Source organism: Nocardioides szechwanensis, from assembly GCF_900103935.1.
GTDB classification, from domain to species: Bacteria; Actinomycetota; Actinomycetes; order Propionibacteriales; family Nocardioidaceae; genus Nocardioides; species Nocardioides szechwanensis.
In genome coordinates this window covers 54,570-109,129 of record NZ_FNIC01000009.1, presented here as the reverse complement: position 1 = coordinate 109,129, position 54,560 = coordinate 54,570, and the positions used below count along the sequence as shown (strand labels likewise).

58 protein-coding genes and 2 tRNA genes (2 of these 60 cut by a window edge) are annotated in these 54,560 nt (G+C 70.1%); 27 read left to right on the top strand and 33 right to left on the bottom strand.

Annotation, left to right across the window (positions count from 1 at the left end):
* From BLR90_RS18605 to BLR90_RS18585, 5 genes are all read right to left on the bottom strand, one after another.
* Window positions 1-268, bottom strand: partial view of a metal-sensitive transcriptional regulator gene (locus tag BLR90_RS18605; RefSeq protein WP_091026729.1) — the 5' portion only. 17 nt of this gene lie to the left of the window's left edge; 268 of the gene's 285 nt are visible here — the first part of the coding sequence; its start codon is at window positions 266-268; its stop codon lies off the left edge, out of view.
* Between the two features lie 149 nt (window positions 269-417).
* On the bottom strand, window positions 418-1,497 hold the full coding sequence (locus BLR90_RS18600; RefSeq protein WP_245715392.1) for a YVTN family beta-propeller repeat protein: 1,080 nt from the start codon (window positions 1,495-1,497) through the stop codon (window positions 418-420).
* A 182-nt stretch (window positions 1,498-1,679) separates the two neighbouring features.
* A complete protein-coding gene (locus BLR90_RS18595; RefSeq protein ID WP_091026728.1) occupies window positions 1,680-2,303 on the bottom strand; it encodes a peroxiredoxin family protein in 624 nt (207 codons plus the stop codon).
* A 27-nt stretch (window positions 2,304-2,330) separates the two neighbouring features.
* The gene (locus BLR90_RS18590; protein ID WP_091026727.1) at window positions 2,331-3,317 is read right to left on the bottom strand and encodes a cytochrome c biogenesis CcdA family protein; all 987 of its coding nucleotides are present in this window, start codon (window positions 3,315-3,317) and stop codon (window positions 2,331-2,333) included.
* The gene (locus tag BLR90_RS18585; protein WP_091026726.1) at window positions 3,310-3,654 is read right to left on the bottom strand and encodes a thioredoxin domain-containing protein; all 345 of its coding nucleotides are present in this window, start codon (window positions 3,652-3,654) and stop codon (window positions 3,310-3,312) included. Before BLR90_RS18585 ends, BLR90_RS18590 begins: the two co-directional genes overlap by 8 nt.
* A gap of 179 nt (window positions 3,655-3,833) precedes the next feature.
* On the opposite strand from BLR90_RS18585, the gene BLR90_RS18580 reads away from it, so the two are divergent.
* Complete coding sequence (locus BLR90_RS18580) at window positions 3,834-4,148, top strand: DF family (seleno)protein (protein WP_091026725.1); 315 nt, start codon at window positions 3,834-3,836, stop codon at window positions 4,146-4,148.
* Between the two features lie 24 nt (window positions 4,149-4,172).
* Here BLR90_RS18580 and BLR90_RS18575 read toward each other — a convergent pair whose 3' ends face one another.
* Together BLR90_RS18575 and BLR90_RS18570 are read right to left on the bottom strand one after the other, a co-directional pair.
* Window positions 4,173-5,183, bottom strand: a complete 1,011-nt coding sequence (locus tag BLR90_RS18575; protein ID WP_245715391.1) for a sensor histidine kinase — start codon at window positions 5,181-5,183, stop codon at window positions 4,173-4,175.
* Between the two features lie 95 nt (window positions 5,184-5,278).
* Window positions 5,279-6,037, bottom strand: coding sequence for a response regulator transcription factor (locus BLR90_RS18570; RefSeq protein WP_091026748.1), 759 nt, complete (start codon window positions 6,035-6,037; stop codon window positions 5,279-5,281).
* A gap of 148 nt (window positions 6,038-6,185) precedes the next feature.
* Between BLR90_RS18570 and BLR90_RS18565 the strand changes: the two genes are divergently transcribed.
* The 7 genes from BLR90_RS18565 (at window position 6,186) to BLR90_RS21800 (ending at window position 9,918) form a co-directional block, all read left to right on the top strand.
* The gene (locus tag BLR90_RS18565; RefSeq protein ID WP_091026723.1) at window positions 6,186-6,431 is read left to right on the top strand and encodes an SHOCT domain-containing protein; all 246 of its coding nucleotides are present in this window, start codon (window positions 6,186-6,188) and stop codon (window positions 6,429-6,431) included.
* Between the two features lie 48 nt (window positions 6,432-6,479).
* Entirely contained in the window at window positions 6,480-8,030 is a 1,551-nt protein-coding gene (locus BLR90_RS18560) for a multicopper oxidase family protein (protein WP_091026722.1), read from the top strand.
* Window positions 8,031-8,034: 4 nt separating this feature from the next.
* Window positions 8,035-8,481, top strand: coding sequence for a hypothetical protein (locus tag BLR90_RS21185; protein ID WP_174812386.1), 447 nt, complete (start codon window positions 8,035-8,037; stop codon window positions 8,479-8,481).
* A gap of 165 nt (window positions 8,482-8,646) precedes the next feature.
* Entirely contained in the window at window positions 8,647-8,892 is a 246-nt protein-coding gene (locus BLR90_RS18550) for a YgaP family membrane protein (RefSeq protein ID WP_091026721.1), read from the top strand.
* 152 nt (window positions 8,893-9,044) lie between these two features.
* Complete coding sequence (locus tag BLR90_RS21700) at window positions 9,045-9,176, top strand: hypothetical protein (RefSeq protein ID WP_281245427.1); 132 nt, start codon at window positions 9,045-9,047, stop codon at window positions 9,174-9,176.
* 71 nt (window positions 9,177-9,247) lie between these two features.
* Window positions 9,248-9,517 (top strand): hypothetical protein, encoded by a 270-nt coding sequence (locus BLR90_RS21180; protein ID WP_174812385.1) that lies wholly within the window; start codon window positions 9,248-9,250, stop codon window positions 9,515-9,517.
* Between the two features lie 119 nt (window positions 9,518-9,636).
* Complete coding sequence (locus BLR90_RS21800) at window positions 9,637-9,918, top strand: helix-turn-helix domain-containing protein (protein WP_091026718.1); 282 nt, start codon at window positions 9,637-9,639, stop codon at window positions 9,916-9,918.
* 1,250 nt (window positions 9,919-11,168) lie between these two features.
* On the opposite strand, the gene BLR90_RS18530 is transcribed toward BLR90_RS21800, so the two are convergent.
* From BLR90_RS18530 to BLR90_RS21175, 3 genes are all read right to left on the bottom strand, one after another.
* Window positions 11,169-14,369, bottom strand: a complete 3,201-nt coding sequence (locus tag BLR90_RS18530) for an AfsR/SARP family transcriptional regulator (RefSeq protein WP_091026717.1) — start codon at window positions 14,367-14,369, stop codon at window positions 11,169-11,171.
* A gap of 193 nt (window positions 14,370-14,562) precedes the next feature.
* Window positions 14,563-16,011 (bottom strand): MFS transporter, encoded by a 1,449-nt coding sequence (locus BLR90_RS18525; protein ID WP_091026716.1) that lies wholly within the window; start codon window positions 16,009-16,011, stop codon window positions 14,563-14,565.
* 105 nt (window positions 16,012-16,116) lie between these two features.
* Window positions 16,117-16,347, bottom strand: a complete 231-nt coding sequence (locus BLR90_RS21175; RefSeq protein WP_170254377.1) for a cation transporter — start codon at window positions 16,345-16,347, stop codon at window positions 16,117-16,119.
* Between the two features lie 187 nt (window positions 16,348-16,534).
* On the opposite strand from BLR90_RS21175, the gene BLR90_RS20770 reads away from it, so the two are divergent.
* The 6 genes from BLR90_RS20770 to BLR90_RS18495 all read left to right on the top strand — a co-directional run bounded on the left by BLR90_RS20770 (window position 16,535) and on the right by BLR90_RS18495 (window position 21,673).
* On the top strand, window positions 16,535-16,729 hold the full coding sequence (locus tag BLR90_RS20770; RefSeq protein ID WP_170254376.1) for a hypothetical protein: 195 nt from the start codon (window positions 16,535-16,537) through the stop codon (window positions 16,727-16,729).
* A gap of 551 nt (window positions 16,730-17,280) precedes the next feature.
* Complete coding sequence (locus BLR90_RS18515) at window positions 17,281-17,481, top strand: heavy-metal-associated domain-containing protein (protein ID WP_091026714.1); 201 nt, start codon at window positions 17,281-17,283, stop codon at window positions 17,479-17,481.
* Between the two features lie 46 nt (window positions 17,482-17,527).
* Window positions 17,528-17,734 (top strand): heavy-metal-associated domain-containing protein, encoded by a 207-nt coding sequence (locus BLR90_RS18510; protein WP_091026713.1) that lies wholly within the window; start codon window positions 17,528-17,530, stop codon window positions 17,732-17,734.
* On the top strand, window positions 17,731-18,735 hold the full coding sequence (locus BLR90_RS18505) for a hypothetical protein (protein ID WP_091026712.1): 1,005 nt from the start codon (window positions 17,731-17,733) through the stop codon (window positions 18,733-18,735). The genes BLR90_RS18510 and BLR90_RS18505 overlap by 4 nt, the downstream gene beginning before the upstream one ends.
* 131 nt (window positions 18,736-18,866) lie before the next feature.
* Complete coding sequence (locus tag BLR90_RS18500) at window positions 18,867-21,140, top strand: heavy metal translocating P-type ATPase (RefSeq protein WP_091026711.1); 2,274 nt, start codon at window positions 18,867-18,869, stop codon at window positions 21,138-21,140.
* Window positions 21,137-21,673, top strand: coding sequence for a carboxymuconolactone decarboxylase family protein (locus tag BLR90_RS18495; RefSeq protein WP_091026710.1), 537 nt, complete (start codon window positions 21,137-21,139; stop codon window positions 21,671-21,673). Before BLR90_RS18500 ends, BLR90_RS18495 begins: the two co-directional genes overlap by 4 nt.
* A gap of 105 nt (window positions 21,674-21,778) precedes the next feature.
* Here the strand turns inward: BLR90_RS18495 and BLR90_RS18490 are convergent, their stop codons facing one another.
* Together BLR90_RS18490 and BLR90_RS18485 are read right to left on the bottom strand one after the other, a co-directional pair.
* On the bottom strand, window positions 21,779-22,426 hold the full coding sequence (locus BLR90_RS18490; protein ID WP_091026709.1) for a vitamin K epoxide reductase family protein: 648 nt from the start codon (window positions 22,424-22,426) through the stop codon (window positions 21,779-21,781).
* The gene (locus BLR90_RS18485; protein WP_091026708.1) at window positions 22,423-23,187 is read right to left on the bottom strand and encodes a DsbA family protein; all 765 of its coding nucleotides are present in this window, start codon (window positions 23,185-23,187) and stop codon (window positions 22,423-22,425) included. The genes BLR90_RS18490 and BLR90_RS18485 overlap by 4 nt, the downstream gene beginning before the upstream one ends.
* 161 nt (window positions 23,188-23,348) lie before the next feature.
* Here BLR90_RS18485 and BLR90_RS18480 point away from each other — a divergent pair, with 161 nt between their 5' ends.
* On the top strand, window positions 23,349-24,236 hold the full coding sequence (locus tag BLR90_RS18480; RefSeq protein WP_091026707.1) for a bifunctional helix-turn-helix transcriptional regulator/GNAT family N-acetyltransferase: 888 nt from the start codon (window positions 23,349-23,351) through the stop codon (window positions 24,234-24,236).
* Here BLR90_RS18480 and BLR90_RS18475 read toward each other — a convergent pair.
* Genes BLR90_RS18475 through BLR90_RS18460 form a run of 4 tightly spaced genes read right to left on the bottom strand, consistent with a single transcriptional unit; the run spans window position 24,194 to window position 29,707 of the window.
* Entirely contained in the window at window positions 24,194-24,736 is a 543-nt protein-coding gene (locus BLR90_RS18475) for a GNAT family N-acetyltransferase (protein WP_091026706.1), read from the bottom strand. The genes BLR90_RS18480 and BLR90_RS18475 overlap by 43 nt on opposite strands.
* Window positions 24,733-26,697 (bottom strand): penicillin acylase family protein, encoded by a 1,965-nt coding sequence (locus BLR90_RS18470; RefSeq protein WP_091026705.1) that lies wholly within the window; start codon window positions 26,695-26,697, stop codon window positions 24,733-24,735. Before BLR90_RS18470 ends, BLR90_RS18475 begins: the two co-directional genes overlap by 4 nt.
* Window positions 26,698-26,725: 28 nt before the next feature.
* Entirely contained in the window at window positions 26,726-27,673 is a 948-nt protein-coding gene (locus BLR90_RS18465; RefSeq protein WP_091026747.1) for a pirin family protein, read from the bottom strand.
* A 57-nt stretch (window positions 27,674-27,730) separates the two neighbouring features.
* A complete protein-coding gene (locus BLR90_RS18460; protein WP_143016266.1) occupies window positions 27,731-29,707 on the bottom strand; it encodes an ATP-binding protein in 1,977 nt (658 codons plus the stop codon).
* A 172-nt stretch (window positions 29,708-29,879) separates the two neighbouring features.
* Here BLR90_RS18460 and BLR90_RS18455 point away from each other — a divergent pair, with 172 nt between their 5' ends.
* The 3 genes from BLR90_RS18455 (at window position 29,880) to BLR90_RS18445 (ending at window position 32,298) form a co-directional block, all read left to right on the top strand.
* The gene (locus BLR90_RS18455; RefSeq protein WP_091026703.1) at window positions 29,880-31,457 is read left to right on the top strand and encodes a phytoene desaturase family protein; all 1,578 of its coding nucleotides are present in this window, start codon (window positions 29,880-29,882) and stop codon (window positions 31,455-31,457) included.
* Window positions 31,458-31,530: 73 nt separating this feature from the next.
* Window positions 31,531-31,606: transfer RNA gene (locus BLR90_RS18450), tRNA-Lys, on the top strand.
* A gap of 29 nt (window positions 31,607-31,635) precedes the next feature.
* On the top strand, window positions 31,636-32,298 hold the full coding sequence (locus BLR90_RS18445) for a response regulator transcription factor (RefSeq protein ID WP_091026702.1): 663 nt from the start codon (window positions 31,636-31,638) through the stop codon (window positions 32,296-32,298).
* A 5-nt stretch (window positions 32,299-32,303) separates the two neighbouring features.
* Here the strand turns inward: BLR90_RS18445 and BLR90_RS18440 are convergent, their stop codons facing one another.
* Window positions 32,304-32,891 (bottom strand): hypothetical protein, encoded by a 588-nt coding sequence (locus BLR90_RS18440; protein WP_143016265.1) that lies wholly within the window; start codon window positions 32,889-32,891, stop codon window positions 32,304-32,306.
* 64 nt (window positions 32,892-32,955) lie between these two features.
* Here BLR90_RS18440 and BLR90_RS18435 point away from each other — a divergent pair, with 64 nt between their 5' ends.
* Window positions 32,956-34,443, top strand: coding sequence for an MFS transporter (locus BLR90_RS18435; RefSeq protein ID WP_091026700.1), 1,488 nt, complete (start codon window positions 32,956-32,958; stop codon window positions 34,441-34,443).
* Here the strand turns inward: BLR90_RS18435 and BLR90_RS18430 are convergent.
* On the bottom strand, window positions 34,403-36,838 hold the full coding sequence (locus BLR90_RS18430) for a penicillin acylase family protein (protein WP_091026699.1): 2,436 nt from the start codon (window positions 36,836-36,838) through the stop codon (window positions 34,403-34,405). The two genes, BLR90_RS18435 and BLR90_RS18430, sit on opposite strands and share 41 nt — an antisense overlap.
* A 127-nt stretch (window positions 36,839-36,965) precedes the next feature.
* Here BLR90_RS18430 and BLR90_RS18425 point away from each other — a divergent pair, with 127 nt between their 5' ends.
* On the top strand, window positions 36,966-37,745 hold the full coding sequence (locus BLR90_RS18425; protein WP_091026698.1) for a nucleotidyltransferase domain-containing protein: 780 nt from the start codon (window positions 36,966-36,968) through the stop codon (window positions 37,743-37,745).
* A gap of 86 nt (window positions 37,746-37,831) precedes the next feature.
* On the opposite strand, the gene BLR90_RS18420 is transcribed toward BLR90_RS18425, so the two are convergent.
* Both BLR90_RS18420 and BLR90_RS18415 read right to left on the bottom strand, forming a co-directional pair.
* A complete protein-coding gene (locus BLR90_RS18420; protein ID WP_245715390.1) occupies window positions 37,832-38,722 on the bottom strand; it encodes an aldo/keto reductase in 891 nt (296 codons plus the stop codon).
* Window positions 38,723-38,862: 140 nt separating this feature from the next.
* Window positions 38,863-40,092 (bottom strand): HNH endonuclease signature motif containing protein, encoded by a 1,230-nt coding sequence (locus BLR90_RS18415; protein ID WP_091026696.1) that lies wholly within the window; start codon window positions 40,090-40,092, stop codon window positions 38,863-38,865.
* Between the two features lie 468 nt (window positions 40,093-40,560).
* On the opposite strand from BLR90_RS18415, the gene BLR90_RS18410 reads away from it, so the two are divergent.
* Window positions 40,561-40,923 carry a hypothetical protein gene (locus BLR90_RS18410; RefSeq protein ID WP_091026695.1) on the top strand — a complete coding sequence of 121 codons (363 nt, stop codon included), beginning with the start codon at window positions 40,561-40,563 and terminating at the stop codon, window positions 40,921-40,923.
* Window positions 40,924-40,945: 22 nt separating this feature from the next.
* Here BLR90_RS18410 and BLR90_RS18405 read toward each other — a convergent pair whose 3' ends face one another.
* From BLR90_RS18405 to BLR90_RS18385, 6 genes are read right to left on the bottom strand one after another with little or no spacing between them, the layout of a single operon-like run.
* On the bottom strand, window positions 40,946-41,269 hold the full coding sequence (locus BLR90_RS18405; protein WP_091026694.1) for a GroES family chaperonin: 324 nt from the start codon (window positions 41,267-41,269) through the stop codon (window positions 40,946-40,948).
* 28 nt (window positions 41,270-41,297) lie between these two features.
* Complete coding sequence (locus tag BLR90_RS18400) at window positions 41,298-41,546, bottom strand: DUF3618 domain-containing protein (protein ID WP_091026693.1); 249 nt, start codon at window positions 41,544-41,546, stop codon at window positions 41,298-41,300.
* Entirely contained in the window at window positions 41,543-42,298 is a 756-nt protein-coding gene (locus tag BLR90_RS18395) for an energy-coupling factor ABC transporter ATP-binding protein (RefSeq protein ID WP_091026692.1), read from the bottom strand. Before BLR90_RS18395 ends, BLR90_RS18400 begins: the two co-directional genes overlap by 4 nt.
* Window positions 42,295-42,960: a cobalt ECF transporter T component CbiQ gene (gene cbiQ / locus BLR90_RS18390; RefSeq protein WP_091026691.1), complete on the bottom strand. Its 666-nt coding sequence runs from the start codon at window positions 42,958-42,960 to the stop codon at window positions 42,295-42,297. Before cbiQ ends, BLR90_RS18395 begins: the two co-directional genes overlap by 4 nt.
* A gap of 1 nt (window position 42,961) precedes the next feature.
* Window positions 42,962-43,282 (bottom strand): PDGLE domain-containing protein, encoded by a 321-nt coding sequence (locus tag BLR90_RS21170; protein WP_170254375.1) that lies wholly within the window; start codon window positions 43,280-43,282, stop codon window positions 42,962-42,964.
* Window positions 43,279-43,968, bottom strand: coding sequence for an energy-coupling factor ABC transporter permease (locus BLR90_RS18385; RefSeq protein ID WP_170254374.1), 690 nt, complete (start codon window positions 43,966-43,968; stop codon window positions 43,279-43,281). The genes BLR90_RS21170 and BLR90_RS18385 overlap by 4 nt, the downstream gene beginning before the upstream one ends.
* A 95-nt stretch (window positions 43,969-44,063) precedes the next feature.
* On the opposite strand from BLR90_RS18385, the gene bcp reads away from it, so the two are divergent.
* Window positions 44,064-44,540, top strand: a complete 477-nt coding sequence (gene bcp / locus BLR90_RS18380) for a thioredoxin-dependent thiol peroxidase (protein ID WP_091026690.1) — start codon at window positions 44,064-44,066, stop codon at window positions 44,538-44,540.
* A gap of 8 nt (window positions 44,541-44,548) precedes the next feature.
* A tRNA-Leu gene (locus BLR90_RS18375) sits at window positions 44,549-44,630 on the top strand.
* Between the two features lie 13 nt (window positions 44,631-44,643).
* On the opposite strand, the gene BLR90_RS18370 is transcribed toward BLR90_RS18375, so the two are convergent.
* On the bottom strand, window positions 44,644-45,984 hold the full coding sequence (locus BLR90_RS18370) for a glycoside hydrolase domain-containing protein (protein WP_091026689.1): 1,341 nt from the start codon (window positions 45,982-45,984) through the stop codon (window positions 44,644-44,646).
* A gap of 120 nt (window positions 45,985-46,104) precedes the next feature.
* Here BLR90_RS18370 and BLR90_RS18365 point away from each other — a divergent pair, with 120 nt between their 5' ends.
* On the top strand, window positions 46,105-47,277 hold the full coding sequence (locus BLR90_RS18365; RefSeq protein WP_091026688.1) for a hypothetical protein: 1,173 nt from the start codon (window positions 46,105-46,107) through the stop codon (window positions 47,275-47,277).
* Here the strand turns inward: BLR90_RS18365 and BLR90_RS18360 are convergent.
* Complete coding sequence (locus BLR90_RS18360) at window positions 47,274-47,858, bottom strand: 1-acyl-sn-glycerol-3-phosphate acyltransferase (protein WP_091026746.1); 585 nt, start codon at window positions 47,856-47,858, stop codon at window positions 47,274-47,276. The two genes, BLR90_RS18365 and BLR90_RS18360, sit on opposite strands and share 4 nt — an antisense overlap.
* A gap of 60 nt (window positions 47,859-47,918) precedes the next feature.
* On the opposite strand from BLR90_RS18360, the gene BLR90_RS18355 reads away from it, so the two are divergent.
* Window positions 47,919-48,791, top strand: coding sequence for a bile acid:sodium symporter family protein (locus tag BLR90_RS18355; RefSeq protein WP_091026687.1), 873 nt, complete (start codon window positions 47,919-47,921; stop codon window positions 48,789-48,791).
* Here the strand turns inward: BLR90_RS18355 and rdgB are convergent.
* Genes rdgB through BLR90_RS18335 form a run of 4 tightly spaced genes read right to left on the bottom strand, consistent with a single transcriptional unit; the run spans window position 48,767 to window position 51,856 of the window.
* A complete protein-coding gene (gene rdgB / locus BLR90_RS18350) occupies window positions 48,767-49,372 on the bottom strand; it encodes an RdgB/HAM1 family non-canonical purine NTP pyrophosphatase (RefSeq protein WP_091026686.1) in 606 nt (201 codons plus the stop codon). The genes BLR90_RS18355 and rdgB overlap by 25 nt on opposite strands.
* A 10-nt stretch (window positions 49,373-49,382) precedes the next feature.
* Window positions 49,383-50,102 (bottom strand): ribonuclease PH, encoded by a 720-nt coding sequence (gene rph, locus BLR90_RS18345; RefSeq protein WP_091026685.1) that lies wholly within the window; start codon window positions 50,100-50,102, stop codon window positions 49,383-49,385.
* 42 nt (window positions 50,103-50,144) lie between these two features.
* Complete coding sequence (locus BLR90_RS18340) at window positions 50,145-50,945, bottom strand: ABC-2 transporter permease (RefSeq protein WP_091026684.1); 801 nt, start codon at window positions 50,943-50,945, stop codon at window positions 50,145-50,147.
* Window positions 50,942-51,856 (bottom strand): ABC transporter ATP-binding protein, encoded by a 915-nt coding sequence (locus BLR90_RS18335; protein ID WP_091026683.1) that lies wholly within the window; start codon window positions 51,854-51,856, stop codon window positions 50,942-50,944. Before BLR90_RS18335 ends, BLR90_RS18340 begins: the two co-directional genes overlap by 4 nt.
* 131 nt (window positions 51,857-51,987) lie before the next feature.
* Between BLR90_RS18335 and BLR90_RS18330 the strand changes: the two genes are divergently transcribed.
* Window positions 51,988-53,151 (top strand): sensor histidine kinase, encoded by a 1,164-nt coding sequence (locus BLR90_RS18330; RefSeq protein ID WP_091026682.1) that lies wholly within the window; start codon window positions 51,988-51,990, stop codon window positions 53,149-53,151.
* A complete protein-coding gene (locus BLR90_RS18325; RefSeq protein WP_091026745.1) occupies window positions 53,148-53,828 on the top strand; it encodes a response regulator in 681 nt (226 codons plus the stop codon). The genes BLR90_RS18330 and BLR90_RS18325 overlap by 4 nt, the downstream gene beginning before the upstream one ends.
* Before the next feature lie 3 nt (window positions 53,829-53,831).
* Here the strand turns inward: BLR90_RS18325 and BLR90_RS18320 are convergent, their stop codons facing one another.
* Window positions 53,832-54,560, bottom strand: partial view of an MBL fold metallo-hydrolase gene (locus BLR90_RS18320; RefSeq protein WP_091026681.1) — the 3' portion only. It continues 30 nt past the right edge of the window; 729 of the gene's 759 nt are visible here — the last part of the coding sequence; its start codon lies off the right edge, out of view — the gene reads right to left on this strand; it ends in the stop codon at window positions 53,832-53,834.

Below are 54,560 nucleotides of genomic sequence, written 5' to 3'. Positions count from 1 at the left end.
GTGCGATGGCTTCGGAGGCCTCGGTGAGCTTGCGTCGGGTGTCGTCGGGGTCCTGCGCGTGGGTCAGGCAGTGCTGCAGGTGTTGGTCGAGCAGCAGTAGAGCGACGCTCTCGAGTGCCTTGGTGGAAGCCGAGATCTGGGTGAGGATGTCGATGCAGTAGGTCTCTTCGTCGACTAGGCGCTGGAGTCCCCGGACCTGCCCCTCGATGCGGCGCAGTCGGGTCTGGATCGCCTGCTTCTCGGTGATGTAGCCAGGCTCCGTGTGCATGACGGGCCTCCTCGGACTAGGGGGTGCTTGGCTTTTCCACCCAGTTCCACTGTACCCCCCCGGGGTACCTATGCAAGGGTTGCCGGAGACCCTTCATGGAACCTTCATGGAGGCGGGCCGCGGCTGCATGCACCGCGCCGCCGGGGAGGTCAGTGGGCTCCGCCGTCGTGACCTGTGCCCTCTGAATGTTCCGCCGGCTCCGTCGCGTGTCCCGCTGGGAGATCAAGGGTGGTCGCAGGCTGCTCGGCGGTGGTGACTGGGGAGAAGCTGATGCCGTTGGGCTTGGCTCCGACAGGGATCCTGGCTACGACGGTGAGGGTGTCGAGGTCCAGGACTGCCACGTCGTTGCCGTACAGGTTCGTGATGTAGGCGTGCCGGCCGGAGGGGTCTACGACGATGCCGTGGGCGCCTTCGCCCGTCTCGACCTCCCCGGCGAGAGTGAAGGAAGCCAGGTCGATGAGCGACACGGTGGTTCCCGGGTCTCGTTCGTCTCCCTGGTTGGCCACGAGCAGGTACTGGTTGTCGGGGGTGACGAACGTCTGGATGGGACCGTCGCCGACCTTGAGCGTGTCGACCAGTCGGCGACGTGCGACGTCGACCTTGGCGACCGCGTCCTGGCCGTTGAGGGAGGCGTAGACGAAGCGGCCGTCCGGCGAGAAGGCGACCTGGGCAGGGGACTCTCCGACGGTGATGTCGTCCACCAGGGTGTTGGTGGAAGTGTCGATGACGCTCAGGGTGGTGCCGGCCACGTTCGCGACGTAGATCCATCGTCCGTCGGGACTCGGGCGGAGGCCGTGAGGTCCGGCACCGGCCGGGATGGTCGCGACCGACTTCATCGTCGCGGTGTCGATGGCGGTGACGGTCTCGTCCTCGGCGTTGGTGGTGTACGCGGTCGCCCCGTCGGGGGTGACGACGACGTGGGCTGGGGATCCGCCGGTGGGCACGGTGCCGTGGACCTGCATCGAGGTGGTGTCGATCATGGCAGCGAATGAGTCGTGACCGCTCACAGTCCACAGGGTTGCTCCGTCGGGCCCGATCTGCACGTTGTGGGGGCCCTCGATGCCTTCCAGACTGGTGACGACCTGGTTGGTGGCCGCGTCGATCGCGGTGAGGGTGCCGGCTTCCTCGTTGGCGACCCAAACGGTTCCGGTCACCATTCCGGTGTGCCCGGCGACCGCGATGTCACGCTCCGAGTCCTCGCCACCCTCGCCGCCGCCGTTGATGGCCACGACAGTGACAGTGGCAGCCGCGAGAAGCCCTATCGCTGCGGCACTGAGGAGGAGCCTGGGGCGCCTCGAGGTCGGGTCGGTGTGAGCTGAGCTGGGGTCGCGGTCGGAGTTCGCGGTCTTGTTCACGGGCAGAGTCCCCTCGAGGTGGCGGTTGACGCGCAGGCAACTGGATTGATCGGTCGCTAGGCGTCCAGGCGGTCGCGGATCTCGTTGAGGAGTTCCGCAGGATCGAGCCACATGGACGGATACTCGCCGTTCCAGCGTTGCTGACCTTCGGTGTCGATGAGGACGAAGCTGTGGCCGGGCAGTCCCGCATGCATGCCGTTGCCGAGGGTGCCGTAGGCCTGGGCCACGGTGCCGTCGTCCAGCAGGAACGGCGTGGTGACGCTATTGGTCTTCATGTCGCGAAGGATCTGGTCCCGGGTGTTCATGACGATGGGAAGGACAGTGATGTTGGCCTCGGCCAGCTCGGCGGCCTTCCTCTCGAGCTCGCCCATCTGGACGATGCAGGACTGGCAACCCGCGCCTTCGCTGAAGTACAGCACCACGTTCTCTCCGCGGTGATCGGCCAGGGTGTGGGTGACGCCGGCGGTGTCGGTGAGGGTGAAGTCGGGTGCGGTGCGGGTGGCCTCGGAGGTAGTGGGACGTGAGGTGAGCATCATCGCGGTTACGACGGCCACCAGTACCGCAGCAAGGGTGATCATGGCCCCCCATCGAAGGCGCCGGCGCCGGCGCTGTCGCACGTTCTCGGCGGCGGCTGCTTGGGCGCGTTCGGCGCGGGACCTGTCCGCGGCCTTGTGTGACATCTCGGGTCTCCTTCGGTGCGGGGCAGTTCAGTGCTGGTGGTCGGTGGGGTCAAGATCCGCGGCGCTTCGAGGCGACGCCGGAGCCTGCGATGCGCCGTGGCATCCCGAGTGGTCGTCTAACGCGTCGACCCTCGGGTCGTCGTCGCCGGGTGGGTGGCGTCGGTGGTCACGCAGGGTGGCGGTGACGAACACAGCGGCCAGCGCGAGGACCGCGAGGCCGAGGACGGGCTCGGGGACGGGGTCGGTCCAGGCCGCGAAGCGGGTGAAGACGCGTTCGAGGCCGTTGCCGAGGGTGACCTGGAACCCGGGGCCGCCGGTCATCTGCTCTGAGCCAGCGAGGTAGATCACGAAACCGCCCATGGCCGCGAAGGCGGCTGCGACGGCCAGGTTGACGGTGTTGGTTGCCAGGATCTTCCCGACGATCCTGAACCGGATGGGCTTGGCCTGCAGGAACCGCCGCTCGCCGAGCCGGTACCGGTCCCACACGAGCGCCATCACGAAGAGCGGGAACACCATTCCGAAGGTGTAGGCAAGGCCCAGGGTGATGCCGCCCAGTGCGGAACCGGAGAGCGCGGAGAGGGTCATCACCCCAGCCAGCACCGGGGCGCAGCAGGAGCTGGCGATGCCGGAGAAGACCCCGAGGGCGAAGAAACTGCCGGCGTCACCGCGACGGGTGTCGGGGGCACGCAGGAACGACGGCAGGCTCAACATCTTCCCGGACAGGCTGAGGAGCGCCAGCGCGAGCATCAGCAGGCCGCCGGCGTAGTAGAGGGTTTGGTGGTAGTTCGCGATCGCGGATGCGACCAGGCTCATGCCGAGCGTGATCGGGACCAGCACAAGAGCCAGGCCCGCTGCGAAGACGAAGGTGAGGGGAAGGAGACGCCAGCGGCGGTTCTTGACCGCGACTGCGAGGTAGGACGGGGCGAGGAAGACGATGCAGCAGGGCGCGAAGAGCGCGACGCCACCGGCGAAGAACGCGGCGAGCACGGAGCCTGTGGTGAGCAGGTCACCCATGAGTGCCTCCGCTTCGAGCTGACTGAACGCCCGTGGGGGTGCCGAAGCGTTGGCGGAGAAGCTTGGCGAGCTTGCGTCGAGGGAGCCGGCCGTTGCTGAAGAAGGCCCCGTCGATCAGGACCAGCGGGCTCATGACGGCCCGGTGCCGCGCCATCAGCTGACGCCCGGTCTCCGAGCGGATGTCGACGGAGTCCACGACCAGTGGGAAGTCGACCGCGAGGGCGACGAGCACTCGGTGCGCGTCAACGCAGAAGTGGCAGGCCTCGGACTCCACGACTGTCACCAGGACCGCGGGAGGCGCGTCCCGCGGTGGCTGCTTGCTGGCTGAGCCGACCATCGTTGGCTCCCTTCTGCTACGTACCGACGTCGCTGTCCACGAGGATCCGCGCGCCGCCTCGGCGTTCCGCCGACGGTTCGATGAAGGTTCGGTGAAGGCGCGTGGGACGAAAGTCACGCTCGTTCGGGTTCTCGATGACGCGTGGCACTGGTCCACCAGTCGCGCGGCACACTGGGGGCATGGATGTGGCCCTGCTGTACTTCGACGGCTGTCCCAACTGGAAGACCACGGAGAGCCTGCTCTTGGACGTCATGGGCGAGTTGGGCGTGGCGTCAGACAAGCTCGTACTCCAGCGGGTGGAGACGCCCGAGGAGGCAGCAGCGCTCTCGTTCCACGGATCCCCGACCGTGCTCGTGGACGGGGTGGACCCGTTCGCTGACCCGAACGCGGCCGTCGGACTGGCATGCCGGTTGTACCCCACGGAGACCGGGTTGGCCGGTTCGCCGAGCAGGCAGCAGCTGACTCAGGTGCTGCGCTCCCGGAAGTACCGCTGACTGCGATCTGGATTGCTGCCGACCTCACGCCGAGGGCAGGCGGACGGTGAAGGCGCTGCCGTGTCCCGGTCCCGCGCTGGTGGCGAAGATGCCACCGCCGTGGGCCCCGATGAGGGCCTTGGCGATGGCTAGGCCAATGCCGGAGCCGCCGTGGGTGCGGTCGCGGGCGGTGTCGACCCGGTAGAACCGGTCGAAGACGTGGGGCAGATGCTCTGCGGCGATGCCGTCGCCGGTGTCGGCCACGGCGTACTCCACCCAGTGGCCGATGCGTCGACAGGACACAGTCACGCTGCCTCCGCTCGGGGTGTGGCGTAGCGCGTTGTCGATGAGGTTGGCGAGCACCTGCCCGATCCGGTCCGGGTCGACGTTCACCCCGCCCGCAGGTGGTAGGTGGGTATTCAGTCGGACACCCTTGCTCTCGTAGCGGTCGCGGGCCGCGTCCGCGGCCGTAGCGGCGAGATCGGCCGCGTCCATCAGGTGTGAGTCCAGGCTCAGGTTGCCTTCCTCAGCGTGGGAGACGGCCCCGATGTCTTCGGCGAGGCGCCGTAGCCGTTGGGTCGAGGACCGCAGCACGGTGATGGTGTCGGAGTCCAGGTGACGTACGCCATCCTCGATCGCTTCGAGGTGGGCGTCGATGGTCGCCAAGGGCGTGCGCATCTCGTGGGCGAGGTCGGCGAGCATCCGACGTCGGGTGGTCTCTGTGGCCTCGAGGCGGTCAGCGAGCTTGTTGTACGTGCCGGCGAGGGTGGCGAACTCGGTGCCGAGGCCGGGGTCGTCAACGTGGGTGTCGTAGCGGCCTGCGGCGATCCGGGTGGAGGCCTCGGCGACGTGGTCGATGGAGCGTTGGATGCGGCGACTGAAATACCACGACACGGCGAGTGCGGCGGCGACCGCAGCGACGAGGGCCACGCTGATCGATACGAGCAGGGCGGAGGCAAAGGCTTCCTCGACGTGCTTGGTCTCCTCCGCGCTGTGCGTGTCGCCCGCGCGCTCCAGGTGGTCGTGGAAGATGCTCGGCCCGACGACGGAGGCCACCAACCAGATGGTCAGTGCACCGGCAACGAGGACGAGGGACTGGGCAAGCAGCAGCCTGGTGGCGAACCGCGGGCCACGCCCCGCCGTGCCCCGGGTCATTCGCCCGTGCCCATCCGGTAACCGACACCGCGCACGGTTCGGACGAACCGTCCCTCCATGGCGTCGTCGCCGAGCTTGCGACGCAGATGGCCGATGTGGACATCGACCAGGTGCTCGTCCCCCACCCATGTCTGACCCCAGACGTGTTCGATGAGCTGGCGGCGGCTGAACGCCAGCCGGGGCTGCTCGGCAAGTGCCGCCAACAGGTCGAACTCGGTGCGGGTCAGCGCAACCGGTTCACCGCGCAGCCAGACGTCGCGGCCCCGCACATCGACTTTCAAGTCGCCGAACGCCAGGTCGTCTGGCTGGTGCTTCGCGCCTTGCGCTACTCGTGGGCGCCGCAGCATGGCCTGGATGCGGGCCATCAGCTCGCGCGGGCTGAAAGGTTTCGTGACGTAGTCGTCGGCACCTACCGAAAGGCCGATGAGCGTATCGATCTCATCACTGCGGGCGGTCAGCATAACGACGTAGGCGTCGCTGAACGTGCGAATCTGCCGGCACACCTCGACCCCGTCCAGGCTCGGCAGACCCAGGTCGAGGACCACCACGTCGGGGTCCACCTCGCGAGCGAGGAGGACCGCCTGCAGTCCGTCGTGCGCGAGGGTCGTCTCGAACCCGTCGCGCTCCAGGTAGCTGCCCACGAGTCGGGCGAGGTTGATTTCGTCCTCGACTACGAGCGCTCGCAGCCCAGAGGCCGGCTTCGATGTGCCCGCCGCCGCGGCTGGACTTGCGGGGGCGCCGACGTCACGTTCCATGCCGTCCATCGTGACAGCCCGCATGCCGCGATCCGTGGGAGCGGGCGCTCAGGTGGCCCTTCTTCAGTGAACCTTCATCGAACGGCGACCCCGAGCCCCTGGTTCGCCGCCGACAGTGGAGCTCACACCACAAAAGGAGCTGAGGACCATGATGGGTTGGTACCACGACGGGATGGGCTGGGGCGGTTGGCTGGGCATGGCGCTCGGGATGGTTGCCTTCTGGGGTTTGGTGGTGTGGGCCGTGGTCGTGCTCTTCCGGAGCACCGAGTCGCAGGGCACCCGGGCCGCGAACCATGACCCGCTGGACATCCTCGATGACCGGTTCGCCCGGGGCGAGATCGACGAGGTCGAGTACCACGCCCGGGCTGACGTGCTCCGCGCAGCGCATCACTGACAACGTCCCTGATCCCCGTCTAGCCGCACCCTCGCAGAGGAGGTCGTTTTGCCGTCACTGTCGCGACGCACCGTTCTCCACGGGACCGTCGGTCTGGTCGGAGTCGCTGCCGTTGGCAGCGTCGCCGCCTGTTCGACCGACCCCAGAACGCTCGCGCTGATCGGGCCCGATTCGCCCGCGGTCGCGGCCGCCGAGCGGGCGCGCCGCGTCGCCGGTCGCCGGGTCGTTACCGCGGGTCTGACTGCTCGACCGGTGACGGTCGACCTCGGCGGCCAGAGCGTCGATACCTGGGCCTACGGCGAGCAGGTCCCCGGTCCGCTGTTGCGAGCACGCGCAGGCGATCTGCTGCAGGTCACGGTGGACAACCAGCTTCCGGTCGAGACGAGCGTGCACTGGCACGGCCTTGCGCTGCGCAACGACATGGACGGTGTCCCCCACCTGACCCAGGACCCCATCCCCGCCGGCGGGTCGTTCAACTACGAGTTCATCGCCCCCGACCCGGGCACGTACTTCTATCACCCGCACTCGGGCGTACAGCTGGACCGCGGCCTGTACGGCGTGCTCATCGTGGACGACCCCGCGGAGCCCGGCGGGTACGACGACGAGTGGATCGTCGTGCTCGATGACTGGGTCGACGGCACCGGCCGCACCCCCGACCAGGTCCTCGCCGACCTCCAGAAGGCCACCAGCACCTCAGGCGGAGCCATGGGCGGTATGGACCACGGCTCGATGGGCCGGTCGATGGGTGGGACGGACCACGGTTCGGGGATGGGCGGGATGGCCGAGGGCATGCAGTCACTCATGCTGGGCGGCGCCGGCGACGTCGACTACCCGTACTACCTGATCAACGGCCGCACGCCCTCGGCGCCTCATACCTTCACCGGCCGACCCGGGCAACGGGTCCGCATCCGCTTCGTCAACGCCGGATCCGACACGGCGTTCCGGGTTGCCGTCGGTGGACACCGCATGACCGTCTCGCACTGCGACGGCTTCCCCGTCATGCCGGTGTCCACCGACGCGCTACTGATCGGCATGGGAGAACGGGTCGACGTCACGATCGACCTCGCCGACGGCGTCTTCCCCCTGGTTGCCGCAGCCGAGGGCAAGACAGGCCGCGCGCTCGCGCTGGTCCGCACCAGCCCCGGGGGACGCCCCGCCCGCGACGTCGGAGTGCCGGAGCTGGGGCGGCGAACCCTGTTGGGCAGCGACCTCTCGGGCGCCGCGTCGGTGCGCCTGGGTGGACGCGGCGTGGACCGGCGATACGACCTGGCGCTCGGCGGATCGATGGCGCCTTACCGGTGGACCATCAACGGAGAGTCGTTCCCGGACGCCACGCCCCTATCGGTCAGTGCCGGAGAGCGGGTACGGCTCCGGTTCGTGAACCAGACCATGATGTTCCACCCGATGCACCTGCACGGCCACACGTTCGGTCTCGTCGACGGAGGCGCACGCAAAGACACCGTCATCGTGCGCCCCATGCAGGCACTCGAGGTCGATGTTGACGCCGACAACCCCGGCCAGTGGGCCGTGCACTGTCACAACATCTACCACGCCGAGACCGGGATGATGACGACCCTGTCCTACCGCAGCGGAGGCTGACCCGATGCCCCATGACCACAGCCACAGCCCCAGCCACAGCGGCGACACCGTCCCAGATGCCACGGCGCAGCTGGACCTGTCGTCTGACCCGTCCGCAGGACGCGGCCGGCTGGCAACCCTGTGGAGCGGCATCACTGCGGCCGTCGGTGCGGTGATGGGACTGCTGCCACACCTGCTGCACCACGTCAGCTTCTTCGCTGGTGCCGCCCTGGTGACCGGAGTAGGCGGAAACCTGGTGTTCGGGGCTCTCGGCCTGCTCCTCTCGGTGCCGATGCTGCGCCGCCTCCACCGCAGGTTCGGGACCTGGAAGGCCCCCACCGTGGCGGTTGCGGTGTTCGCGGTCATGTTCTCGCTTTCAGCATTCGTCATCGGCCCCGCCATCAGCGGCACCGACCAGCAGGAACCCGCACCGAGTCAGATCGACCCCGAGCACTCCGAACACCACGACTGACCAGCCCACCTAGCCTCGTCGAACTGCCCCAACCCCCGCTGTTCGAGCCGGCCATTGGTCCTTCAGGGAACCTTCATCGAAGCCTCGCGGCGATCTTGACCTCGGACGACGACGCTGAAGGTGCAAGGACCCGGACAAGCCGGGTCAGCGAAGGAGCTGAGAGTCATGGCCAGTGGTTGGAAGGTCAACATCACGCCGACCGAGCGGACCGCCCGAGTCCTGGTCGGAGGGCTCGGCGCGCTCGCCGGGGTAGTCCTGCTCGCATCAACCTCGGGCGTCGTGGCGGTGGTCCTCGCGCTGCTCCTCGTGGTTGCCGGCCTCGACCTGGTGGTCACCGGCGCCCTCGGGCACTGCCCGCTCTACGCCCGCCTCGGCCACCTGCCTGCCTCACTGAAGGAGAAGACGTCATGACCAGCCAACCGACCGGACCCGACCGCCCCCTGTGGGGCCCGACCCAGGGCTCCTCGCAGGAGCCCGGCCAAGAACAACTGAACCCTCACACGGGCACGGGCCACGACGCGCACGGCGGACACCGGTGGATGATGCTCATCTGTTGTGTTCCGATGATCGCGATCGTGCTGCTGCTCATCGTGTCCGGGACCGCCGGCTCCGGCGCCCTGCTGTGGGCCCTGGGCTGCGTGGCGATGATGGCCGCGATGATGTTCATGATGCCCGGCGGACACAGTCACAAGTAGGCGCTCAACCGCAGCCATCTGACTCGGCAGGATGGTCAGGTGAGGAAGTGACACCATGCAATGCCGGCATCGTGACCAGGAGCGGGCTGGTGGGCTACTGCCCTCAGGAGCCGTTGGTGTACCCGCGGCTGACCTACGCCCCACGACTCTTCGGCGGCACCGGAGGCGGCCCCGCACTCCAGACCGTCACCGCAGGGTGGGCAGCCGCCTTCCTGACCGCCGTCGCCATGTACTTCCAGATCTCCGCCTCGCGCACCACCGACCGCCGCCTTACGCTGGCCGGACTGGGTCGGGTTCGGCTCGCGAGCGCGCGACTCGCAGCCGGCTTCCCCCGTCCCTGACCGATCGTGCATGGCGCAGCACTGAGGATTCAAAGCCGTGCTGGCTCAGGACATAGGAAACGGATGTCTCAAGACATAGGAAACTCCGCCTAGTCCTGGCGGGGGCCTGATGCTCGGTCGTGTCGAAAGCCAGGCTGGTCATCACCGCCGTCGAGACCGAAGGCCTCACCCAGGCGCAGGCGGCCCGCACGTACAACGTGAGCCCGGGCTGGGTCAGCAAGCTCCTGGCCCGCTACCGCGCCGAGGGCGAGGCGGCTCTCGAGCCACGCTCGCGGCGTCCGAAGACCTCACCAGGAGGCCATCCCGGCCACCACGGTCGAGTTGGTCCTGGGCCTACGCACACGACTCGAGGAGGCCGGGCTCGATGCGGGTGCCGACACCATCAGCAGCTGGCACCTTGACTACCAGCCCACCGGAGCACCCAGAGGACCCACCCGGCCCACCCAGAAATGACAACTCCCGGACCCACAGTCGTGGGTCCGGGAGTTTCCGATGTCTTGAGACATCACAGTGAGGATTCAAAGCGATACGAACCCACAAGAGGATGACCGGCTTACGGCCATGGGAGGTGTCTCGCGACCGCTGTGCTGAGCTCAGAGGCGGAAACAGCAGCTCGGGACGTTGGTATCTCAGTCCATCATCGCCTGGTGGCCCGGCGAGCTCATGACGTGCTCGTGGCCGGATGACGCCACGAACCTCTCGTGTCCGGGCGAGTTCATCATTGTGTGCATCCCGGGGGGCATGTCGTTCATCGCCACGGTTGCCGTAGAGCTGGGCTCGATGAACGCATCGTTTCCTTGGGAAGCCACTGCCGGCCCGGGAACGACAAGCGCTGCGATTGCTGCGGCGCTGCTGACGAGTGCTGAACGAAGTCGTAGTTTCATTACGGTCCTTTCTAGGGTTCCAATGCCTCCAGATTCCTCCTCCGATGTGAAGAACTGCTGATGGTCCGGTAGGGCCTTGGTGTCTTTCCCACGAGCCGCCGAGCCCGCGTCCCTGGCACGCTGCTCCACTCGATCGGCGGCCTGGTCGTGCTGTGAGAGAAGGCGGTACTGGTTCGACGCCCTGTAGTGGCGCACACTGAACGCATTCGGACTCAACGTGCTTTTTGCAGTGAGGAGTTGGCTGTGGCCTACATCGTTGGTGGAGTGTTGATCGCAGCCGTCGCGCTTCTGGTGTTCGCATCGCACAATGGCCACGTGCAATTGCGTTCATGCTGCGGGGTGGCTGATCCGCGTCGCGACCTCCGGATGCGTGCCGCCTTCACGGACGAGGAGTCGCCATGCTGGCCCCTGGAAGCCACGCGAGAGTCGACGCCGACCCACATCACCGGCACAGCCGAACCGCTCGTCACGGGTCAGCTACGCAGACCAGCCGAACCCGGGCGGCTGTAGCCCGATAGGCCGCTCCTGGCTGTCAGGATCTTGCCTGTCTCCGCTGGTGACCGCGCCACGAGGTGAGCGTCCAACTTCTCGCGCTGGGCGCCGGCACCCAGGTGTTCACCCAAGGGTTAGGCGAGGCCTTCCTCGGCACACAGGCAGTGGCACGCGACCTGCTCCTGGGCTCCGCCTGGATCATCTATCTCGCCGTCGCGGAGTACTTCATCAGCCGGGCCCGGCCTCGCCCCATGCCACTGGCCACCGCGGGCAAGTCAGGCGTTCGGGACGGGATCCTGCGCCAGGTCGATGATGTACGCCTCGAGGTCACGCCGCTCGTGCGGCGGCGCCGGTCGGGCGAAGCCGGTACGCAGGTCCATCGCGTCGGCAAGCAGGGTCGAGGCGAGCGCGCGATCCCCGCGCCCGACGGCCAGCCGACACAGGCCCTCCAGGGCAGTGCTGGTGAGTCCCGGCTCTCCGGCGGCGCGGCCGAGCTCGAGCAGCTCCGCGTACCGCTCACCGGCAGCCGTCGCGTCGGCCGCGGCCTCGTCACACCTGGCCAAGCCGGCGAGTGCGAGCCCCTGGGACACCGGGGTGCCGAGCTGGCCGAACCCGACGTACGCTTTCGTGAAGCGGCCTCGGGCCCGGTCCCAGTCTCCCCCCACCTGGGCGAGCAGCCCGTGGCCGTAACCCGCGAGGACCGCGCCGGCGCCGTCACCGACATGCTCCGACGCGGCGCTCGCCCGGTCGAAGAGCTCCCGCGCGGCATCCTCCTCGCCAAGGTGGAGCTGGGCGATCGCGAGGTCAGCCAACGCCCACTGCACCGTGTTGTACAGGCCGGCCGCCGCCGCGACGTCAATCGCCTCCTCGAGGGCGCGTGACCCCTCGTCGTAGCGTCCGAACTGCCGCAGGCCCCAGCCGAGGTGGTAGAGGATCGCCGACAGGCCCCACGGGTCGTCGAGTCGCCGGAACGCCGCGGCGGTGGCCCGCCCGATGGGGACCGCGGCCGCCTCGTCGCCGTTCTTGAGGGCGGTCTCCATGCGCACGAAGCCGACGACGCCCAGGCCCCAGTGGTCACCATCAGCCGCGAACTGCGCCTCGGCCTCGCGCAGCAGGCCCTCAGCCCGGTCCCGGTCCTGGCCGGTGACCCCCTCGACGGCCAGCAGGACCCGCGACAGGGCGGCACGGGAGTCGTCCTCGAGCTCCACGAAGGTCGCCAGGCTCTCCCGCGCAGTCTCGGCACAGCGCGGACTGGGGTGGACGAGACAGGCGCGGGGCCTCTCCACAAGGGACACGGCCTGGAGGGCGCGGGCCCGTGCGGACGGGCCGCCATTGCCCGAGACGAGCAGGCGGGAAAGGACCTCACGGCCCTCCAGATGGCGCCCGAGGTGCCAGAAGAGCCCGAGAGCACCAGCGGTCGCGAGGGCCGAATCGAGATCCCCTCCCGGCCGACCCAGCCATGCCAGCGCCGCCCTGATGTTGGGCTGCTCGTCGCGCAGCCGTCGGAAGGTGTCCCGCTGGGCGGCGCCGCGCAGCTGCGGCTCAGCCTCCTGCACGACATCGCGGAAGTGCTCCGCATGCTGCTGGGTCATGGTCTCCAGCTCACCGCCGAGGGACAGCTGCTCGGCGGCGTACTGCCGCAGGGTCTCCAGCATCCGGTAGCGGGTTGGGGCCCCACGCTCGACAACCACCATGGAGCGCTCGACCAGGCGGCCGATCGTGTCGAGTACCTCGCCCACCGCAAGACTGGCGTCGCTGACGACGGCCTCGGCCGCCGTCAGCGTCCACCCGCCCTGGAAGACCGCGAGCCGGTTGAACACGCGCTGCTCCCGCTCGGTGAGCAGCGCATAGCTCCAGTCGACGGTCGCGCGCAGTGTCTGCTGCCGCGCCTCAGCGGTGCGCGCCCCGGTCGTGAGCAGCGCGAACCGCTGGTCCAGACGGCCAGCGATCTCGACGGGTGACATCGTTGCGACCCGGACACCCGCGAGCTCGAGCGCGAGGGGGATCCCGTCAAGAGCGCGGCTGATGCGACCGATCGCGGCGAGGTCGTCGTCACCGAACACGGTACCGGGCCGCACCGATCGGGCGCGTTCGACGAAGAGCTGCGCGGCCGGGTGCTCCAGCACGCGGCCGGGGGGCGTACCGTCCGGCGGCGTCTCCAGGGGGTCCACGGTCACCTGAACCTCGTCGGGGACGGCGAGTGCCTCGCGGCTGGTCGCCAGGATCGTCACCTCCGGGCACCGACCCAGGATCTCGTCGACGAGGCCGGCGGCGGCGTCGATGACGTGCTCGCAGTTGTCGAGCAGCAGTAGAAGCCGGCGTCTCACCAGGTAGGAGACCACTCGCTCACGCACGTCTCGGTCTCCCGCCGCCCCGTCCAAAGGCACGCCGAGAGCATCGGCCACCGCCAGCGGCACCTGGTCGGGAGTATCGACCGACGCGAGTCGCACCCCGAACGCCCCATCGGGGAAGGCGGCGGAGCTGCGCACCACAGTGGCGAGGGCCAGGGAGGTCTTGCCCGCACCGCCGGGACCGATCAGCGACAACAGACGAGCACCGTGGACAAGCTCTACCAGGGAGTCAAGCTGGGCATCACGGCCGATCAGCGGACGCACCACCGTCGGCAGGTTCGTAGGTGAGGTGCCACTTCCCTCGGGCCGACGCGGGGTGCCGGACACTGCCACCGACGCTGGGGTCAGGTCGGGTTGCGAGCCCAGCGCCTCGTCTTGGCGCAGCACGCGTTCGTGCAGGGAGCGCAGCGTGAGGGAGGGCTCGAGGCCCAGGGACTCGTCCAGCACTTCGCGGGTGCGCCGGTACGCCTCGAGCGCCTCCGCCTGTCTGCCACTGCGGTACAGGGCCACCATGAGCAGGCCAGTGAGCGACTCGAGGGTGGGATCGTGTGCGACCAGGGGTTCCAGATCCGCGACGACCTCCCCCTGGCGGCCGAGCGCCAGTGCGATCTGGGCACGTTCGGTGAGCGCGGTCAGCCTGAGCTCCGCGAACCGTGCGGCCTCGATGGTGGCCCACTGCTCGGCAGCGAAGTCACTGAGCGCGTCGCCACGCCACAGGGCCAGCGCCTCGTCGTACGCCTCGAGGGATGCGTCGGCTCCGTCCGGCTCACCAGCAGCGTGCCCCCGCGCCTCCCGCACGCGAGCAACGAAGTCGACGGCGTCGACCGAGCCGGGATCGACGTTGGCGCGGTAGCCGACCCCTTCACGGGTGACCACCTCCGGCAGACCGATCATCTTCAGGCTGCGCCGCAGTTTCGAGACCCGGATCTGGAGGGCGTTCATCGGATCGACCGGGAGCGACGACTCAGACCAGAGCCGGTCGACGAGCATGGTGGCCGGGATCGTGCGGCCCGGCGAGAGCAGGAGCTGGACCAGGACAGCGCGCTCGGCCGCGCCGGGCATCCCCACAGATCGCCCTCCGACCAGGATCTCCATCGGACCGAGCAGCCTGAAGCGCACGTCCATGGCTCTCTCCTCGTCGCTCCTCGGGTCATGGTGTCGTAACGGCGGGGCGGGAGCAATCACCCGACGGCCGCTGTGACCTTCGATCCCTGCGTGAAACCACGTCCCGGCGGAGGGGGGAACTCCGCCGGGACGTGTGCTCAAACGGGCCAGCGAGTAGCCGGCCTACTCAAGGGCTAGTCGGTCGGACCCCAGGTCAAGCGACCGCGTCAGACGTCTCCTGGACTGCCTCGTCAGGCACCTGGGGCCGGCGCAGCCAGGCCACCGCCAGAAGGGCGCCCAGGGCGGCGGTGCCCGCGGCACCGAGCAGTCCGGCCGACCATCCCTCGGTCTGAGACACGGCATCGCCGACCCGGTCGGCACCGAAGGCGGACGCGACCGCGGTCATCAGCGCCAGACCCAGCGCCGAGCCGATCTGGTAGCTGGTGCTCACGATCCCGGAGGCAAGACCACCCTCTTCCGGGGCCGCCGCCGTCAGGGCCAGTCCGAGCGACGGGATGAATGCCATCGCCATCCCGGCAGCCGCGACGAGCGATGCGGGGAGAACATCGCGGACGAAGCTCCCGTCGGGCTGGATGAAGGAGAGCCACACCAGGCCGACCGACAGGGTCGCGAGCCCGGAGACCGTCATGGCCTTCGGACCGAAGCGGGCGATCAGCCGCGGGGCGGCACCGACCATCCCGACCATGATCGTGACGGTAAGCGGCAGCAGCGCCGCACCGCTGGCGAAGGCCCCGAGCCCCACCACCTGCTGAAGGTAGAGGTTGACGAAGAAGAACATCGGGATCCAGGCGGCGCCGAGCATGAACTGCGCGACGTTCGCGGCAGCCAGGTTGGGCGCCTTGAGGATGCCCAGTCGCATCAGCGGCTCCCTGCGGCGGGCCTGGAAGACCACGAACAGCACCAGCAGCGCGAGGCCGGCGACTCCGGTCACGAGCGTCGACGCAGACACCCAACCGACCTCCGGCGCCCGGACGATGGCAAAGACCACCGCAGCCAGGCCCGCCGTCACGGTGACGGCGCCAGCAAGGTCGAGCGATCCCGAGCGAGTCATCCCCTTGGGCATCACGGAGGGCGTGAGCAGGAGTACGACGGCAGCGAGCGGCAGGTTGATGAAGAAGACCCAGGGCCAGCTGGCGTACTCGGTCAGGACACCGCCGAGGAACACGCCGGCGGTTCCGCCGGCCGGTGCCGCCGCGCCGTACAGCGCGAGCGCCTTGGTCAGCTCCTTGGGCGTGGCCCCGAAGATGGTGAACAGCAGGGTCAGGGCAGCCGGCGCGATCAGCGCCGAGCCGGCCCCCTGGACTGCCCGACCGGCCAGCTCGACGGCCACGCCGTCGGCGAGACCTGCCATCACCGAGCCCACCGCCAGCAGCCCCCAGCCGATGCTGAAGATCCGGCGGGCGCCGAACAGGTCGGACAGTCGGCCGCCGAGCAGCAGGAGTCCACCGAATGCGACGACGTAGGCGTTGAAGACCCAGCTGAGGCCCTCAGGGGTGAAGCCGAGGTCGGCCTGCATCTCGGGCAGTGCAACCCCGATGATCGAGGTGTCCATGATGACCATGAACTGAGCCGCGGCGATGAGACCGAGTGCGAGCCAGCGCCGGCTGCTCACGGTCTCCGCGGGCGAGGATGTGGAAGACATGGTGTGCCCTTCTCTCGTGACGGACCAGCCGACATCGGCTGACGTCAGGAGCCTCGCGACGGCGGCTGTCCTCTCGCTGTCTCGTGCCTGTCGGCGTCGATGTGATCAGCTGTCTTCGGCGTGGCCGGGCTCGCCGAGGAGCTCCACCGGGTAGTTGAGGCCACGGAGCGCCCCGAGGACGTCATCGACGGTCATCGTGCCGGCCAGCCGGACCACGGAACTCTCGGTGTCGGCCATCACGGTCTCGACGCCCGGAACATCGCGGAGCCGGGCCGTGACCTCCCGGACGCAACGTCGGCAGCGCATGCCACCGACCACCAGGCCAATAGTCCGCATCTCGGGTTCTCCTCTCGCGTGCAGGTGCTTCGCCCCAGCGTGCGACCAGGCCCTGTCCGACGACTGTCCACTGTCGGCGTCGGCCCCGCCCGGACAGCGTCCAGACAGGGGTCGGCAACCGCGGCCTTCCAGAGTCGTGCCACCAACCAACGACACCGGGACGCAGACCCGGACCGACCCTGAGGACGTGAACGAGATGGCAGCTTCGATCTTCATCGAGCAGGAGTCCGGAAATCACACGCGGCGGAGGCACCCCCACAACGGCTACTACGCCGGTGACTTCTCCGCTCCCAGGACCGCCCGGCGCACCGCCGCCGCCGACTCCCTCAGCGTTCCCCTCGCGCTACTCCACCCCGGCCCCGTCAGCGGATGGCACGACTAGGTCTGCTCCAAAACGAAAGGCAACACAGCCATGAGCGAAATCAACGCAGCCCTCTTCATGTCCCAGACACGGCAGGGCGTCGATGACGATAGAGCTACCCGCCACACCCACTGCACGCGCGTGTTCCGGCTGAGCCGCCCCGGAGGGATCGGGACCCTGGCACTGCTTCCAGGCGACTCCCGGACGACGGTGGTCTGGCGAAGCAATCGATGACAGCCCGCGCCTCCGCTGGTGTCCCTCCCACGACCGAGAACGAGACCAGGCGTGACTTGCCGGTCGTCCTAGGCCCGATCGTTCGAAACGCTGTCGGCTGCATGCTCCGTTGCGCGGTCACGGCCCTGGTGCAGCACGCACGGGCCTCGTCCGGCGACCAGTGACTACGGGTGCCGAGGGCGGCCACCACCTGTCGTCTGTTGCGAAGCCCACCTGGACAGCGGCTGGACAGTGACCGGCAACCCCCTCGGTCGAGAGTCGGGGACATACCCGACGCAAGCGCACCACGTCGGCGGCAGCCACCAGGGCCCCGCCACATCGAAAGGAAGCATCCCTCCATGAGCAACAACACCACCTACACGGTCGCCGGCATGACCTGTGGCAGCTGCGCCACCAAGGTCACCGAGGCCGTCCGCGACCTCGACGGCGTCACCCACCTCGACGTCGACCTGGCCACCGGCACGCTGACCGTGACCGGCGAGGTCGAGCAGAACCAGGTCCGTGGAGCCGTCACCGCGGCGGGATACCAGGTCTCCTGACCAACCGGCAGTCCCTCCCATCATCCAACCCGAAAGAGGAACTCCCATGAGCGAGACCACCACCTACACCGTCGCCGGCATGACCTGCGCCCACTGCGTCGCCTCTGTCACCGAAGAAGTGTCCGAGATCCCGGGCGTCGTGGACGTCCAGGTCGACCTGGACAGCGGAGCCGTCGCCGTCACGAGCAACCAGCCCGTCTCCGCCGAAGCCGTCAAGGCCGCGGTCGAGGACGCCGGCTACCAGTTCGCATGAACACCCCGACCACCGTCGGCGCATTCGTCGTCGGGCTCGCCGGAGTCTTCGGCGCTACCTACGGGATCGGCAACGCCGTCGGACCCGTCGGCGACCCGCCCGCCAGCCACACCACAGGAGAGCACGTGGAGACGGATCAGGAGACCGACGCGCACGGCGCGCACGGCAACAGCGCCCAGGGCACGACGGCGGCCGACATCCCGGGGGGGCTTTTGGTCTCCCAGGACGGGTACACCCTCGACCTGCACACCGCCACCTCACCATCCGGCAAGGACCGGTTGGTCGAGTTCACGGTGACCGGGCCCGACGGCGAACCCGTCACCGACTACAAGGTCGAGCACGAGAAGGAGCTCCACCTGATCGTGGTACGACGCGACTTCACCGGGTTCCAGCACGTCCACCCCCGGCGAGACAGCCAAGGCACCTGGTCGGTCCCCGTCGACCTGTCTTCGGGTCAGTGGCGGGTCTTCGCCGACTTCACACCCACCGGCGGCGAAGGCCTGACCCTCGGGGCGGACCTGCAGGTCCCAGGCAACCTCGACCTGGCACCGGAGAGCCCGGAGACCCGCACCGCACAGGTGGACGACTACACCGTCACCCTGACCGGGACCCTGACACCGGGAGCCGACGCGGAGCTCACTCTGAGTGTGTCCAAGGACGGTGAGCCGGTCACCGACCTGCAGCCCTACCTAGGTGCTTACGGTCACCTGGTCGCGCTGCGAGAAGGCGACCTGGCCTACCTCCACGTCCACCCAGACGGTGCGCCCGGCGACGGACGCACCGACCCCGGCCCCGAGGTCGTGTTCTACGCAGCCGTGCCCAGCGACGGCGACTACCACCTCTACCTGGACTTCAAGCGCGACGGGGTGGTCCGCACTGCTGCTTTCAACCTTGCCACCGACGACGAGGCCGACGAGGCCGCGTCGCCGGCGCCTGAGACCAACACCGGCGACGGCGACGGCGACGGCGACGAGCACGAGGACAGCGAGCACGGCCACTGACTCAACACCTGACGAGAACGTCTCGACAGGTCATTGCAGAGACACCTACCGAAGGAGGAACAGTGAGTTCCGTAACCGAACCCCAGAGCTCGACACCCACCACCAGCGCCATCGAGCTTGAGATCAGCGGGATGACCTGCGCCTCCTGCGCCAACCGGATCGAGCGCAAGCTCAACAAGCTCGACGGCGTAACCGCGACCGTCAACTACGCCACCGAGAAGGCCAAGGTCACCTACGACCCCTCGGTCTCCACCGACGTTCTCGTCAGTGCTGTCGAGGCGGCCGGCTACCAGGCCGCCCTGCCCAAGCCGAAGGGCACGGGGCAAGCGTCCGCCGGAGACGAGGAGGACGACGTCGACCCGACGCGTTCCCTGCGGCAGCGGCTCCTCGTATCGACTCTGCTCACGATCCCGGTCATCGCCATGGCGATGGCACCGGCATTGCAGTTCACCTACTGGCAGTGGCTCTCTCTGACCCTGGCCGCCCCGGTCGTGGTCTGGGCCGCCTGGCCCTTCCACCGCGCAGCGTGGACGAACCTGCGCCACGGGGCCACGACGATGGACACCCTGATCTCACTAGGCACGATCGCCGCACTGGGCTGGTCGCTCTACGCGCTGTTCTGGGGCACCGCCGGCGTCCCCGGGATGACCCACCCATTCGAACTAACCGTTCAACGGACCGACGGCAGCGGCAACATCTACCTCGAGGCTGCCACCGGGGTCACCACCTTCATCCTGGCCGGCCGCTACTTCGAGGCCCGCTCCAAGCGCCGCGCCGGTGCCGCCCTGCGCGCCCTGCTCCACCTCGGCGCCCGCGACGTCGCCGTCCTGCGCGACACCCCCGACGGGCCCGTCGAAGTGCGCATCCCCACCGACCAGCTGAGCGTCGGTGACCTGTTCGTCGTCCGCCCCGGCGAGAAGATCGCCACCGACGGCGTCATCGAGCAGGGCTCCTCCGCCGTCGACGCCTCCATGCTGACCGGCGAGTCCGTGCCCGTCGAGGTCGCACCTGGCGACGACGTGGTCGGGGCCACCGTCAACGCCGGCGGCCGCCTCATCGTCCGCGCCACCCGGGTCGGCGCCGACACCCAGCTCTCCCAGATGGCGCGCCTCGTCGAGGACGCCCAGAACGGCAAGGCCGAGGTCCAGCGCCTCGCCGACCGGGTCTCCGGGATCTTCGTCCCCATCGTGATCGCCATCGCCATCGGCACCCTCGGGTTCTGGCTCGGCACCGGCGGCGGCCTCGCTGCCGCCTTCACCGCCACCGTCGCGGTCCTGATCATCGCCTGCCCCTGCGCCCTGGGCCTCGCGACCCCGACCGCGCTGATGGTCGGCACCGGCCGCGGTGCCCAGCTCGGCATCCTGATCAAGGGCCCCGAGGTGCTCGAGTCCACCCGCAAGGTCGACACCGTCGTCCTGGACAAGACCGGCACCGTCACCACCGGCCGCATGACCCTGACCGACGTCATCGTCGCCGAAGGCGAGGACCCGGACGAGGTACTCCGGATGGCCGGTGCTCTCGAGGACGCCTCCGAGCACCCGATCGCCCAGGCCATCGCTACCGGCGCCCGCCACCGCGTTGGCACCCTGCCCACGGTCGAGGGCTTCGCCAACGTCGAAGGCCTCGGCGTCCAGGGGATCATCGCCGGCACCCCCACCGGCGGTCGCCCCGTGAGCCACGCCGTCCTGGTCGGCCGGCCACGGCTGCTCGAGGAATGGTCCCAGCACCTCACCATCGACCTCGAACGGGCCATGGCCGACGCCCAGGCACGCGGCGGCACCGCCGTTGCCGTCGGTTGGGACGGCAAGGCTCGCGGAGTCATCGTGGTCGCCGACGCGATCAAGGAGACCTCGGCGGACGCCATTGCCCAGCTCCGCGACCTGGGTCTGCGGCCAGTGCTGCTGACCGGCGACAACGCCACCGTCGCCGCCGCGGTAGCAGCCGAGGTCGGCATCGACGCCGCCGACGTCATCGCCGACGTGCTCCCGGCCGACAAGGTCGACGTCGTCAAGCGGCTCCAGGCCGAAGGCCGGACCGTGGCCATGGTCGGCGACGGCGTCAACGACGCTGCCGCCCTGGCCCAGGCCGATCTCGGCTTGGCCATGGGCACCGGCACCGACGTGGCCATCGAGGCCAGCGACCTGACGCTGGTCCGGGGCGACCTGCGCGCTACCGCCGACGCCATCCGGCTCGCCCGGCGGACCTTGGGCACCATCAAGGGCAACCTGTTCTGGGCCTTCGCCTACAACATCGCCGCCCTACCTCTGGCTGCCGCCGGCTTGCTGAACCCGATGCTGGCCGGCGCCGCAATGGCGTTCTCGTCGGTGTTCGTGGTCGCCAACAGCCTGCGACTCAGCGGGTTCAAGCCGCTGGCCGGCAACCAGGTCGGCGGTGAGGGCCGATGAGCCGCATCGCAGCGCTCACCCCGGCCACCGCCAGGGGCGCCGCCCACGAGATGTTGGCCGACCTGGTCGGCCGGCACGGTCAAGTCGGATCGATGGTCTCCACCATGGCCCACTCACCTGCGGTCCTCGGCGGCTATCTACAGCTGAGCAAGGCGATGAAGCGCGCCAAGCTCTCGCGCCGGGTCAGCGAGGTCGTCTCCATCGCCATCCAGACCCGGCAGGGCTGCCAGCTTTGCCAGGACGCCCACATCGCAGCCGCCCGCACGCTCGGTGTCACCGACGCCGAAATAGCGGCCGCACGTGAAGGCACCTCACCCGACCCCGCAGTCGCCGCCATGATCGCCACCGGTCTGGCGATCTACTCCAACCCGACCACCATCACCGACGCCCAGGTCGAGGAGCTGCACGCGTTCGGCTACAGCGACCGTGAAATCGTCGACGTCGTCGGGATCGTCGCGCTCAACGTGCTCACCGGCGCGTTCAACCTCGTCGCCGGCCTGGAACCCGCCCCACCAAGCGCCCCACCCCCCTAAGGGGCAACAGGTCCCAGGCGCTGGGCCGAACCTCTCTGTCCACCTCCGAGAGCCCACGACCGAGGACAAGGTCTCAGGTGCTCCGGTCCCATGGTCGCCGAGGGTTCAGGCGAAGAGCGCCTCGCCATACTTCAGTACGACGGCCAGTACCAGCACCAGCACCCACACGACGACCAGGATCAGGTCGAGGTCCGACCGTACGAACCTAGTCAGGGCGGCCTGGACCCGCCGGGGCAGGAAGAGGTTGTCGTCGCGGATGTTGACGTAGGTCATCTCGAAGAACACCAACGTGGTCGCCAGGGTCACCAGCAGGCACCAGGGGCACAGGGCGCCGATCTCGAACATGGCCTGCTGGAAGAGCCAGTAGGCAAAGACCAGGCCGAGCGTGTAGATGGCCTGCGCGGTCACCATGAACCAGCGCGGGAACTTCAGCCCGGCGAGGCTGGCGACGGCGATGGTGATCACGACCGGCTCGGTCATCAGCCCGAGGAACGCGTTGGGGAACCCCAGGAGCGAGGACTGCCAGGAGCTGGCCACGGTCCCGCAGCTGATCACCGCGTTGATGTTGCAGCCGAGGTCGGCGGTGGGGTCCTCCGCGAGCCTGAGCGCGTCGATCGACAGCACGAAGGACGCGACCAGGCTGGCCACCGAGGCGATCAGCATGGTCACCCAGACGGTGACGTTGCTGTGCCGCAGCCGGTGCAGCCGCGAGCCCTGGTCGGCGGCCGGGGCCTCGTCGACCGTGGAGGTCATTGGTCCTCGGCGGCAGACTCGATCGCCTCGGTCAGGGGACCGACCGTGTAGACGTCGCCCTCCCAGAACTCTCCGTTGATCTTCAGCGTGGGGGTCCCCTCCACACCTGAGTCGAAGGCCCGCTCCGTCACCGAGGCGACCCAGCCGCGGTAGCTCTCGTCGCCGAAGGCGCTCACCACGTCGGCCGGTACGCCGGCGTCGGCAGCGATCTCGGCGATCTCGTCGTCGTCGAGCCCGTCGGTGCCCTCCTCCGGCTGGTTGGCGTACAGCGCGGCGTGGAAGTCCCAGACCTTGTCCGGCGCACCGTTGGCGACGGTGGCGATGGCGTTGGCGGTGCGAGTGGAGTACTCCGTGCCGTTCGACGTCTCGTCGAGGAACGAGATCGGGCGGAGCTCGACCCGGATCGTGCCTTCGTCGAGCAGCCGTTCGAGCTCAGCGCCGTTGGCGGCCTCGAACGCGCCACAGGCCGGGCACATGTAGTCGTAGTAGATCTCGACGGTCACCGGCGCGCCGGCCTCGCCCACCGGGATGGCGCCGCCCGCGTCTGCGTTGGCCGGGACGACGACCTTGCCGCTGGCCGTGGTGGGTCCGTCGTCACCACCCGCGACCTTCACCACGGCGAAGATGATGGCGACGACCAGGCCCAGGATGACCAGGCCCCCGACCGCCAGGACGATGCGGCGCTGCCTGGCCTGCCGCGCGGCCGCTTCTTCCTGGGCTCGACGGAGTTCCTGCGTCCTGAGTCGTGCTTGCTTGCTCATACGTCGCTCTCGCTCATCGTCGTCCCGGCGTCGGCTCGGGACCGTCTTGTCGAGTATAGGAAGGCGCGACCAGCGTTAACCCGCCTGCGCCGACGCGAGGCCCAAGGTCCCTGCATCTTGTGACTATGGACCTTGCCGATTATCTGACTAGAGTCAGACAAATGGAGAGTACGGCGGTCCTGCGGCGCTTCAACCGCACCTACACCCAGCGCATCGGCGCGCTCGACGAGACGTTCCTCGGACTGGGGCTGCCGCTGGCGTCGGCGCGACTCCTCTTCGAGATCGGGTACGTCGGTCCGGTCACCGCCCAGGTGCTGCGCGCTCGCCTGGGACTGGACTCCGGCTACCTGAGCCGGCTGCTGCGCGGGCTCGAGGAGCGCGCCCTGGTGGCCGTGGCGCCGGACCCCGGCGACCGGCGCCGACGGGTGGTGTCGCTGACCCGCGCCGGCGGCCGGATGCTGGCCCGGCTGGACCAGCGGTCCGAGGAGCTGGCCCTGGGGCTGCTGGAGCCGCTGAGCGAGCGCCAGCGGGGGCGGCTGGCCGAGGCGCTGGCCACGGCAGACCTCCTCGTCCGGGCGGCCACGATCGCCTTCGAGGTGGTCGACCCGGCCTCCCCCGACGCCCGGACCGCGATGGGCCACTACTTCGACGAGCTCGACCGGCGGTTCGACGGCGGCTTCGACCCCGGACCGCTCACCGACGAGGACCTCGCGACGATGCGACCACCCGGCGGCACGTTCGTGCTCGCTCGCAGCGACGGCGAGGTCGCGGCCTGCGGCGGGGTGCAGCCGCTCGGCGCCGGGATCGGCGAGATCAAGCGGATGTGGGTCCACGACGGCTGGCGCGGCGCCGGCCTGGGCGCACGGATGCTGCGCCGGCTCGAGGACGACGCGACGGCGTTGGGCCACACCGTCGTACGACTGGACACCAACGGGACCCTGACCGACGCGATCGCGCTCTACGAGCGCAACGGCTACCGCTCGATCGAGCGCTACAACGACAACCCCTATGCGGAGCGGTGGTTCGAGAAGGACGTGCGGTCCAGGTAGGCCAGCTGCGCGGGCTTGGTCGACAGCTCCACGACCGGACCCAGCTCGAAGCCGAGCCGCACCACCAGGTTGACGGCCTTCTCGTTGCGCGCGTCGGGCTCCGCGACCAGCCGGTGCACCTCCGGGTCGGCGAAGACCGTGTCCACCAGGAACGAGATCACGGTGCTCGTGAAGCCACTGCGTGGCCGGGTCGGCGGCGCGAGCATGAAGTGGACACCGACGTCGCCGAGGCGGACGTCGAAGTGGTCGCCCACCTCCTCGGCGCGCGGGTCGTAGGTCTGGAACAGCGCCGCGGGCTCGTCGTCGGCCCAGGCGAGGTAGGCCGCGTGGGTGGGCTGCTCGTCGATCCACTCGTAGATCTCGCGGACCTCCGCGAGCGTGTGCTCCCCCATCATCCAGAACTGCGCACGCTCCTGGACCACCCACGAGTGCAGCAGCGGGGAGTCCCGCGCGGGGTCGAAGCGCTCGAGGCGCAGGTGCCGGATGCCCGAGTCGGTCATCGCTCCTCCGTCAGTCGTGCCCAGTCGGTGACGACGGGGGCGAGCCGGCCGTCGGCCCACAGGGCGAGCTGGTCGTGGTGGTGGGGGTCGCGGGGGTCACCGGAGGCGCCGAGCGGCACCACCCAGGCGCTGGCGTCGCGGTCGGCGAGGTCCCACACGTAGCGCGCGACCGACCCGCGATAGGCGTCGTCGGAGATCCCCGGCAGCGAACCGGTGCAGCGCACGCAGTCGCTGTCGCCGCTGACCGGCACCGCGGGCACAGGCGGCGGGACGAGGTCGTCGCCGTAGATCTCGAAGGCATGCACCGGCGTCACCACGTGGGTCGCGCCCCAGGTGACGTCGACGTCCGCGGTCTCGGCCAACGCGTCGCGGGCGAGCGCCGCCAGGTCGATGGCGTACGGCGTCCCGTGCGCCACCAGGGTCGGCAGGGCGAGCCCGATCCGTGCGGTGACGTCGAGCCAGGGCAGCAGGAGCGGGTCGTGGCGCAGCTCGTGGAGTGGTGCGAAGACGGGGTCGGCCGCGATCCGGCGGACCAGCGCCGACCGCCAGGCCGCGAAGGCCCCCGCAGGCCGCGAGCCGGCCTCCATCCGGCCGTCCCAGTCGCCGAAGGCGCCGGGCACGAGCGTGCGCAGCGTCGCCACGGTGGCGAGGAGCGAGTCGTCGTGGATCGCCGCGAAGTCGTCGCCGGTGAGGTCGCTGCGGCCGTCGAGCAGGGCGTGGATGCGCTGGGCCCGGTAGGGCGGCGCGAAGACCCGCCCGACCTGGTCGCTCTCGGGACCGCGCCGCTCGTTGGCGGTGACGACCTGGCCGTCGGCGGGTACGTCGGCGCGATGGGTGTCGTCGAGCCAGCCGGTCCAGCCCGTCGCCGGGTCGCGGGCGTCGACCACCCCGCGCCGGTTGCCGTCGGCACGCACCGGGACCCGGCCGGCGAGCCGGTAGCGCACGGCGCCGTGCCGGTCCGCGATGACGACGTTGTTGACCGGCTCGACCCAGTGGTCGAGGGCCCGGTCGACGTCATCGACGCTGCGCGCGCGCAGCAGCGGCAGGATCGCCTCGAAGCCCAGGTCACCGAGCACCGTCGAGGCGGCGCGCAGGCTGAGCCCGTCCTCGAAGACCTGGCCGCGCGGTGTCACGACCACCTCGACCTCGACGGGGTCGGCACCGCGGACCGGGACGGACTCGACCCACCGCTCCACCACGTCGTACGGCGTGGGCTCGGCGAAGACGTCCTGGTAGTCGCCGCACGCGTTGGTGATCGCCCACGCGACCTCGCCCGCGTGCGCGAAGTGCGGCACGCCGGGCACACCCGGGAAGGCCAGACCGACCACGTCGAAGGGGTCGTCGGGGTCCTCGCACGCGAGGCGCACCTGCTGGTAGACGCCCGGCGCCTCGATCACGCGGTGCGGGTCGCCGCCGATCAGCGGCCGGCCCGACGACGTCCGCGCGCCGCCGACGGCCCACGCGTTGCTGCCGCTGACCAGCGGCCCCTCGTGCGACAGCAGTGCGGCGTCGTCGCCGAGCACGTCACGGGCCCGCTGCGCCCACAGCTTGCCGCCGAGGTTGGCGAAGAGCAGGTGCTGCGCGAGGAACACCGCGAGCGGCGTCCACTCCTCCCACGGCTGGGCCTCCAGGCCGAGCTCGTCGAACTCCGGCACGTCGGTGCGCAGGCCGGCGTTGACGCCGTCGACGTACGCCGCGACGAAGGCGCGCGTCTCGTCGCCCAGAGCCGCGTGGGCACGGCGAGCGGTGTGGGCGATCAGGGTGCGTCGGGCGAACCGGTCCCAGCCGAGCGCCGTGGCGCCGAACGCCTCGGCGGTGGTGCCGGTGGCGCGGCGGCGCAGCCACTCGAGCTGCCAGGTCCGGTCGTGCGCCGTGACCTCGCCCTGGCCGCGCGCGAGGTCGAGGACCGAGTCGGCCCGGACGTGGGGTACGCCGTACGCGTCACGGTAGGTCCGGGCCATGGTGAGGTGACCCTAACTCACCCGGCGGTCAGGCCGGGATGTGCCCGAAGCGGCCCTTCTGGAAGTCCTCGTAGGCCTGGAGCACCTCGGACTTGCTGTTCATCACGAACGGCCCGGCCCACGCGAGCGGCTCGCGGATCGGGCGGCCGCCGACCACGATCACGTCGAGCTTGGGCGAGCGGCTCTCCTGGCTCCCGTCGGCGGCGATCGTGAGGTAGTCACCGGCGCCCAGGACGGCCGACTGCCCCATCCGGATCGGGCGGGCGTCGACACCGACGGTGCCGCTGCCGTTGAGCACGTAGACGAGGGCGTTGAAGTCGACGTCCCACGGGAGCTCGAGGCGCGCACCGGGCTCGATGCTGGCGTGCACGAGCGCCATCGGCGTGTAGGTCGCACCGGGACCGGCGTGGCCGTCGACGGTGCCGGCGATGACGCGGACCAGGGCACCGGCGTCGGCCGACGACAGCAGCTGGACCTCACCGGAGCGGATGTCCTGGTAGCGGGGGTCGCTCATCTTGGCGTCGCGCGGCAGGTTGACCCAGAGTTGGATCCCGTGGAAGAGCCCACCCTGCTGGACCATCCACTCGGGCGGGGCCTCGATGTGGAGCAGGCCGGAGCCGGCGGTCATCCACTGGGTGTCGCCGTTGGTGATGGTGCCGCCGCCACCGTGGGAGTCCTGGTGGTCGAAGGTGCCGTCGATGATGTAGGTGACGGTCTCGAAGCCGCGGTGCGGGTGCCACGAGGTGCCCTTGGGCTCGCCCGGGGCGTACTCCACCTCGCCCATCTGGTCCATCATGATGAACGGGTCGAGCTGCGCCATGTCGATGCCTGCGAACGCACGGCGGACGGGGAAGCCCTCGCCCTCGTAGCCCTGCGGGGCCGTGGTGATCCCCCACACGGGCCGCGGCTGGTCTCCCAGTCCCGGGGTGCGGAGACGGTCGAGAACGGTCAGGTCGTCGACGGTGACTGCGGGCATCGTGCCCACCTCCTTCGGGTCACCGGATCAACGGTAGTTGAATGTTGGATATTCCGGTCAGGTCACCACCGGGAGCTGCACCCGGAACGTCGTACCCTCGCCCGCCTCGGAGGTGAACGAGATGGTCCCGCCGTGCTTCTCGACGATGGCGCGGGTGATCGACAGCCCCAGTCCGCTCCCCGGGATCGCGTGCTTCTGTGCCAGCGTCGAGCGGAAGAACCGGTTGAACAGCTGCGCCTGCTCCTGCTGGGGCACGCCGATGCCGGAGTCGGACACCGCGATCTCGGCGAAGTCACCCTCGAGCTCGAGGCCGACGTAGATCGACCCACCGTCGGGGGTGAACTTCACGGCGTTGCCCAGCAGGTTGAGCGTGACCCGTTCGATCATGTCGCGGTCGCCGAGCAGCGGCACCGGCTCCTCGGGGAGGTGGAGCGAGACCGTCAGCGGTCGCTCCTGCCACGCGGGCGAGACCACGCCGTACGCCGCCCGCACGGCCTCGCGGAGGTCGAAGACGCGGTCGACGTAGTCGAACCCGTCGTTGTCGACGCGCGAGAGGGTGAGCAGGTCGTCGATCAGCCCGAGCAGGCGCTGGGTATTGTCGGAGACTCGGTGCACGGCCTTGTTCTGGTCCGGGCTGAGCTCCCCGTAGGCACCCTCACCGAGCATCTCGAGGTAGCCCAGGATGCTGGTCATCGGGGTGCGCAGCTCGTGGCTGACGCTGGAGACGAACGCGTCCTTGACCGAGTCGACCTCGCGCAGCCGGTCGACCGCCTGCCGTTCCGCCTCGAGCGCCTCCTCCAGGGCGCGCTGCGCGTCGATCTGGTCCGTGACGTCCTCCGACGTGCTGACGTAGCCGGTCGTGCGGTCGCGGTTGTCGACCAGACGGGACAGGGTCATCGCGTGCGTGCGCTCGACCCCGTCCTTGCGCCGGAAGCGGACGAGCGTGCCCGCGCCGCCGGGCTTCGTCATCTCGAGCACGACGTCGAGGAAGTTGTCGCGGACGCCCAGCTCCTTGGCCTTGTCGCTGATGGCGCCCGCCGTGTGGAACATGGTCGTGTGCTCCCCGAGGACCTCGGAGGCCTCGTAGCCGAGCAGCTTCTCGGCGCCGGGGTTGAACAGCGTGACCCGCCCGTCATGGTCGGTGCCGATGATCGCGATGCCGGTCGCACCGTCGACGATCCGCTGCACGATGTCGCGCTCCGCGGCCGACTCACGGGCGGTGGCGATCTGCTGGCCGACCCGGATCATCAACGGGACGACGATGATCGCGCAGGTGATCGCGAAGAGCGCCAGCAGCACGCCCCGGATGTCGACCGGCATGTCGTAGCGGTCGGGCACGTCAGCGAACGGACCGAACCCGGCGGTGGTCATGAAGATCGAGAAGGCGAGCACTGCCACCAGCTGGGCGAGCGACTCCTTCGGGCTCAGGCGAAGGGCGCCCCAGGCCAACACCGGGATCGCGATGAAGACCACCGACGGGAAGTCGGTCGGCAGGAACGCGAACGGCGTCACCACGACGATGGTCGCCCACTGGATGACACGCTCGCTCTGGGAGGCGATCGACTCCTGGTTGGGGGGCCGGCAGAAGAACGGGATCAGGACCAGGTTGGAGGCCATGTGTGCCGTGGCGACCGAGATGGCGACCAGGACCGGGTTGCCCCAGCCCGTCACGGCCGAGGTCAGGAAGCCGGCCGCCGCGACCAGGATGCCGCCGGCCGCACAGGCCCGGAAGTAGGAGAGCAGATCGTCGTCGGAGCGCAGCGGCGGGCGGTCTTCCCTGCCGTCGGTGAACAGCCGCGCGACCACGAGCGCCTCGAGGGTGCTGCCGAGGGCGAAGCCCAGGGCCACGTCCCAGGGGCGACCGCCGAGCCAGACCGTGCCGAACGAGATGACGAGGATCGCCAGCAGGAGGCGGGCGGTGTGACGGCGGCGCGCCAGCAGGAGGGCGCCCGTAGCCAGGCCGGCGGGCCAGATGCCGGTGACCCGTCCACCGTCGGGAGCGCCCCACACCGCGACAAAACCGGTCACTGCCATCAGCAGGACCACTGCTGCTACACGTGCCACCCAGGACTTGGGCAAACGTTGCACCCCTCCCAAGGCGAGTCCCCACGGCACATCGAACCAGCAAGACCCCCTCCCATGCCGGGAAAACGCCGATCCGCCGCGCACTGAGACCAGTCGTTACCCCGTGTCGTAGGTTCGACCGATGAGCACTCGACACCAGGAGTACGACGTCGTCGTCGTCGGCGGCGGGCACAACGGACTCGTCTCGGCGGCCTACCTGGCCCGGGCGGGGCTGTCGGTACTGGTGTTGGAGCGACTCGCCCAGACCGGTGGCGCGGCCGTCTCCGCCGCCGCGTTCCGCGGCAAGGAAACACGTCTGTCGCGCTACTCCTACCTCGTGTCGCTCCTGCCCGAGCAGGTCATCGGCGACCTCGGGCTCAACCTCGCGCTGGCCTCGCGGGGCACGGCGTCGTACACACCGGTCATGCGCGACGGGAAGCCCGGCGGGCTGTTCGTCGAGCACGACGAGGGCGAGGCGACGCGTCGTTCGTTCCGCGAGCTGACCGGGTCGGATGACGAGTACGCCGCCTGGCGCGAGTTCTACGCCGACGTCGCCGAGATCGCCCATGCCGTCGCCCCGACCCTCACCCAGCCGCTGCCCGGCGAGCGCGAGCTGCGCGACCGCGTCGACCCCGGCATCTGGCGCGACCTGGTCACCACTCCGCTCGGCGTGGTGATCGAGTCGAGGTTCACCGACGACACCGTGCGCGGCGTGGTCGCGACCGACGCGCTGATCGGGACCTTCGCGTCGCTGCACGACCCGTCGCTGGTCCAGAACCGCTGCTTCCTCTACCACCTGATCGGCAACGGGACCGGTGAGTGGCGGGTGCCGGTGGGCGGCATGGGAGCAGTCACCACCGAGCTGCACCGCGCCGCCGTCGAGGCTGGCGCCGAGATCCACACCGACGCCGGTGTCAGCGCGATCACCACCGGGCAGGGCGGCGGTGGCGCCGAGGTGACCTGGCACGAGGACGGCACCGCCCACACGGTCTCCGCGCGCTACGTCCTGGCCAACGTGGCCCCCTGGGTGCTGCGGATCCTGCTCGGCGAGCCGGAGGACACCGAGTCCAAGCCCGAGGGCGCCCAGCTCAAGATCAACTTCCTGCTCGACCGACTGCCCGCCCTGCGCTCGGGGATGGACCCGGCGCAGGCCTTCTCCGGGACGCTCCACCTGGGCGAGGACTACACGCAGCTCCAGGCGGCGTACGACGACGCGGCGCAGGGCCGGGTCCCGGCCGCGCTGCCCGGCGAGGTCTACTGCCACTCGCTCACGGACCCCTCGATCCTCGGCGACGTGCCGCCCGGCACCCACACGCTGACCTACTTCGGGCTGCACACGCCGGCGCGGCTGTTCCGCGACGACCCGGAGGTGGCCAAGGCGCTGGCGGTGGAGCGGGCGATCGCCTCCCTCGACCAGCACCTCGCCGAGCCGATCGGGAACTGCGTCGCACGCGACGCCGACGGCAACCCGTGCATCGAGGCGAAGATCCCGCAGGACGTGGAGCGCGACCTGGCGATGCCCGGCGGCCACATCTTCCACGGCGACCTCGACTGGCCCTGGGCACCGCACCGCACCCGCCTCGACACCCCCGCCCAGCAGTGGGGGGTGCAGACCGACCACGACGCCGTGCTGCTCTGCGGCTCCGGAGCGCGTCGCGGCGGCGCCGTCTCCGGCCTCGGCGGCCACAACGCGGCGCAGGCCGTGCTCGCCTCCCGCTGAGGGCGCTGCCCGACGGTCCCCGGATTTTTCCACGAGGCCGCCCGCTGGTAATGTCTGCGTCGCTTCACCACGCGCGGCATTAGCTCAATTGGCAGAGCAGCTGACTCTTAATCAGCGGGTTCGGGGTTCGAGTCCCTGATGCCGTACCACCATCGTTTCCTGCGTAGACTCGCGCCTCGTGTCTGCCTCCCCCATCCGCATCGCGATCGTCAACGACTACGAGATCGTCGTCGAGGGCGTCGCCGCGGTGCTCGCTCCCTACCGTGACCGCATCGAGGTCGTCGAGCTCGACAGCCGGATGCCCGTCATCAGCGACATCGACGTGCTCCTCTACGACACGTTCGGGCAGGTGCAGGGCGACACCGTCGACCTCGACCAGCTCATCTTCGGCAACGGCAGCGCGCGGGTCGTGATCTTCACCTGGAACGTGCAGCGGGAGCTCATCGATCGCGCCCTGGCCCACGGCGCGGCCGGCTACCTCTCCAAGAGCATCAGCGCCGAGGACCTGGTCAAGGGCATCGAGGCGGTGCACGCGGGCGAGGTCGTTGTCGTTCCGGTCGAGGACGGCACGGAGGGTGGCCAGCTCAACACCGCCTGGCCCGGCGTCGACCACGGGCTCAGCGCCCGCGAGGCCGAGGTCATCGCACTGATCACGCAGGGCCTGTCCAACCAGGAGATCGCCGACCGCTGCTACCTCAGCATCAACTCGGTCAAGACCTACGTGCGCACCGCCTACCGCAAGATGGGCGTAACCCGGCGCTCGCAGGCCGTCCTGTGGGGCATCGCGCACGGGCTGTCGCCCGACCGCAGCCGCACGATCGACCCGTCGTCGACCGACTGACCGGCTCAGCGCAGGTCGTGCGCGCCGTTCACTTTCATGAAGTCGCGTGAGTACGTCGGGGCGTCGGAGCGGAAGATGCCGAGGTAGGAGTTGAGCTTGATCTTCGCCGGGGTCGTCGGGACGCACTTGTTGGGGACGTCGACGTAGACCTTGCGCTTGGCGGTGTTGGCCACCGTGACCACGGGGTCGCACACCTTGTAGCTCTCGCCCGACTCGTCGAGGAACAGGTTCGCGTAGCCGAGCGTGGGCTGCTGGGGGCTGAAGCCGTAGTTGGCCGACCAGGTCTGGTCGCTGGAGGGCGCCGGTGTGAGGTCGATGAAGACCATCTGGTCGTACTTGTAGGACTCGGGCAGGACCTTCTTCAGGCGCACGGTGAACCGCACCTTGCCGGTGAGCTGGGTGACGGTCAGCCGGTAGAGGTCGATCGTCTTGCGCTGGACGTCACCAGGCCCGGGGCGGGGGTAGATCTTGACGTCCTGCTGGTAGTCGTAGGCGTCGACGACCGGATCGACAGCGTGTGCGGTCGGGGCGGAGACGCCCACGAGGAGAAGGGCCGCCAGTGCGGCGATAGCTGGTCGCATAACTGGGCGCATGTCGCCAGGCTACCTCTACTAGACTCCGGGATAGTTGCCTTCTGCAACCATCGAGGAGCCTTTCATGACCAGACATCCCGGGGCCGGGCGCGGGGGCATCACCTTCGCCGTGCTCGCGGTGTCGGTCTCGTCGTTCGCGCTGCTGCAGTCGCTGATCGTCCCGGTCCTCGCCACCATCCAGGCCGAGTTCGAGACCGACCAGACGACCGTCACCTGGGTGCTCACCGCCTATCTGCTGAGCGCCTCCATCGCCACTCCCCTGCTCGGTCGCGTGGGCGACGTGGTCGGCAAGACCCGGATGCTGGTGATCACCCTGTGCGCCCTGGTGGTCGGCTCGCTGCTCGCCGCGCTGGCCCCGAGCATCGGCTGGCTGATCTTCGCACGGGTGGTGCAGGGCGCCGGGGGCGGCGTACTGCCGCTGGCGTTCGGGATCGCCCGCGACGAGTTCCAGGGCCGCGTCGCCACCGCGCTGAGCGTGCTCGCGTCGCTGACCGCGGTGGGCTTCGGGTTCGGCATCGTGATGGCCGGGCCGATCGTCGACGCGTTCGGCTACCAGGGCCTGTTCTGGCTGCCGATGGTGGTCACCGCCGTCGCCGCCCTGGCCGCCTGGCTGTTCGTGCCCGAGTCACCCGTGCGTACGCCGGCGCGGCTCCCCGTCGTGCCCGCCCTGCTCCTCGCCGTCTGGCTGGTCGCGCTGCTGCTCGCACTCTCGGAGGGCAACGTCTGGGGCTGGGCGTCGCCCCGGATCCTCGGCCTGTTCGCGCTCGCCGCCGTCGGGGCCGTCGCCTGGGTGATGGTCGAGAGCCGGGTGCCGGTGCCGATGATCGACATGCGGATGATGGCGCTGCGCGGCGTGTGGACGACCAACCTGGTGGCGGCGTTCGTGGGCTTCGGCATGTTCGCGGCGTTCGGGTTCCTGCCGCAGTTCCTGCAGACGCCCGCCGCCGCCGGTTATGGCTTCGACGCCTCGATCTCCGAGTCGGGCAACCTGCTGGTGCCCTCCGCGATCGCGAGCTTCCTGGTGGGCTTCTTCACCGCCCGGCTGATCCACGTCGTCGGCGCCCGCGCGGTGATCATGACCGGCACGCTCCTCACCGGATCGGCCTTCCTGAGCATCGCGATCTGGCACGACGCGACCTGGCAGCTCTACGCCGCCACGACGGTCCAGGGGATCGGGTCCGGGCTGGTCTTCTCCAGCCTGGCCGGCGTCGTGATCGCGTCGGTCCCGCCCGAGCAGACCGGCGTCGCCAGTGGGATGAACGCCAACATCCGCACCATCGGCGGCTCCCTCGGCGCCGCCGTCATGGCCGGCATCGTCACCGCCGAGGTCGGCCCCGCGGGCTTCCCGGCCGAGCGCGGCTACACGATCGGCTTCGCGGTCCTGGCCGTCGGCATGGTGGCCGCCGCGACCGCGGCGTACTTCATCCCCGACCACCGCGAGCAGCCCACGTCGGGCCCGCTGCAGGACGCCGAGAACGCCGAGCTCGGCTACGTGCCCGGCGCCTCGAGCGTCAGCTCCGCAGCACGAAGGCCCGCACCAGGTCCTTCCTGATCTGCGCGTCGGTCCACGCGAAGCGCACCCAGCGGCCCTTGCCGAACAGCCGGGTCTGGTCGGCCGACCAGCGCGAGCGCGGGTTCTCGTACTGGCTGTAGGTGAGGATCGTGCGGGCGTCGACGCGGCCGCCGTCCAGGAACGAGATCGCCTGGATGTGCGACGAGCCGTAGGTGATCGCCCGCAACCGGTCGGCGTTCTGGATCGGGTTGCGCGACGCCAGCGCGTTGGCGTTGCCGACGGAGTCGCCGGTGCCGCCACCGAGCGGGATCGGCGGGGCGCCCCGGTCTCCCGCGACCTGCAGCGAGCCCCAGGTCGCGTCGAGCGGGACCTTCTGGGCACGCAGGGAGGCGATCGCGTCACTCATCGCGGCGACGACCTCCGGGTTGTCGCTGTTGAGGTCGCGCGGGGTGTTGAGCGGGTCGTCGGCGGAGAACGGCACCCGCCAGACGGACTCGGCCAGCCCGAGCGGGACCGCGGGGAGCCGCTCGACGAACGCCTCGAAGATGTGGGTGCCGACCGACGTCGTACGCGAACGCCCGTCCCACTTGCGCAGGACCGCGCAGGCCTTGGTCTCGCCGGTGGCCTCGCAGACCTCGTCGAGGGCACCGCCGGCACGCATCACCTCGGCGGTCCGCAGCCGGTTCTCGTGCTCGTGGCGGCGGAAGCTGAGCGGGGTCTCGCGGCCCTTCTTCAGCCGGTCGAGGACGTACTGCGACACCATCCGGGTGCGCATGGTGCGCTGGCAGCGCTCGCAGCCGATGATCTGGTCGAAGCCCTCGAGCCGCACCTTGTCGTTGGGCAGCCAGTAGGAGTCGTTGGCGTTCATCACCCAGTCGCGGCGGACGACGGACGGCAGGTTCTGCGGCCCGAAGATGCCCGGACGCTGCGCGTCGGCGTCGGTGCCCCACGCGCAGGACGACTCGGCGAGGGCGCCGTTGAGACCGGGCAGGCCGGCGACCTGGTTGAGCACGCGGCCCACGGGGGTCATGCAGGCGGCGGCCATCTCATTGGTCACGTGCGGCACCACCGAGTGGTCGGCGTACAGCACATAGCCGAAGCGGTCGGCGGCCGTGGTGTTGACCCAGGGCATGCCTCCGCCCTTGTCCTGGCGGCGCAGGAGGTCGCGGACGTTGCGGGCCTTGCCCATGTTGAGGAACGTGTCGATCGTGCGCAGCTGCTCGCCGTTGGCGTCGCGGATCGCCCAGAGGCTGGTCGGGCCCCACGGCATCAGCAGCGCCGGGGCGTCGATCACGTAGCCCTGCGCGGTCCGGTAGAGGTCCTCGGTGACGGTCCCGACCGAGCCGTCCGCCCGCTTGACGCGCACCTTGACCACGCGGTGCTCGAGCTGGCGAGGCCCGGACTCGGTCGTGTAGGTCGTGGGCCCGACGGTGGGGTACTCGTAGGGCGTGAACCGGTAGGCCGTCGAGACGGTGTGGCTCCAGGCGACGTTCTTGTTCCACCCGATGTTGACCACGGGCGAGCCGATCAGCGACGCCCCGGCGACGTCGTACTTGCCAGGGATCGTGAGGTGCTGCTGGGTGAAGTGGTAGCGACCGCGCCAGGGGAAGTGCGGGTTGCCGAGCAGCATCCCGCGCCGCGTGGAGGTGGACGTAGCGCCGACGGCGGTGGCGTTGGAGCCGAACGCCGACTCGGGGTCGCGGCCCAGGCCCTTGAGCAGCGCCTCACGGTCGACGTCGGCGGCGCGGACCGGCAGCTCGGGCAGGCCCGGCTCGCCGGGCGTCGGCGGGTCGGCGTCGACGATCTCCTTCACGAACACTCCCGCGGAGGCGAGCAGGTTGGCGAGGTAGACGCCGTACCAGAGGTCGATCGGCTTGGCGTTGGGCTTGAGGTAGCCGGCGCCCTTGCAGGCGGGGTCGGTCACGGTGTTGGTGCGCAGCCACTTGTTGATGCCCGCGACGTAGCCCCTGACCATCGCCCGTGCCTCCTGGCCGGGGCCGGCCTTGGACGCGAGCAGCCGCTCGACGACGCGGCGGTTGCGCAGGTCGGTGACGAACGCGTCGACCTGGAGGTTGGATGCCTCGAGCGTGACCTGGTCGTCGTAGCGCTTGGTCGGGCCGAGGTAGAGCGAGCGCTGGCCGCGGCCGGTCAGCACGGTGTCGACGAGCGTGCAGATCGACGCGTCCGCGGCGGCGTACCCGCTGCCGAAGCCGAGCCCACCGAAGCTCTTCGCCGTGATGTGCGGGATGCCGTGCTCGGTGATCTTGATGCTCGCGGTGTACGCCGGTCGCGGGGGGGCCTGCTCGACTGCCGTCGGCGGGGCGGGAGGGTCGACCCGGGCCGCATCGGCACTCGCGGAGACCACCGAGACGACTGCGAGGGCCGGGACCAGCGAGAGGGCAGCAACCAGGGCGGTGAGGCGGTGTCGGAGCATGCCCGCTCAACGGCCCAGGTGTGACGATGGTTACGGACCAGTAACCAGGCAGTGCCTGGGTCTCGCCTGGTTCCGCGTCATGGCAGTTCCCATTGCTCGGACGCGCGCCAAGTGCAAACGTTTCCCCGTGAACGCGCCCGACGCGGACCTGTCCCGCCATTCCGACTGGCTGACCTGGCTCGCCGATCAGGGCGCGACCGACCCCGACATCTTGGTGGTGTGGGTCGGCGGGTCGGCGGCGACGGGTGGGTACGACGAATGGTCGGACCTCGACATCGACCTTCTGTGCACGCCCGGCGAAGCGGCCGCCGTGCACGACCGGTTGCTGGAGCGGATCCACCGCGACTTCGACGTCGACCACGTCTGGCGGCTGCCCGACGCCACGTGGCCCGACGGGCGGCAGAGCTTCGTCAATCACCAGCCCCGCCCCGGCACGCTCCAGGAGCCGACCCGGATCGTCGACCTGCACGTGTCCGAACTGTCCGACGCGCACCGGTTCGTCGACGTACGACGCCACGGCACCCCGATCGTGGTGCACGACCCGGACGACCTGGTCGAACTGCGCCACGACGACGAGGCGGCGATGCGCGCCGCAATCGACGAGGCGGTGGACCAGGTCCGCCAGGGCCGCGCCACCGCCGAGTGGCTGGTCAACCGCGCGCTGCGCCGCGGCCACGAACCCGAGGCAGTCGCCCTCTACCTGCGTTTCGCCCTCGCGCCGCTGGTGCAGCTGCTCCGGGTCGATCACTGCCCCTGGCGACACGACTTCGGGCTGCGCTACCTCCACACCGACCTGCCGACCGCCGTGACCCAGCGGGTGTACGCGCTGGTCCCCGGTAACGGCGACCTGGCCGCGCAGTCTGCCTTCTGCTTCGCATGGACGGACGAGCTGCTGGGCGCGGGCTGAGAGCCAGCACTCAGGCCCGCGGGACCCCGATGGCACCGTCTACGTGGACGGCTCGTCGGCGCCGGCAGTCGTGGCCGCGCCACTGGCTAGGCATACGTCGCGGACGCCACCGTGAGGGCCGCCATCTCCTCTGTGCTGAGGTGGAGCGCCTCGGCGGCGACCAGCTCCGCCAGTTGATCGGGGGTCGTCGCCGAGGCGAGCGGGGCCGTCACGGTCGCCTGGTGGATCAACCAGGCGAGCGCGACCGCAGAGGCAGGGGCGTTGTGCGCGTCGGCGACGTCGCGCACCATGTCGACCACTCCCAGGCCCTCGGGCGTGAGAAGACCGCGGACGCCGGCACCTCGGGCTCTCCCTTCGAGGTCGAGCTCCGTGCGGTACTTGCCGGTGAGGAACCCGCCACCGAGTGCGCGGTAGGGGTACACCTCGAGCCCGGCGTCTCGGGCGAGTGCGGCGTACTCGGTCTCGTAGGCGCGTCGGTGGAGCAGGCTGTAGTGCGGCTGGAGTGCGATCGGTGCGGTGTAGCCACCCTCGTCGGCCACTCGGAGCCACTCCGCGATCGCGTGGGGTGTGAAGTTCGAGAGGCCGATGCGCCCGATCTTTCCTGCGCGCACGAGGGCGTCGAAGGCTCGGACGCTTTCCTCGATCGGCGTCGAGTCGTCCTGGTAGTGGGCGTAGTAGAGATCAATCCGATCGATGTCGAGTCGCCGCAGCGACGCCTCGGCGCCACGCGTCACGGAGTTTGTCGACAGCCCCTCGTACTCCGGGTGGTTGCCGACCTTGGTGGTGACGATGACCTGCTCGCGCCAGCGGCTCCCGGCTAGCCACCTTCCGACGATCGCCTCGGACTCGCCATACGTGTCTGCGGTGTCAACGAGAGTGCCGCCGGCGTCGACGAAGGCGTCCACGACGGCGCGCGACGCGGCCTCGTCGCTGGTGCGACCGAACGTGTTGGTCCCGAGCCCGATGCGAAGGGTCAAAGTATTCACGCCTTGGATGTAATCAGAAGCCCCGGACAGGTCCGCGCTCGCCGAGGCGCGCATGCGTAGGTCCCCGCGTCAATCACGCTTACCTTGTGGCCGCTCATCGGCTGATCCGGTAGGACGGTTGGGTGTGCGCCTCACTCGCGTCTGGTGAAGGTGATCTTGCCGTCGGGGTTGTGGGTGAGCTCGTAGTCCTGGTGGTGGGCGAGGGTGTGATGTCGTCGACAGAGGAGTACGCCGTCCTCGACAGAGGTGCTGCCGCCTTTCGCCCACTGGGTCAGGTGGTGGGCGTGGCAGGCGGACATGGGGCGTTCGCAGCCCTGCGCGACGCAGCCCTTGTCGCGCACGGCCATCGCGATCCGTTGAGCTTTGGTGTGGAAGCGGCGTCTGCGACCGACGTCGAGGACCTCGGACCTGCCGCCGAGGACGACGGGGATGATCCCGGCCTCACAGGCCATCCGGCGGGCCAGCCCGGAGCTGATCATGGTGCCGGTATCGAGCTGAGCGGCCTTGAGCCCACCCATGAGCGTCTCGAGGGTCATCGTGACCACCACGGACGCGGACACGCCTCCGGAGGTGGGAAGCCTGTCGGTGGGGTATCTGCGGACGTACTCCGCGAACGCGAGCCCCATGCCATGTGGGGACAGCCCCTCGCCACCGGCTTGGGGTGACGCGATCGCGTGAAGGGCTTTGCGGAGCATGTCGGCCTCCGCGTCGCGGATCGCGAACCGGCCGTAGGTCATCCCGTGCCCGTCGGCGTGCATGGTCAGCCGGGCCTTGGCCTCGGCGTCGCGTTCTTCCTTTGCCAGCTGCTTGGCTTCCTCGGCCTCGCCGATCTCGGGGGCGACCACGTCGAGGATCCGCCGACCCTGGATCCGCAGTGCCCTTGCGTCGTAGTGCCGCGCAGCCTCCAGAAGGAAGTCGCGAGCTTGAGTCTTGATGTCGGCGTCGACGTCATCGGGCAGCGCGGTCACGGCATCGACGATCACCCTGGCCTGGTCGACCAGGACGTCGCCGGCGGAGAGTGCCTCCTCGACCGGCTCGTGATGCCCCAGTGCCTTGCCGAGCTTGACCTTCCGCGCCGCTTCGGCCTGGGTCATCCGGGTGTGGTTGGCCCAGAACACCCCCGCAGAAGTGGCACCGGAGGCGTCGCCGACGCGGTTGCGGTCCGCGTGCGCGGCGACCTTGAGCTCCAGGGCAGTCAGCCGGGCAATCAGACGGGTCGCTCGGACCAACGCCACGCGGGTGTCCGCATCGGACAGCGACCACGCCGGCGCATGCTCGACACCGTCGAGCTCGGCCTCGATCACCGACATCGCAGCAACGATCGGGTGGTCCCGATCGGTGCAGTTTCCGGCGCTGGCCATAGGTACATTGCAGCACTGCCCACCGACAGTCCGTGGCCTCAGAACCCTTTGTACACAGGGGATTCGAGGATTCTTCAACATTTTACCTTCGGCATCGGGGACTGCCACCGGGGCCCGCGTTTGTCGGGCGGCGCGGCAAAGCCGTGCCGCCCGTGCGCCGCCACAGCAAACCGGGAGAGGCTCGCAGTCAAGGACGCCGTAGGCGCCGCGAAGCGGGCGAAGCTCCTTGACGGCGAGGCCCGGTTTGTTACGCGCGCGGGTCTCAGTCCCCCGCGGTCACGGTCGGCTCACGGCGGTCTCGACACGGACTCGCTGACGCTCGCCCGGCTCGACCAGCGATGAGGAGGGTCGACCACGTGCCCCCTGGAGGGACGAGCGGCCTGTCGCGAGGTGACTAGTGGCCCTACCGCGGTCTCGTCAGGCCGCCGATGCTGGAACGAACCGAAACCAGCGACTCGAGGAGGGGTCATGGCCGCAGCAGTCTTCTTCGTTCTGGTCGTCGTGGTGATCGGCGGCATCGGCATCAACCTCTACCTGCGCAGCTGGGTCCGCGAGGAGTCCCGGCGCGAGGCACACCTGCGAGACCCGAGCACCCACACCGTCGCCTACGCGATTCCCAACGGCGTGGATCCCGTGACTGTCGAGTCCGCGCTGGCGCTGGCCGGTCTCACGTCCGGGGTCGACCGCATCGGCATGGTCGAGTGCGTCCGCATCGAGTGCACCGAGTCGCAGCGTGAGCAGGTCCGCGGTGTCATCGAAGGCATCCCGATGAATGCGTACGACGGCTCGCAGCTCCCAGCGGGGCACGTCGTCTTCGAGGACGAGCGGTGACGCCGCCTCGAGCGCCGTCCACTTACAGGTAGAGACCGGTCGCTTCGTCGGCGAGACGGTCGGCGGCGACCGCGTGGACGTCACGCTCGCGCATGACGACGTAGACCTCGCCGTGGACCTCGACCTCGGCCTTGTCCTCGGGGTCGTAGAGCACCCGGTCGCCGGCCTCGACGGCGCGCGCCTGCGGGCCGACGGCCACGACGTGGGACCACGCCAGCCGGCGGCCGCCCATGGCCGCGGTGGCGGGGATGACGATGCCGCCGGAGGAGCGTCGCTCCCCGGCGTCCTTGTCGAGCTCACAGAGGATGCGGTCGTGCAGCATCTTGATCGGGCGCTTCTCTGTCATGTCAGGCTCCGCCCCGGCGGGCAGGGCGTCAGTTGACGACCTTGCGGATGACGACGAACAGCGCGACCACCCCGACGACACCGCCGACGACCTTGAGGATGTTGTCGGTGCGGGGCTGGCCCGTGGTCGAGTCGACGAAGTGCGCCTTGAGGCTGGCGACCTCGCGGCTCACGATCGTCTTGGGGCTCGAGCGGTAGAGAAGCTGGTCGATCGTGACCGCCAACCGCTCCCGGGTCTCTTCGATCTCGGCCTCGATGGCAGACAGCTCGTTGCTCACCCGGGCAGGCTATCAATGGCCCGGGGATCGAACCCGAACGGGAGCTCCAACCGGTGCGCGCGCATCAGCGCCGCGTCGGTCAGGACGTCGTACGTCGTGCCGTCGGCGACCACGTGCCCGTCGCTGAGCACGACGGCCCGGGGGCACAGCTCGAGGGCGTAGGGCAGGTCGTGGGTGACCATCAGCACCGTCACGTCGAGGGAGCGCAGGATGTCGGCGAGCTCGCGCCGCGAGGCGGGGTCGAGGTTGGACGACGGCTCGTCGAGCACCAGGATCTCCGGCTCCATGGCCAGCACGGTCGCGACGGCCACGCGCCGCCGCTGCCCGAACGACAGGTGGTGCGGCGGCCGCCCGGCGAAGTCGGCCATGCCCACCATGTCCAGCGCCGTCATCACCCGCTCCTCCAGCGCCGCGCCCTTGAGTCCGAGGTTGGCCGGGCCGAACGCGACGTCCTGGCGGACCGTGCCCATGAACAGCTGGTCGTCGGGGTCCTGGAAGACGATGCCGACCCGGCGCCGGATCTCGGCGAGGTGGGCCTTCTCCACGGGCAGCCCACTGACTGCCACGGAGCCGGCGCCCGCGGTGAGGATGCCGTTGAGGTGCAGGACGAGCGTGGTCTTGCCGGCGCCGTTGGGCCCGAGCAGCGCCACCCGCTCACCGCGGTAGACGTGCACGTCGACGCCGAAGAGGGCCTGGTGGCCGTCGGGGTAGGCGTAGGCGAGGCCGCGCACGTCGAGCACCGGCGTGCTCATGGCAGCTGCCCGGTGTAGCCGCGCGACAGCATCGCGAGGTGCACCCGCTCGCCGCGCTCGTAGGAGCGGATGAACAGCGCACCGAGCGTCCGGGCGAGGGTCGGCCAGCTCCGCGGGGAGCGCGGGTTCATCCCACGGGAGCGCATGGACACCATCATCCGCCCGAGGTCGGCGGTGACGACGTCGAGGTAGCGGATCATGAAGCCCATGATCTGCACGATCAGGTCGGGCAGGCGCAGGCGGCGCAGCCCGACCAGCACGTCGGTGGGTTCGGTGGTGGCGGCCAGGGTCAGCGACGCCATCACGCCGATCGTGCCCTTGGCGAGCAGCCCCCAGGCCGCCAGCAGCCCCGGCTCGGACACGGTCAGCCCCAGCACGTCGGTGCGCGGACCGGTCGCGATGAACGGCACCAGCACCGCGAAGACCACGAACGGCACCTCGATGACCATCCGTCGTACGACGTAGAGGAGCGGGACCCGCGCGAGCAGGACGACGGCGACGACGGCGAGGAGGTAACCGGCGAAGGCGGGGTACCAGTCGCGCGGCGTGGCCACGACCGTGAGCATGAAGCCGACCAGGACCAGGACCTTCAGGTGCGCGGGGGCCCGGTGGACCGCGCTGTGGCCGTGGAAGAACAGCCGGTGGCCGTGACCGGCGCCCACGTCAGTCCGTCGGCCCGGTCGAGGTGTCCGCGGGCGTGCGGCGGCGTACGGCGTAGGCCAGTCCGCCGGCGAGGACCAGCACCAGGGCGACGCCCGCGACCCCGGCGAGGCCGCCGCTGAGCCGGTCGTTGTCGACGCCGGCGGTCTGGTAGTCGGCGAACGGGCTGTCGGCGGTCTTGGGGTCGTCGGCGGAGTCGAGGAAGCCGGTCTCCTCGGCGACGAACTCGAGGCCGTCGGGGTGCGAGCTGGCGTAGTAGCTGCCGACACCCGCGACGACCAGGGCGAGCAGCAGGCCGACGACGAAGAAGCGGCGCGACCTCACGTGGTGGCCGCCGTCCGGATCTCGAGCTCCTGGGTGTCCACGAGGTGCCGCGCACCGTGCACGAGGTCGGGACGGGCCGCGACGACCGAGGCGACGACGAGCCCGGTGACCACCGCCTCGCCGACCCCGATCACGGTGTGCCAGCCCAGCATCGCGGTGAGCACGGCGCCGATCTCGACGGGCGCGGTGCCGCCGATGGCGAACAGGAGGGTGAAGACGCTCGCGGCCACGGGCACCGACACGAGGGCACCGATCGCGGCGGCCGGGGCGACCGACGACGTACGCCGCGGCAGCACCGCGGCGACCAGACGGAACACGGCGTAGCCGGCGAAGCAGCCGACGAGCCCCATCAGCGTGATGTTGGTGCCGAGCGCGGTCACGCCCCCGTCGGCCATGAACAGCGCCTGCACGAGGAGCACCACGCTGAGGCACAGCGCACCGGTCCACGGCCCCACGAGGACGGCGGCGAGCGCGCCGCCGAGCAGGTGGCCGCTGGTGCCGGCGCCGACCGGGAAGTTGATCATCTGGCCGGCGAAGATGAACGCCGCGACCAGGCCGGCCATCGGCGCGGTGCGGTCGTCGAGCTCTCCGCGCGCCTTGCGAAGCGCCACCGCCACCCCGCCCGCGGCCACGACACCGGTCACGATCGACGTCGGAGCGTCGAGGAAGCCGTCGGGCACGTGCATGGCGGTCGGTCTCCGATCGTCAGGGGGCTGGTCGCTAGGTTGGGGCGAACGCTCACCCTACGTTATTGCACATCGTTCGCAACAAGGAGCCCGTCGTGCCCGACACCGCCCGCCTGTCCCCCGGTGACACCGCCCCCGACTTCACGCTCACCGACGACACCGGCGCCGAGGTCTCCATGTCCGGCCTGCGCGGCCGCAAGGTGATCGTCTACTTCTACCCGGCCGCGATGACGCCGGGTTGCACCAAGCAGGCCTGCGACTTCACCGACTCCCTCGACTCGCTCCAGGCGGCCGGCTACGAGGTGCTCGGCATCTCCCCGGACAAGCCCGAGAAGCTCGCGAAGTTCCGTGCGAAGGACGCCCTGACCATCCGCCTCCTGTCGGACCCCGACAAGGCCACGATGACGGCGTACGGCGCGTTCGGCGAGAAGAAGCTCTACGGCAAGGTCGTGCAGGGCGTCATCCGCTCGACGTTCGTGGTCGACGAGGAGGGGCGCGTCGAGGTGGCGCAGTACAACGTGAAGGCCACCGGCCACGTGGCGAAGCTGCGCCGGGACCTCGCCCTAAACTGATCGCGCCAGCCGAAGTGGTGGAACTGGCAGACACGCAGGTTTTAGGTACCTGTGCCTTCGGGCGTGGGGGTTCAAGTCCCCCCTTCGGCACGCATGGCCCTCGTCAGAGACGGCCACGGCGCAGTGCTTCCCAGGTGTCGGCGGAGACGACGCCGGTGACGGTCAAGCCGGCGTCGGCCTGGTAGCGGCGCAGCCAGGTGCTGGTGGCGCGGTCGAGGACCCCGGTCACCGTGAGGTCGGCGGTGCCCACGTTGAGCGCCCGCTGGAGACGGCGTACGGCGTCCTCGGCCGAGCCCTCCTTCAGCAGCGGGGTGGTGGCGCCGTGGGACAGCAGCGAGACCCAGGTGCGGGCGACCATCCGCCCGGTGACCGGCAGGGACCGCGACCGCTGGTAGGCGCGTACGGCTGCGACGACGTCGGCGTCGTAGCGGCCGTCGACGGCCTTGCGGTACTTGCCGCGCTGCTTCAGCAGGCACTGCAGTGCCTTGACGCCGGCGCCGCTCTTGCCGCGGCCCAGGCTGGGGTACTTGGCGAAGTCGATGCGGACGCCGCCGCAGGCACGGGGCGCGGCTGGGGCGACCGAGCCGCCGTCGAGGTCCACGTAGTTGGGGTCGACGGTGAGGGTGACACCACCGAAGGTCATCGACTGGTTCTGCGCGTACTGGTGCACGCGCTGGCGCGCCCAGCTGGTCGCCCGGACCCACTGGGGGTCGACCAGGGTGTCGGCGTGGTTGTTGTACCAGGCGAACCAGACCTGGTCCGGCATCGCGTAGGAGCCGGGCGAGAGGTTGTCGGCGTTGTCGAGGGCATGGATGCCGTCGGCGATGTTGGAGTAGACGCCGGAGCGGTAGCCGAGCTCGTGGAGGGCGAGCGTCCAGCCCGAGAGGAAGCGGAGCGCGGAGCGGCGGCAGTCGGTGTCCTGGAGGTCGAAGCCCCCCTCGAGGTCGTACCAGAGCGTGCTGCCCGCGGTCAGGCCGAGCGCGGTCGCCCGCGCGACGGCCGCGGCTGCCTGGTCGCGGCCCTGGGCCTCGGCCGCGCCGTACGGCGTGCCTGCGACCGCGGCCGGGTCGGGGTCGATCCGGTCCGTGAAGCCGCCGCAGGAGGCCTGGGGGCCGACCCAGATCGGGAGCAGCTTCCAGCCGTTGCCGGTCTGCCGCTGCACCCACGTGGCGTCGAGGTGCGGCTGCTCCTCGGCGCCGCACGACATCATCGAGCCGCCGATGTAGATGCCGGCGCCCCAGAAGGGCGAGCCGGTGAGCCAGGCGTCCATCTCGGCCTGGGTCGGGGCGCAGCGCGCGTCGAAGGCGTAGCCGGTGAGGCCGTCGGTGGGCCCGTCGATGGGGCCCGCCGCGGCCGCTGCGGACGGCACGCCGGCCAGGACGAGGAGCGCGGCCAGGGCCGCCACTACGAAGGTGACGCAGCGGCGGCTGTGGGACTTCGTCATCGGACGCCTCTCGGGTGCACGGCGTCGCGGGGCTCCCGACAGCCGGCGGCCACCCTACGTCGAGAACCCACGTAACATTCCTCTGCCTGCCCGCCGAAGTCCCAGAGAAGGTTCTTGCCCATGGAGCTCCACGAGTCCCTCTACGAGCTCGGCCTCACCTCCGGCCGCACGGTCTTCGACGACGCCGACCTGCTGCGCGCCGCGCTCGACGACTACCTCGACGAGGGTGCCGCCTCAACCGGCGACATCAACCTCCTGGTCGACGCCGTGCGCCTGGGTGCCTTCCGGATGATGCTCACGACCATCGACAGCGGGGCCGAGCCCACCCGGGCGGTCGAGGCGGCCGGCGAGCTGCTGGCCCGCGACCGCGGCACCTCCGACGTCAACGCCACCCGCTGGGCGTGCGCGGTCCTCGGGTTCGCCGTCGGCAAGGTCAGCGCGACCGACGTACGCCGCTTCGACCGGCACTCCACGCAGCCGCGACCCACGGACCCGCCGCCGTCGACCACCCAGGCCCCGGCCTACGCGCCGGTGTCGCCGACCGGTCCCCCGCCGATGTCACCGCCTGCCTCGCCTCACCCGTCGGCCTACCCGACCGCCTACCCCACGGCCTACCCGGCGGCTTCCTACCCGCCCGGCCAGCAGCCCGCCAAGCGCGGGCCGTGGCTGGTCGTCGGCATCGTCGCGGCGGTGCTCGTCGTGGCGGGCGGCATCCTCACGGCGGTGCTGCTGTCCGGCGGCGACGGCAAGGAGTCGGCCGACGACGACCCCACCAGCGGGCCGACCGACCCCAGCACCGGCGCGACGGACCCGTCGAGCGCCTCGACACCGACCGGCAACAACATTGCCGGCAACGGCTACTCGTTCGCACTCCCCGACGCGTGGCAGGACGTCACCGCCGACGTGCTCGCCGGCGGCGAGGCGGGTGCCACCGACCTGGCGGTCGCGTGGGGCAGCTCGCTCGAGGCCGCCCGGGCCAACCTGATCGTGGAGACCGGCTTCGCCAGTGGCGAGACCGACCCCGAGGCGCTGCGCGAGCAGTGGGAGTCCAACATGAGCACCGCGACCGGTGCGACCCCCGAGGACAACGGCACCGAGAACTTCGACGGCGAGACCGCGATCGCGATCAAGATCGCGCGGATCAACGAGAACGGCATCGCCATCGAGCAGTTCGGCTACCTCGCCATCCACGACGGCGATCTCTACTCCGTGATCCTCTCCGCCGAGGCGGGCGACGAGAAGGCGCAGCAGGCGTTCACCGACATCCTCGACAGCTGGACCTGGTCGAGCTAGTCCCCGGCGTCCTCTTCGCGGAGACGGGGCACGGAGGCGAACTCGGGGCGGATGCCCCGCTTGTCGGCGTAGAACTCGCGGATCCGGTCCATGTCGGCGGTGACGTCGCCGGTCAGCGAGAAGGTGGGCCCCCAGCCGACGGTGCGTGACGGGCCGTCGACGTAGGCCAGGGTCACCGGGATGCCGGTCTGCTGGGAGATCCGGTAGAAGCCGGACTTCCAGTAGTCGGTCTTGCTGCGGGTGCCCTCGGCGGCGATGCCGAGCAGGAACGCCTCGTCGGTCTCGGCGTCGGCGAGCAACGCCTTGATGGTGGCACCGGGGTTGGCGCGGTCGAGGGCGACCGCACCCGTCGCACGCATGAACCACCCCACCGGGCCCTTGAAGAACTCCTGCTTGACCAGCAACCGGATCTGCACGCTGCTGTCCCAGGCCAGCAGCATCGTGATCACCCAGTCCCAGTTGGACGTGTGCGGTGCGCCGACCAGGATCCCCTTGCGGGGCACCGTGCCCGTCGTCTTCCAGCGCGCGGCCCGGAGGACAACCCGCGCGAACGTCCTGCGGATCAGAAAGCGTCGGCCCATGGCGCGAACGTACCGGGTGGCCTCCGTGTGACGGGGGTCACCGTCCACTAGGGTCCGCTCATGGACTCCGCGCTGACCGAGATCGGGCTGCCGATCGCCCTGGCCATCATCATGTTCGGGCTCGGCCTGGACCTGACGCTGGCGGACTTCCGCCGGGTCGGCAAGCACCCCAAGGCCGTGCTCGTGGCCCTGGCCTGCCAGCTGGTGCTGCTGCCGGCCGTCTGCTTCGGGCTGGTCGTGCTCTTCGACCTGCCGCCGTTCCTCGGCATCGGCATGCTGCTGCTCGCGGCGTCGCCCGGCGGCACGACCGCCAACCTGTTCAGCCACCTCTTCCGCGGCGACGTGGCGCTCAACATCTCTCTCACCGCGATCAACTCGATCATCGCGATCGGCACGCTGCCGCTGATCACCAACCTCGCGATCGACTACTTCGACAAGAGCGAGTCCGTGGAGATGCCCTTGGCCGAGGTGGTCAAGGTGTTCGTCCTGATCCTGGTCCCGACCGGGCTCGGCATGCTGGTGCGCGCCAAGAAGGCGTCGTTCGCCGCCGCCATGGACAAGCCGGTCCGGATCGCGTCCGCGATCATCCTGGCGGTGCTGGTGCTCGGCATCCTGCTCGGCGAGAAGGACCGGGTCGGCGACTACCTCGCCGACGTCGGCATCGTGGCCGCGCTGTTCTGCGCGATCAGCCTCGTCGTCGGGTACGTCGTACCGCGTGCGCTGGGCGTCGTGGAAGGCCAGGCGATCGCGTCGTCGTTCGAGATCGGCGTCCACAACGGGACCCTGGCGATCTTCGTCGCGGAGAACATCCTCGACGTCAACGAGATCGCCGTCCCGGCGGCGGTCTACTCGCTGTTGATGTTCTTCCTCGCGGCCGGCTGGGGAATGATCATCAGCCGCCGGGTCGCTCAGGCCACCAAGGTCGCCACCTGAGGCGCTATCTCGCGCAGCGCCCGGCCGCGGTGTGAGATCGCGTCCTTGTCGGCCCGGTCGAGCTCGGCGGTGGTGACTCCCGGGCGGTCGTCGGCCTCGAAGACGACGTCGTAGCCGAAGCCACCGCTCCCCCGCGGCTCGCGGGTGATCCGGCCGTCCATCCGCCCCTCGACGACGAGCTCGCGCCCGTCGGGGAGGACGAACGCGACCGCGCTGACGAAGTGAGCGCCGCGTCGGTCGTCGGGCACGTCGGCGATCTGGGCGAGGAGGAGCTCGTTGTTGCGGGCGTCCGACTTGGGAGGTCCGGACCAGCGCGCCGAGAGCACGCCCGGCATCCCGTTGAGCGCGTCGACGCACAGCCCGCTGTCGTCGGCGATCGTCGGCAGCCCGGTCACCGTCGCACCGACCCGTGCCTTGAGCAGCGCGTTGCCCTCGAAGTCGGGGGCGTCCTCCACCGGCTCGTCGTAGGCCGGCACGTCGTCGAGCCCGACGACCTCGACCTCACCCAGGTGCGCGGCCAGGATGCGCTGCATCTCCTCCAGCTTCTTGGCGTTGCGCGATGCCAGGAAGACCCTCGTCACGTGACCCCCCTCAAGCCAGTGCCTCGAGCTGCCTGCGGGTCAGGTCGGCGCAGCCCTTCTCGGCGAGCGCCAGCAGCGCGTCGAGCTCGGCGCGGTCGAACGCCGCACCCTCGGCGGTGCCCTGCACCTCGACGAACTTGCCGTCGCCGGTCATCACGACGTTCATGTCGGTCTCGGCCCGGACGTCCTCGACGTAGGGCAGGTCGAGGCGCGGAGCGCCGTCGATGATGCCGACGCTGATCGCCGCGACGGAGCCGGTGAGCGCCTTGGGCACGCCGAGGTGGGCGCAGGCGTCGGCCAGCGCGATGTAGGCGCCGGTGATCGCCGCGGTGCGGGTGCCGCCGTCGGCCTGGAGCACGTCGCAGTCGAGCTGGATCGTGTTCTCGCCCAGCGCCTGGTAGTCGATGACCGCGCGCAGCGAGCGGCCGATCAGCCGGCTGATCTCGTGGGTGCGGCCACCGATCCGGCCCTTGACCGACTCGCGGTCGGAGCGGGTGTTGGTCGAGGCGGGCAGCATGGCGTACTCCGCCGTGACCCAGCCCAGACCGGACCCCTTGCGCCACCGGGGTACGCCGGTCGAGGCCGACGCGGCGCAGAGCACCTTGGTCCGGCCGAACTCGATCAGCACCGAGCCGGCTGCGTGGTCGAGCCAGTTGCGGGTGATCGTGACCGGTCGCAGCTCGTCGTCGGCACGGCCGTCGACGCGGGGAGTGAGGGGGAGGGACGTCATGCGCCCGACCCTAACGGGGGCCGGGCGCACGAGGAGGACGGGCTACTTGAACTCGATGCGCAGCAGCCGCATGATGCCGAGCACCAGCGGGATGATCAGCCAGATCGTGCCGGACACGGCGATCTGGGCCCACTCCTCGCCGCTCGGCTGGTAGTCGCCCATGAAGAGCGGCGTCTGCGCGGTGTTGAACTCGATCCACGGCGCGACCTTCTCGAACCCCGAGCTGAGGGCCGACAGGATGCCGACCGCGATCGGGAGGATCAGGCTGTAGGCGAAGTAGCCGACGATCGCCGCGGGGGTGTTCATCAGCAGCATCGCGATCGCGAACCCGACGAAGACCCCGATCACGTTGGCGAGCACGAACCCGTTGAAGAACAGGTTGCCGTCGACCGACCACTCCGGCGAGGCACCGCTGGCGATGCCGATGAAGGTGCCGATGAGTGCCATCGCCGCGCCCATGATCATGACGGCGACTGCGAGCACGATCCCGGCGACGAACTTGGCCACGACGACCCGCGGGCGCCGGGGCTCGAGCGTGAACGTCACCAGGCCGTTGCGCTGGCTGGCCTCGCTGGTGACCAGCATGATGATCAGGATCGGCAGGAAGTAGCCGAGCACACCACCCGCGATGCTCAGGAAGTCGCCGTAGTTCTTGTCGGCGTCGTCGGCCACCAGGGCGTAGATGACCTCGACGACGAGCACCAGCCCGATGATCGAGGCCGCGAACCAGCGACCGGCCCTGGTGTCGAGCGCCTTGCGCACCTCGACCTGCGCCAGGCGGCTCATGGGGACCGGGGGGTTGGCGTTGATGTCGATCTGGCCGAGTGCCGCGGTGCTGCTCATGCCTGCGCTCCTTCGGGGAGTACGTCGCGCTGCGTCTCGGACGTGAGCGCGAGGAAGAGGTCCTCCAGGCCGCCGTCCGCGGAGCGGAGGTCGGTGAGGACGATGGTGTTGTCGGCGGCCACCCGGCCGACGTCGACCGGAGCGGCTTCGACCCGGAGGCCGGTCCCGGCCGCCGCGACGCCGTAGCCCTTGTGCTGCAGAGCCTTGCCGAGCAGGTCGTTGTCGAGCGAGGTCACGAGCGTCGAGGAGTGGTCCGCGTCGGCGAGCAACGACTCCTTGCTCCCCTGGGCGACGATCTTGCCCCGTCCGATGAGGATCATCTCGTCGGCGATGATCTCCACCTCGTGCAGCAGGTGGCTGGAGAGCAGCACGGTGCCACCGCGCTCGGCGTAGCCCTTGAGCAGTCCGCGCATCCAGCGGATGCCCGCCGGGTCGAGACCGTTGGCCGGCTCGTCGAGGATCAGCACGGACGGGTCGCCGAGCAGCGCGTGCGCGATGCCGAGGCGCTGCTTCATGCCGAGCGAGTAGTTGCGCAGGCGGCGCTTCGCCTCGGTGTCGGACAGCGACACGAGCGCGAGCATCTCGTCGACCCGCGACTTGGGCAGCCCCATCGTGGTCGCGCCGAGGGTGAGGATCTCGCGGCCGGTGCGCCCGGCGTGCTGTGCCGAGGCATCGAGCAGCACACCCACGTGGAGTCCGGGATTGGGGATGTCGGAGTAGAGGTGACCCCCGATGGTGACCCGACCATGGGTGGCGGGGGTGAGCCCCACCATGACCCGCATCGTGGTCGTCTTGCCGGCACCGTTGGGACCGAGGAACCCGGTCACCCTCCCGGGCTCGGCCACGAAGCTGACGTCATCGACGGCGGTGAACGCGCCGTACTTCCTGGTTAGTCCTTCGACCTCGATCATGTCTCCTACCCTGCCGCAACCCGGCCCGCCGGCGCATCGGCCACGCGGAGGGGGGCCGATGACCTAAGTAGGGGGTACGCCGCGACCGCGGGAGCCTGTGCCCGCTCCTGGGTCGGCCCTACGCTGCCGGAGTGGACAGGCCCGCGCCGGAGACCTACCAGCCTCCGCTCACGTGGTGGGGGCAGACCTGGCGCGTCCTGCTGACCCTGGCCATCAGCGCGATGGTCTGGGTGGCCGCCGCCGAGGCCCAGATCGAGCAGATGCCACTGCTGTTCTACATCGATCTGCTGGTCGGCCTGGCGGCCTACGTGCTGATGTTCTTCCGGCGCCGGTGGCCCCTGGCCATCGCACTGGTCACCAACGTGATGGGCGCTGTCTCGGGCACCGCGCAGGGCCCGGCGACGCTGACGTCCGTGTCACTCGCGACCCGACGCCGGTGGCTGCACGTCATCGTGGTCGCCCTCGTGGCTCTGGCCACGTCGACGGTCTACACCGAGACCCAGCCCAGCGCCAACAACGACCCGGCGTGGATCTCGTTCCTCGCGGCGGTCTTCGCGATCTCGGCCAGCATGGCCTGGGGGATGTACATCGGGTCGCGCCGCGAGCTGATCTGGACCCTGCGCAACCGCGCCGAGCAGGCCGAGGCGGAGCAGGAGCTGCGCGTGGCCCAGTCGCGCAGCACCGAGCGGGCCCGCATCGCCCGCGAGATGCACGACGTGCTGGCCCACCGGATCTCCCAGATCTCCATGCACGCCGGCGCCCTGAGCTTCCGCGAGGACCTGAGCGCCGACGAGATGCGCGAGAGCGTCGCGGTGATCCGCGACCGGGCCCACGAGGCGCTCACCGACCTGCGCAGCGTGCTGGGGGTGCTCCGCGACGACGAGACCGGCGAGCCCATGAGCACGCCGCAGCCGACGTACGCCGACGTGCCACTCCTCGTCGACGACGCTCGTGCCGCGGGGATGCCGGTGACCCTCGCCGACGACCTCGCGTGCGACCAGCCGATGCCCGATGTCGTCGGCCGCACGCTCTACCGGATCGTGCAGGAGGGCATCACCAACGCCCGCAAGCATGCGCCCGGCGCGCGACTGACGATCACGGTGACCGGCGGTCCGGAGGACGGCGTCGACGTCACGCTGCGCAACCCGCTGGGCTTCGGGACGAGCACCACCCCCGGCGCGGGACTCGGGCTGGTCGGGCTGACCGAGCGCGCGATCCTGCGCGGCGGGCGGCTCGAGCACCGGACCGACCACGGCGCCTTCGAGCTGCATGCGTGGATACCGTGGGCGGCATGAGCCCGGATGCAAGCCCGGTCGTGCGCGTCCTGGTGGTCGACGACGACCCCCTGGTGCGCTCGGCGCTCGGCCTGATGCTCGGCGGCCGGTCGGACGTCGAGGTCGTCGGCGAGGCAGCCGACGGGCGGGCGGGCGTGGCGCTGGCCCGGGAGCTGCGCCCCGACGTCGTGCTGATGGACATCCGGATGCCGAACCTCAACGGGCTCGACGCCACCCGCGCCCTCCACGCAGACCCGGACCCGCCACGGGTGATCGTCCTGACCACGTTCGACGCCGACGAGCACGTGGTCGGGGCGCTCGCCGCCGGCGCCGACGGGTTCCTGCTCAAGGACACTCCGCCGGCGCTGATCCTGGAGGCGATCCGCAAGGTCGCGGACGGCGAGCCGATGCTGTCGCCCTCGGTCACCCGCACCCTGATCAACCGGGTGCGGTCCGACTCCGGCGACGACCGCAGCGCCGGGGCGCAGAAGCGGCTCGCGCTGCTCACCGAGCGCGAGCACGATGTCGCGCTCGCGGTCGGGCGGGGCCTCAGCAACGCCGAGATCGCCTCCGCGCTCCACCTGTCGGTGCCGACGGTCAAGGCGCACGTGTCCCGGCTCTTCGAGAAGCTCGGCACCACCAACCGCGTCCAGATCGCGATCTGCGTACACGACGCGGGAGCGCTCGAGGGCGAGTGAGCGTCAGAGCTCGTAGACGGCGCCCGGCTGGGCGAGCTCGACCGGACCGTCGTACGCCGTGGTCGCCTCGGCGAGCGCGGCCTGCTTGTCGAACCACGGCGGGATGTGCGTGAGCACCAGCCGCTTCGACCGGGAACGGGCGGCCACGTCGCCGCAGTCGGTGCCGGTCAGGTGGAGGTTGGGCGGGTTGTCGTCACCGGTGCGGAACGACGCCTCGGCGAGCAGCAGGTCGACGTCCTCGGCGACGCGGTCGAGGCCCGCACACGGGCCGGTGTCGCCGCTGTAGCCGATGGTCGCCCCGTCGGCGGCGATCCGCAGGCCGAAGGCGTCGACGGGGTGGTCGACCGGAACGGGGGTGACCTCGAAGGGACCGACCCGGAACGACTCGTCGGCGTAGGTGCGGAAGTCGAACTCCTCGTTCATGCCCGGGTCGAGCGGGAGGTCGTAGGCGTGGGCCATCCGGTCGGCGGTGCCCGGCGGCCCCCAGACCGGGATCGGCGGCTGCGGGCCCGTGGGGTGGTACTTGCGCATCACGTAGTAGCCGCACAGGTCGAGGCAGTGGTCGGCGTGGAGGTGGCTGAACAGCACCGCGTCGATCGTCAGCGGGTCGACGTAGCGCTGGAGCTGGCCCAGCGCCCCGTTGCCGAGCTCGACCAGGACCCGCCAGGTGCGCCCCTCCCACTCGGACTCGAGCAGGTAGCAGCTCGCGCAGGAGTCGGGGCCCGGGTAGGA

Excerpts from the sequence above, each read along its gene's own strand:
- BLR90_RS18595 (WP_091026728.1), bottom strand. The coding sequence starts at position 2,303 with ATGTCACACAAGGCCGCGGACAGGTCCCGCGCCGAACGCGCCCAAGCA.
- BLR90_RS18590 (WP_091026727.1), bottom strand. The coding sequence starts at position 3,317 with ATGGGTGACCTGCTCACCACAGGCTCCGTGCTCGCCGCGTTCTTCGCC.
- BLR90_RS18585 (WP_091026726.1), bottom strand. The coding sequence starts at position 3,654 with ATGGTCGGCTCAGCCAGCAAGCAGCCACCGCGGGACGCGCCTCCCGCG.
- BLR90_RS18580 (WP_091026725.1), top strand. The coding sequence starts at position 3,834 with ATGGATGTGGCCCTGCTGTACTTCGACGGCTGTCCCAACTGGAAGACC.
- BLR90_RS18570 (WP_091026748.1), bottom strand. The coding sequence starts at position 6,037 with ATGGAACGTGACGTCGGCGCCCCCGCAAGTCCAGCCGCGGCGGCGGGC.
- BLR90_RS18565 (WP_091026723.1), top strand. The coding sequence starts at position 6,186 with ATGATGGGTTGGTACCACGACGGGATGGGCTGGGGCGGTTGGCTGGGC.
- BLR90_RS21185 (WP_174812386.1), top strand. The coding sequence starts at position 8,035 with ATGCCCCATGACCACAGCCACAGCCCCAGCCACAGCGGCGACACCGTC.
- BLR90_RS18550 (WP_091026721.1), top strand. The coding sequence starts at position 8,647 with ATGGCCAGTGGTTGGAAGGTCAACATCACGCCGACCGAGCGGACCGCC.
- BLR90_RS21700 (WP_281245427.1), top strand. The coding sequence starts at position 9,045 with ATGATCGCGATCGTGCTGCTGCTCATCGTGTCCGGGACCGCCGGCTCC.
- BLR90_RS18530 (WP_091026717.1), bottom strand. The coding sequence starts at position 14,369 with ATGGACGTGCGCTTCAGGCTGCTCGGTCCGATGGAGATCCTGGTCGGA.
- BLR90_RS18525 (WP_091026716.1), bottom strand. The coding sequence starts at position 16,011 with ATGTCTTCCACATCCTCGCCCGCGGAGACCGTGAGCAGCCGGCGCTGG.
- BLR90_RS21175 (WP_170254377.1), bottom strand. The coding sequence starts at position 16,347 with ATGCGGACTATTGGCCTGGTGGTCGGTGGCATGCGCTGCCGACGTTGC.
- BLR90_RS18515 (WP_091026714.1), top strand. The coding sequence starts at position 17,281 with ATGAGCAACAACACCACCTACACGGTCGCCGGCATGACCTGTGGCAGC.
- BLR90_RS18510 (WP_091026713.1), top strand. The coding sequence starts at position 17,528 with ATGAGCGAGACCACCACCTACACCGTCGCCGGCATGACCTGCGCCCAC.
- BLR90_RS18505 (WP_091026712.1), top strand. The coding sequence starts at position 17,731 with ATGAACACCCCGACCACCGTCGGCGCATTCGTCGTCGGGCTCGCCGGA.
- BLR90_RS18500 (WP_091026711.1), top strand. The coding sequence starts at position 18,867 with ATGACCTGCGCCTCCTGCGCCAACCGGATCGAGCGCAAGCTCAACAAG.
- BLR90_RS18495 (WP_091026710.1), top strand. The coding sequence starts at position 21,137 with ATGAGCCGCATCGCAGCGCTCACCCCGGCCACCGCCAGGGGCGCCGCC.
- BLR90_RS18490 (WP_091026709.1), bottom strand. The coding sequence starts at position 22,426 with ATGACCTCCACGGTCGACGAGGCCCCGGCCGCCGACCAGGGCTCGCGG.
- BLR90_RS18485 (WP_091026708.1), bottom strand. The coding sequence starts at position 23,187 with ATGAGCAAGCAAGCACGACTCAGGACGCAGGAACTCCGTCGAGCCCAG.
- BLR90_RS18480 (WP_091026707.1), top strand. The coding sequence starts at position 23,349 with ATGGAGAGTACGGCGGTCCTGCGGCGCTTCAACCGCACCTACACCCAG.
- BLR90_RS18475 (WP_091026706.1), bottom strand. The coding sequence starts at position 24,736 with ATGACCGACTCGGGCATCCGGCACCTGCGCCTCGAGCGCTTCGACCCC.
- BLR90_RS18470 (WP_091026705.1), bottom strand. The coding sequence starts at position 26,697 with ATGGCCCGGACCTACCGTGACGCGTACGGCGTACCCCACGTCCGGGCC.
- BLR90_RS18465 (WP_091026747.1), bottom strand. The coding sequence starts at position 27,673 with ATGCCCGCAGTCACCGTCGACGACCTGACCGTTCTCGACCGTCTCCGC.
- BLR90_RS18460 (WP_143016266.1), bottom strand. The coding sequence starts at position 29,707 with ATGGCAGTGACCGGTTTTGTCGCGGTGTGGGGCGCTCCCGACGGTGGA.
- BLR90_RS18455 (WP_091026703.1), top strand. The coding sequence starts at position 29,880 with ATGAGCACTCGACACCAGGAGTACGACGTCGTCGTCGTCGGCGGCGGG.
- BLR90_RS18440 (WP_143016265.1), bottom strand. The coding sequence starts at position 32,891 with ATGCGCCCAGTTATGCGACCAGCTATCGCCGCACTGGCGGCCCTTCTC.
- BLR90_RS18435 (WP_091026700.1), top strand. The coding sequence starts at position 32,956 with ATGACCAGACATCCCGGGGCCGGGCGCGGGGGCATCACCTTCGCCGTG.
- BLR90_RS18430 (WP_091026699.1), bottom strand. The coding sequence starts at position 36,838 with ATGCTCCGACACCGCCTCACCGCCCTGGTTGCTGCCCTCTCGCTGGTC.
- BLR90_RS18415 (WP_091026696.1), bottom strand. The coding sequence starts at position 40,092 with ATGGCCAGCGCCGGAAACTGCACCGATCGGGACCACCCGATCGTTGCT.
- BLR90_RS18410 (WP_091026695.1), top strand. The coding sequence starts at position 40,561 with ATGGCCGCAGCAGTCTTCTTCGTTCTGGTCGTCGTGGTGATCGGCGGC.
- BLR90_RS18405 (WP_091026694.1), bottom strand. The coding sequence starts at position 41,269 with ATGACAGAGAAGCGCCCGATCAAGATGCTGCACGACCGCATCCTCTGT.
- BLR90_RS18395 (WP_091026692.1), bottom strand. The coding sequence starts at position 42,298 with ATGAGCACGCCGGTGCTCGACGTGCGCGGCCTCGCCTACGCCTACCCC.
- BLR90_RS18385 (WP_170254374.1), bottom strand. The coding sequence starts at position 43,968 with ATGCACGTGCCCGACGGCTTCCTCGACGCTCCGACGTCGATCGTGACC.
- BLR90_RS18370 (WP_091026689.1), bottom strand. The coding sequence starts at position 45,984 with ATGACGAAGTCCCACAGCCGCCGCTGCGTCACCTTCGTAGTGGCGGCC.
- BLR90_RS18365 (WP_091026688.1), top strand. The coding sequence starts at position 46,105 with ATGGAGCTCCACGAGTCCCTCTACGAGCTCGGCCTCACCTCCGGCCGC.
- BLR90_RS18360 (WP_091026746.1), bottom strand. The coding sequence starts at position 47,858 with ATGGGCCGACGCTTTCTGATCCGCAGGACGTTCGCGCGGGTTGTCCTC.
- BLR90_RS18355 (WP_091026687.1), top strand. The coding sequence starts at position 47,919 with ATGGACTCCGCGCTGACCGAGATCGGGCTGCCGATCGCCCTGGCCATC.
- rph (WP_091026685.1), bottom strand. The coding sequence starts at position 50,102 with ATGACGTCCCTCCCCCTCACTCCCCGCGTCGACGGCCGTGCCGACGAC.
- BLR90_RS18340 (WP_091026684.1), bottom strand. The coding sequence starts at position 50,945 with ATGAGCAGCACCGCGGCACTCGGCCAGATCGACATCAACGCCAACCCC.
- BLR90_RS18335 (WP_091026683.1), bottom strand. The coding sequence starts at position 51,856 with ATGATCGAGGTCGAAGGACTAACCAGGAAGTACGGCGCGTTCACCGCC.
- BLR90_RS18325 (WP_091026745.1), top strand. The coding sequence starts at position 53,148 with ATGAGCCCGGATGCAAGCCCGGTCGTGCGCGTCCTGGTGGTCGACGAC.